The organism is Mesorhizobium sp. INR15, from assembly GCF_015500075.1.
GTDB lineage: Bacteria > Pseudomonadota > Alphaproteobacteria > Rhizobiales > Rhizobiaceae > Mesorhizobium.
The window spans coordinates 5,964,096-6,021,766 of record NZ_CP045496.1 but is presented as its reverse complement, the minus strand read 5'-3'; the positions used below and the strand labels follow the sequence as shown (position 1 = coordinate 6,021,766).

The 57,671-nt window shown below is 62.3% G+C and carries 53 protein-coding genes (2 of these 53 cut by a window edge); 31 read left to right on the top strand and 22 right to left on the bottom strand.

Features of this window, described 5'->3' with window-relative positions; genetic code table 11:
* Window positions 1–1,089, top strand: the 3' portion of a protein-coding gene (locus tag GA829_RS29385) for a porin (RefSeq protein WP_195176046.1). 60 nt of this gene lie to the left of the window's left edge; 1,089 of the gene's 1,149 nt are visible here — the last part of the coding sequence; its start codon lies off the left edge, out of view; the stop codon is at window positions 1,087–1,089.
* A 62-nt stretch (window positions 1,090–1,151) separates the two neighbouring features.
* Here the strand turns inward: GA829_RS29385 and GA829_RS29380 are convergent, their stop codons facing one another.
* Window positions 1,152–2,012: an AraC family transcriptional regulator gene (locus tag GA829_RS29380; protein WP_195176045.1), complete on the bottom strand. Its 861-nt coding sequence runs from the start codon at window positions 2,010–2,012 to the stop codon at window positions 1,152–1,154.
* A 137-nt stretch (window positions 2,013–2,149) separates the two neighbouring features.
* Between GA829_RS29380 and GA829_RS29375 the strand changes: the two genes are divergently transcribed.
* Window positions 2,150–3,334, top strand: coding sequence for a M20 aminoacylase family protein (locus tag GA829_RS29375; protein ID WP_195176044.1), 1,185 nt, complete (start codon window positions 2,150–2,152; stop codon window positions 3,332–3,334).
* Between the two features lie 45 nt (window positions 3,335–3,379).
* Here GA829_RS29375 and GA829_RS29370 read toward each other — a convergent pair whose 3' ends face one another.
* Window positions 3,380–4,678 (bottom strand): serine hydrolase domain-containing protein, encoded by a 1,299-nt coding sequence (locus tag GA829_RS29370; protein ID WP_258052010.1) that lies wholly within the window; start codon window positions 4,676–4,678, stop codon window positions 3,380–3,382.
* A 286-nt stretch (window positions 4,679–4,964) separates the two neighbouring features.
* On the opposite strand from GA829_RS29370, the gene GA829_RS29365 reads away from it, so the two are divergent.
* The 12 genes from GA829_RS29365 to GA829_RS29310 all read left to right on the top strand — a co-directional run bounded on the left by GA829_RS29365 (window position 4,965) and on the right by GA829_RS29310 (window position 18,440).
* Window positions 4,965–6,125: a transporter substrate-binding domain-containing protein gene (locus GA829_RS29365; protein WP_195176043.1), complete on the top strand. Its 1,161-nt coding sequence runs from the start codon at window positions 4,965–4,967 to the stop codon at window positions 6,123–6,125.
* Between the two features lie 88 nt (window positions 6,126–6,213).
* Window positions 6,214–6,816, top strand: coding sequence for an ANTAR domain-containing response regulator (locus tag GA829_RS29360; RefSeq protein ID WP_195176042.1), 603 nt, complete (start codon window positions 6,214–6,216; stop codon window positions 6,814–6,816).
* 217 nt (window positions 6,817–7,033) lie between these two features.
* Window positions 7,034–8,281 carry a transporter substrate-binding domain-containing protein gene (locus GA829_RS29355; RefSeq protein WP_195176041.1) on the top strand — a complete coding sequence of 416 codons (1,248 nt, stop codon included), beginning with the start codon at window positions 7,034–7,036 and terminating at the stop codon, window positions 8,279–8,281.
* A 63-nt stretch (window positions 8,282–8,344) separates the two neighbouring features.
* Window positions 8,345–9,214 carry an urea ABC transporter permease subunit UrtB gene (gene urtB, locus GA829_RS29350; protein WP_195176040.1) on the top strand — a complete coding sequence of 290 codons (870 nt, stop codon included), beginning with the start codon at window positions 8,345–8,347 and terminating at the stop codon, window positions 9,212–9,214.
* Between the two features lie 17 nt (window positions 9,215–9,231).
* Window positions 9,232–10,377: an urea ABC transporter permease subunit UrtC gene (gene urtC / locus GA829_RS29345; RefSeq protein ID WP_258052009.1), complete on the top strand. Its 1,146-nt coding sequence runs from the start codon at window positions 9,232–9,234 to the stop codon at window positions 10,375–10,377.
* Window positions 10,374–11,138, top strand: coding sequence for an urea ABC transporter ATP-binding protein UrtD (gene urtD, locus GA829_RS29340; protein WP_195176039.1), 765 nt, complete (start codon window positions 10,374–10,376; stop codon window positions 11,136–11,138). The genes urtC and urtD overlap by 4 nt, the downstream gene beginning before the upstream one ends.
* Window positions 11,131–11,826 carry an urea ABC transporter ATP-binding subunit UrtE gene (gene urtE, locus GA829_RS29335; RefSeq protein ID WP_195176038.1) on the top strand — a complete coding sequence of 232 codons (696 nt, stop codon included), beginning with the start codon at window positions 11,131–11,133 and terminating at the stop codon, window positions 11,824–11,826. Before urtD ends, urtE begins: the two co-directional genes overlap by 8 nt.
* A gap of 24 nt (window positions 11,827–11,850) precedes the next feature.
* Window positions 11,851–12,885, top strand: a complete 1,035-nt coding sequence (locus tag GA829_RS29330; RefSeq protein WP_195176037.1) for an aliphatic amidase — start codon at window positions 11,851–11,853, stop codon at window positions 12,883–12,885.
* Window positions 12,886–12,959: 74 nt separating this feature from the next.
* A complete protein-coding gene (locus GA829_RS29325) occupies window positions 12,960–14,288 on the top strand; it encodes a purine-cytosine permease family protein (RefSeq protein WP_258052008.1) in 1,329 nt (442 codons plus the stop codon).
* A 54-nt stretch (window positions 14,289–14,342) separates the two neighbouring features.
* Window positions 14,343–15,362 (top strand): alpha/beta fold hydrolase, encoded by a 1,020-nt coding sequence (locus GA829_RS29320; RefSeq protein ID WP_195176035.1) that lies wholly within the window; start codon window positions 14,343–14,345, stop codon window positions 15,360–15,362.
* 25 nt (window positions 15,363–15,387) lie between these two features.
* Complete coding sequence (locus GA829_RS29315; protein WP_308462298.1) at window positions 15,388–16,224, top strand: CbbQ/NirQ/NorQ/GpvN family protein; 837 nt, start codon at window positions 15,388–15,390, stop codon at window positions 16,222–16,224.
* Window positions 16,215–18,440, top strand: a complete 2,226-nt coding sequence (locus GA829_RS29310) for a nitric oxide reductase activation protein NorD (RefSeq protein ID WP_195176034.1) — start codon at window positions 16,215–16,217, stop codon at window positions 18,438–18,440. Before GA829_RS29315 ends, GA829_RS29310 begins: the two co-directional genes overlap by 10 nt.
* A 10-nt stretch (window positions 18,441–18,450) precedes the next feature.
* On the opposite strand, the gene GA829_RS29305 is transcribed toward GA829_RS29310, so the two are convergent.
* The 6 genes from GA829_RS29305 to GA829_RS29280 all read right to left on the bottom strand — a co-directional run bounded on the left by GA829_RS29305 (window position 18,451) and on the right by GA829_RS29280 (window position 21,091).
* Complete coding sequence (locus GA829_RS29305) at window positions 18,451–18,879, bottom strand: DUF1801 domain-containing protein (RefSeq protein WP_195176033.1); 429 nt, start codon at window positions 18,877–18,879, stop codon at window positions 18,451–18,453.
* Window positions 18,880–18,964: 85 nt separating this feature from the next.
* Window positions 18,965–19,186, bottom strand: a complete 222-nt coding sequence (locus GA829_RS29300; protein WP_195176032.1) for a hypothetical protein — start codon at window positions 19,184–19,186, stop codon at window positions 18,965–18,967.
* Window positions 19,187–19,222: 36 nt separating this feature from the next.
* A complete protein-coding gene (locus GA829_RS29295) occupies window positions 19,223–19,615 on the bottom strand; it encodes a VOC family protein (protein ID WP_195176031.1) in 393 nt (130 codons plus the stop codon).
* A 78-nt stretch (window positions 19,616–19,693) separates the two neighbouring features.
* Entirely contained in the window at window positions 19,694–20,125 is a 432-nt protein-coding gene (locus GA829_RS29290) for an SRPBCC family protein (RefSeq protein ID WP_195176030.1), read from the bottom strand.
* Window positions 20,122–20,445 (bottom strand): ArsR/SmtB family transcription factor, encoded by a 324-nt coding sequence (locus GA829_RS29285; RefSeq protein ID WP_195176029.1) that lies wholly within the window; start codon window positions 20,443–20,445, stop codon window positions 20,122–20,124. Before GA829_RS29285 ends, GA829_RS29290 begins: the two co-directional genes overlap by 4 nt.
* A gap of 124 nt (window positions 20,446–20,569) precedes the next feature.
* Entirely contained in the window at window positions 20,570–21,091 is a 522-nt protein-coding gene (locus GA829_RS29280; RefSeq protein WP_258052006.1) for a winged helix DNA-binding protein, read from the bottom strand.
* A 90-nt stretch (window positions 21,092–21,181) separates the two neighbouring features.
* On the opposite strand from GA829_RS29280, the gene GA829_RS29275 reads away from it, so the two are divergent.
* A complete protein-coding gene (locus tag GA829_RS29275) occupies window positions 21,182–24,835 on the top strand; it encodes a hydantoinase B/oxoprolinase family protein (RefSeq protein WP_195176028.1) in 3,654 nt (1,217 codons plus the stop codon).
* A gap of 30 nt (window positions 24,836–24,865) precedes the next feature.
* On the opposite strand, the gene GA829_RS29270 is transcribed toward GA829_RS29275, so the two are convergent.
* Window positions 24,866–25,855: a zinc-dependent alcohol dehydrogenase family protein gene (locus tag GA829_RS29270; RefSeq protein ID WP_195176027.1), complete on the bottom strand. Its 990-nt coding sequence runs from the start codon at window positions 25,853–25,855 to the stop codon at window positions 24,866–24,868.
* 106 nt (window positions 25,856–25,961) lie between these two features.
* Between GA829_RS29270 and GA829_RS29265 the strand changes: the two genes are divergently transcribed.
* The 4 genes from GA829_RS29265 (at window position 25,962) to GA829_RS29250 (ending at window position 31,518) form a co-directional block, all read left to right on the top strand.
* Window positions 25,962–26,864: a LysR family transcriptional regulator gene (locus GA829_RS29265; protein WP_195176026.1), complete on the top strand. Its 903-nt coding sequence runs from the start codon at window positions 25,962–25,964 to the stop codon at window positions 26,862–26,864.
* 100 nt (window positions 26,865–26,964) lie between these two features.
* A complete protein-coding gene (locus GA829_RS29260; protein ID WP_195176025.1) occupies window positions 26,965–28,098 on the top strand; it encodes a glycoside hydrolase family 3 protein in 1,134 nt (377 codons plus the stop codon).
* 69 nt (window positions 28,099–28,167) lie between these two features.
* Window positions 28,168–28,962: a DeoR/GlpR family DNA-binding transcription regulator gene (locus GA829_RS29255; protein ID WP_195176024.1), complete on the top strand. Its 795-nt coding sequence runs from the start codon at window positions 28,168–28,170 to the stop codon at window positions 28,960–28,962.
* Between the two features lie 78 nt (window positions 28,963–29,040).
* Window positions 29,041–31,518 (top strand): GcvT family protein, encoded by a 2,478-nt coding sequence (locus GA829_RS29250; protein WP_195176023.1) that lies wholly within the window; start codon window positions 29,041–29,043, stop codon window positions 31,516–31,518.
* Window positions 31,519–31,529: 11 nt separating this feature from the next.
* On the opposite strand, the gene GA829_RS29245 is transcribed toward GA829_RS29250, so the two are convergent.
* Entirely contained in the window at window positions 31,530–32,402 is an 873-nt protein-coding gene (locus GA829_RS29245) for a LysR substrate-binding domain-containing protein (protein ID WP_195176022.1), read from the bottom strand.
* 152 nt (window positions 32,403–32,554) lie between these two features.
* Between GA829_RS29245 and GA829_RS29240 the strand changes: the two genes are divergently transcribed.
* From GA829_RS29240 to GA829_RS29195, 10 genes are all read left to right on the top strand, one after another.
* A complete protein-coding gene (locus GA829_RS29240; RefSeq protein WP_195176021.1) occupies window positions 32,555–34,261 on the top strand; it encodes a Na/Pi cotransporter family protein in 1,707 nt (568 codons plus the stop codon).
* A 140-nt stretch (window positions 34,262–34,401) separates the two neighbouring features.
* Entirely contained in the window at window positions 34,402–35,601 is a 1,200-nt protein-coding gene (locus tag GA829_RS29235) for a 2-aminoethylphosphonate--pyruvate transaminase (RefSeq protein WP_195176020.1), read from the top strand.
* 26 nt (window positions 35,602–35,627) lie between these two features.
* Window positions 35,628–36,884, top strand: coding sequence for a phosphonoacetate hydrolase (phnA, locus tag GA829_RS29230; RefSeq protein ID WP_195176019.1), 1,257 nt, complete (start codon window positions 35,628–35,630; stop codon window positions 36,882–36,884).
* A 231-nt stretch (window positions 36,885–37,115) separates the two neighbouring features.
* Window positions 37,116–38,573, top strand: coding sequence for a phosphonoacetaldehyde dehydrogenase (gene phnY, locus GA829_RS29225; RefSeq protein ID WP_195176018.1), 1,458 nt, complete (start codon window positions 37,116–37,118; stop codon window positions 38,571–38,573).
* A 73-nt stretch (window positions 38,574–38,646) separates the two neighbouring features.
* The gene (pbfA, locus tag GA829_RS29220; RefSeq protein WP_195176017.1) at window positions 38,647–40,005 is read left to right on the top strand and encodes a (R)-1-hydroxy-2-aminoethylphosphonate ammonia-lyase; all 1,359 of its coding nucleotides are present in this window, start codon (window positions 38,647–38,649) and stop codon (window positions 40,003–40,005) included.
* Between the two features lie 2 nt (window positions 40,006–40,007).
* Window positions 40,008–41,018, top strand: coding sequence for a 2-hydroxyacid dehydrogenase (locus tag GA829_RS29215; RefSeq protein ID WP_195176016.1), 1,011 nt, complete (start codon window positions 40,008–40,010; stop codon window positions 41,016–41,018).
* 231 nt (window positions 41,019–41,249) lie between these two features.
* The gene (locus tag GA829_RS29210) at window positions 41,250–42,281 is read left to right on the top strand and encodes a 2-aminoethylphosphonate ABC transporter substrate-binding protein (RefSeq protein WP_210337703.1); all 1,032 of its coding nucleotides are present in this window, start codon (window positions 41,250–41,252) and stop codon (window positions 42,279–42,281) included.
* A gap of 65 nt (window positions 42,282–42,346) precedes the next feature.
* Window positions 42,347–43,459: an ABC transporter ATP-binding protein gene (locus tag GA829_RS29205; protein ID WP_258052005.1), complete on the top strand. Its 1,113-nt coding sequence runs from the start codon at window positions 42,347–42,349 to the stop codon at window positions 43,457–43,459.
* Window positions 43,452–44,309, top strand: a complete 858-nt coding sequence (locus tag GA829_RS29200; RefSeq protein ID WP_195176014.1) for a 2-aminoethylphosphonate ABC transporter permease subunit — start codon at window positions 43,452–43,454, stop codon at window positions 44,307–44,309. Before GA829_RS29205 ends, GA829_RS29200 begins: the two co-directional genes overlap by 8 nt.
* Before the next feature lie 2 nt (window positions 44,310–44,311).
* The gene (locus tag GA829_RS29195) at window positions 44,312–45,109 is read left to right on the top strand and encodes an ABC transporter permease subunit (protein ID WP_195176013.1); all 798 of its coding nucleotides are present in this window, start codon (window positions 44,312–44,314) and stop codon (window positions 45,107–45,109) included.
* A gap of 6 nt (window positions 45,110–45,115) precedes the next feature.
* Here the strand turns inward: GA829_RS29195 and GA829_RS29190 are convergent, their stop codons facing one another.
* The 8 genes from GA829_RS29190 to GA829_RS29155 form a co-directional block, all read right to left on the bottom strand.
* Window positions 45,116–45,571, bottom strand: coding sequence for a MaoC/PaaZ C-terminal domain-containing protein (locus tag GA829_RS29190; RefSeq protein ID WP_195179854.1), 456 nt, complete (start codon window positions 45,569–45,571; stop codon window positions 45,116–45,118).
* Window positions 45,568–46,641, bottom strand: a complete 1,074-nt coding sequence (locus GA829_RS29185; protein ID WP_195176012.1) for a Gfo/Idh/MocA family protein — start codon at window positions 46,639–46,641, stop codon at window positions 45,568–45,570. The genes GA829_RS29190 and GA829_RS29185 overlap by 4 nt, the downstream gene beginning before the upstream one ends.
* Complete coding sequence (locus GA829_RS29180) at window positions 46,634–46,963, bottom strand: L-rhamnose mutarotase (protein WP_195176011.1); 330 nt, start codon at window positions 46,961–46,963, stop codon at window positions 46,634–46,636. The genes GA829_RS29185 and GA829_RS29180 overlap by 8 nt, the downstream gene beginning before the upstream one ends.
* A gap of 9 nt (window positions 46,964–46,972) precedes the next feature.
* A complete protein-coding gene (locus GA829_RS29175; RefSeq protein WP_195176010.1) occupies window positions 46,973–48,085 on the bottom strand; it encodes a mandelate racemase/muconate lactonizing enzyme family protein in 1,113 nt (370 codons plus the stop codon).
* 5 nt (window positions 48,086–48,090) lie between these two features.
* The gene (locus GA829_RS29170; protein ID WP_195176009.1) at window positions 48,091–49,188 is read right to left on the bottom strand and encodes an ABC transporter ATP-binding protein; all 1,098 of its coding nucleotides are present in this window, start codon (window positions 49,186–49,188) and stop codon (window positions 48,091–48,093) included.
* A 4-nt stretch (window positions 49,189–49,192) separates the two neighbouring features.
* A complete protein-coding gene (locus GA829_RS29165) occupies window positions 49,193–50,059 on the bottom strand; it encodes a carbohydrate ABC transporter permease (protein WP_195176008.1) in 867 nt (288 codons plus the stop codon).
* Between the two features lie 17 nt (window positions 50,060–50,076).
* On the bottom strand, window positions 50,077–50,973 hold the full coding sequence (locus tag GA829_RS29160; RefSeq protein ID WP_195179853.1) for a carbohydrate ABC transporter permease: 897 nt from the start codon (window positions 50,971–50,973) through the stop codon (window positions 50,077–50,079).
* Between the two features lie 128 nt (window positions 50,974–51,101).
* A complete protein-coding gene (locus tag GA829_RS29155; RefSeq protein ID WP_195176007.1) occupies window positions 51,102–52,421 on the bottom strand; it encodes an ABC transporter substrate-binding protein in 1,320 nt (439 codons plus the stop codon).
* 167 nt (window positions 52,422–52,588) lie between these two features.
* Here GA829_RS29155 and GA829_RS29150 point away from each other — a divergent pair, with 167 nt between their 5' ends.
* Window positions 52,589–53,374, top strand: a complete 786-nt coding sequence (locus GA829_RS29150; RefSeq protein WP_195176006.1) for an IclR family transcriptional regulator — start codon at window positions 52,589–52,591, stop codon at window positions 53,372–53,374.
* Between the two features lie 63 nt (window positions 53,375–53,437).
* The gene (locus GA829_RS29145) at window positions 53,438–54,277 is read left to right on the top strand and encodes an amidohydrolase family protein (protein WP_195176005.1); all 840 of its coding nucleotides are present in this window, start codon (window positions 53,438–53,440) and stop codon (window positions 54,275–54,277) included.
* A 6-nt stretch (window positions 54,278–54,283) separates the two neighbouring features.
* Here GA829_RS29145 and GA829_RS29140 read toward each other — a convergent pair whose 3' ends face one another.
* The 4 genes in view from GA829_RS29140 to GA829_RS29125 are tightly spaced (at most 1 nt apart) and all read right to left on the bottom strand, a layout consistent with a single transcriptional unit that may run on beyond the window.
* Window positions 54,284–55,255 carry an ABC transporter permease gene (locus tag GA829_RS29140; protein WP_195176004.1) on the bottom strand — a complete coding sequence of 324 codons (972 nt, stop codon included), beginning with the start codon at window positions 55,253–55,255 and terminating at the stop codon, window positions 54,284–54,286.
* 1 nt (window position 55,256) lies between these two features.
* Window positions 55,257–56,207 carry an ABC transporter permease gene (locus GA829_RS29135; RefSeq protein ID WP_195176003.1) on the bottom strand — a complete coding sequence of 317 codons (951 nt, stop codon included), beginning with the start codon at window positions 56,205–56,207 and terminating at the stop codon, window positions 55,257–55,259.
* The gene (locus GA829_RS29130) at window positions 56,204–56,947 is read right to left on the bottom strand and encodes an ATP-binding cassette domain-containing protein (RefSeq protein ID WP_195176002.1); all 744 of its coding nucleotides are present in this window, start codon (window positions 56,945–56,947) and stop codon (window positions 56,204–56,206) included. Before GA829_RS29130 ends, GA829_RS29135 begins: the two co-directional genes overlap by 4 nt.
* Window positions 56,940–57,671 carry the 3' portion of an ATP-binding cassette domain-containing protein gene (locus GA829_RS29125; RefSeq protein ID WP_195176001.1) on the bottom strand. The gene runs 6 nt beyond the window's last position, so the window shows 732 of its 738 coding nt (coding positions 7–738); its start codon lies off the right edge, out of view; it ends in the stop codon at window positions 56,940–56,942. The genes GA829_RS29130 and GA829_RS29125 overlap by 8 nt, the downstream gene beginning before the upstream one ends.

Here is a 57,671-nt window from a genome sequence, read left to right as displayed (position 1 = left end):
CGCGCCGCCGACGCTGTCGTCGCCGCCGAACCGGAGCCGGCTGAATATGTCAGAATCTGCGACGTTTATGGCACGGGCTATTTCTACATTCCCGGCACCGAAACCTGCCTGCGTATTGGCGGCAGCGTCCGCTACACGATCGCCGCGGGCAACGTCGGGACATTCGATGCGGTGAACCATGTCCCCGACCAGATGGGCGACGGCACGCATGGCACGTGGAAAAAGGAAGCGCGCTTCGAGATCGACACGGATACCGCTCAGGAGACCGAACTCGGCGCCTTGAAAACTTTCACCATGACCCGCTTCTATTTCGGCAACAGCGGCGGCGACTATTCGGACCAGAAGCCGGCAAATTCAGGCCGGAACAACTGGCAGGCCCGCGACAAGGACATCACCTTGAACGCGGCCTGGATCCAACTCGGCGGTTTGCGCGTCGGCAAGGACGATTCCGCTTTCGATTCGTTCGTCGGCTATGCCGGCGATGTTATCCAGGACACGTTGATCCCTTGGGGCGGCTACGACACCAACCTCGTCCAGTACAATTTCGACGCCGGCAACGGCCTGGCGGCGGTGATCTCGCTGGAAGAGGGCTCCGACGACGGTTCCGGTGACAATACGATCGACAGCTACGTGCCCAATGTCGTTGGCGGCGTGAAGTACACGCAGGCCTGGGGCGGGATTGCAGCTGTCGGCGCCTATGACAGCAACTTCGAGGAGTGGACCGGCAAGGTTCGGCTGGACGTCAATGCCACGCAAAGCCTGTCGCTGTTCATCATGGCCGGCTACGGCACGGATGAGCACACTGCGACCGGCCGCAATTTCTTCAAGGAATGGGGTGGCAACTGGGCGGTCTGGGGCGGCGGCACCTACAAGATCAATGAGAAAGCCTCGTTCAACACGCAGCTTTCCTATGACGCCGAACAGAATTTCGGCGCAGCCGCCAACATCAGGTACATGCTGGTGCCGGGTCTGAAGGTCACGGCCGAGATCGACTATTTCAACCGCGGCGCGAAGGACACCTACAACTGGACCGGCGCGGCCAAGAAGAGCGCTGTGGGCGGCGTGCTTCGCTTCCAGCGGTCGTTCTGACCGTCCTGCCTGACAGAACCGAGGGTCGGCGGCAACGATGCCGCCGGCCCGATTTCTCTGATCTATCGATTTCCTGGCACGAACGGGTCATCAAGCGAGCCTCCCGCTCTTTTCAGCATGCCGGGCGTGAATCCGTGCGCTGCACGAAACACCCGTGAAAGATGGCTCTGGTCCGCGAAGCCGGCCTCGATGGCGGCGTCGGCCAGGCTTGATCCAGTCTCGATGAGCCTGTTCGCGCGCCTCAATCTCCTGTCCCGTATGAACGCGGCCGGCGTGATCCCCAGAACCTTGTTGAAGTCGCGAATGACCTGGAAACGGGTGACGCCTGCCGTCCTGCCGAGATGCTGGAGATCGAGTTCCGAGCACAGATTGTCCTCGATATAATCTTCGTAGGCAGTTAATCGGCGGCGAGAACCCGAACGCTCGATTGTCTCCGGCCTCTGCCTGTGGCCAGCATGCCGCAACATCATATGACGCAACGCGACAAGCATGGCTTCCTCGGCGGCCGGAACATCATCCGTCTCGGACGATTGGTGGGCGAGGGCCATTGCTTGCGCCAGCTTTGGATCATTTATCGGGCCGCGCCGGAACACCGGGGCATCAGTGATCCCGAACTCCGCCGCCACGCCAGCCATGAATTCGACCCGAGGGTAAAAGGTGCGATAGGACCAGCCGTCATCGCCGCCAGCCTCGCCATCGTGCCACTCCTCGGGGTTGACGACGATCAGCGAGCCGGCCGGCGCCACGACCGATTCTCGTCCGATCCTCACACGCTCGGCCCCGGCTGTAATCAGTGCGATAACATAGGTTGGGTGCGTATGTCGGTCGTAGCGATGGCTGGTGAACCTGGCCTTGAGAAGACCAAGGTCAGGGAAGCGCGGGTGACGCCAGAATTCCTTCTTTTCCTGCAGGTTCTTGATCATCGGGCCGGTCAATCCTGTTCAAGACCCTTGCCGCGCCATCGCGCTAAAAGTTCCTCGGAAGACAAGATGATCGCACATGTGACGACAAAATGATCGCACATGTGACGACAAGATGATCGCACGGACGAGGAATAGCCATGCTGTACAATGACCCGATCACGGCCGTAACACCACAGGTGATTGGCTGGCGCCACAAGATCCACGCCAATCCGGAACTTGGCTTCCAGGAGAAGGAGACGGCACGTTTCGTGGCCGCGCAATTGCGCGGCTTCGGGCTCGAGGTCCATGAGGACATCGGCGGCACGGGCGTTGTCGGCGTTCTGAAAAGCGGCACCGGCGGTCGCGCCATCGGCCTGCGCGCGGAACTGGATGCGTTGCCTGTCCTCGAGCGCACCGGTCTTTCCTACGCTTCAAAACGGGAGGGCGTGATGCATGCGTGCGGCCATGACGGCCACACCGCGATGCTGCTCGGCGCGGCCAAGCTGCTGAGCCAGGCGCCGGCCTTCGACGGGACAGTCTACTTCGTCTTCCAGCCGGCCGAGGAGAACGAGGGCGGCAGCATGCGCATGATCGAGGACGGCGTGTTCGACCGGTTCCCGGTCGAGGCGATGTATGCCGTCCACAACTGGCCGGGGCTTAAATTCGGCACGATCGCGACGCGCGTCGGCCCTCAGATGGCGGCGGTCGACAATTTCGAATTGCGGTTCTCCGGCCTGGGAGCCCATGTCGCGATGCCGCATCTTGGCGATGATCCCATCCTGGCCGCCGGCGCCTTTATCACCGCCGTCCAGCGTATCGTCAGTCGCTCGGTTGATCCGCAGACGCCACTCGTGGTCAGCTTGACCCAGGTGCATGGCGGCAATGTTGGCAACATCGTGCCCAAGGAAATCTGGATACAGGGCACCTGCCGCTTCTTCGATGCGGAACTCTCGGATCATTGCGAGAAGCTTCTGGGCGAGATCGCTCAAGGGGTCGCCGCGTCGCACGGCGTCACAGCCCGTCTCGACTACAAGCGCGGCTATCCGCCCGTCATCAACACCGCCGAGGCCGTTGCGACCGCGATAGCCGCCGCCGCCGGCGTCGTTGGCGCCGAGAACGCGCTCGCCGACTTCAGTCCGAGTCTCGGCTGTGAGGACTTTGCCTACATGGTCAGGGCCACCAGCGGCTCATATGCATGGATTGGAGCCGGCGAAGTTGGGCCGGGCGAGGGCCTTCATGGCGACAGATACGTCTTCAACGACGAGATCGTCCCGATCGTCCTGCGCTACTGGACCGACCTTGTGGCGCGTGCCTTGCCCAAGATCGAGCAGGCCGCGCCATGACACTGGCGCCACCCTTTCTTTCCGGCTTGCCATCCCCGGTACTTGTCATCCCGCGAGCTTCGCCCCGGCGAGCAGGTCTTCAATCATTGAGCTCCTGAACTTGTCGGTCTTTTTCGTTCCGTCGATATTCATCAGCACGGCGACGGCATGGCTCTGATCTTTCGTCAGGATCACCATGTTGGAAGCGCCGATATCGCTGCCGGAATGGCCCACGAATGGTGTTGCGCCGATGTCCTCCGAAATCCAGCCCAACCCCTGATAGGGCACGATTGCCGGATCGACCTGGTCGCGCAGCATCGCGGCGACGGCGGCCGGTGACAAAATCGCGCGCGGGCCGGTCTCTCCGCCGAGCATCGCACGCAGCATCTTGCCCAGGTCGTTGACCGAACAGCGCAGCATGCCTGCAGGGACATCAGGATATCCTTCCTGCGGCAGTTCGACGAACGCACCCTTCTCAAACTTGTAAGGCTTGGAAATCAAGTTGGGTGCGAATTGCCGCAAATACCAATGCGCGTTTTGAATGCCGAGCGGCTTGAAGATGTTGGCCTCCACGTAGGATGAAAAATCCTGCTTGCTGACGCTCTCGACGACATAGCCGGCCAGGGCGACGGCGACATTCGAATAGGACCATTTCTTGCCGGGCTTTGCCTTGAAGAATGACGTCTTTGGCGAATAGGTCTTACCGCCTTTCACAAGATAGTCCCGAAGGAAACTGGACAGGCTTTGCGTCGGATCGCCCTCGACGGAGTAATCCCCATAGCCATCATCCGAGATGCTGGATGTGTGCGTGATCAGGTGATGCGGCGTGATTGACAGCTTCGGATGGTGAGGGTTTGTGACGGCAAAATCGATGAACTTGTTGACGTCCTGATGCAGGTCGAGGCCCTTGCGCTCAAACAGCTGGACCAGGGCTGAAGCGGTGAACAGCTTGCTGACCGATGCCAGATGCGTGGGGGTATCAGCGGTGAATTTTCGCTGCTGTTGGATATCAGCAAAACCAAACGCGGCCGAATAGCGTGTCGACCCGTCCTTGGCGGTTATCCCGATGGCGGTTCCCGAAACCTTGGCGGCCGCCATGCGCGCCGGGACACCCGCTTCGAATTGGCGGCGCCAGGCTTCGAACGCCGGGCTTTGCCTGTCTTCAGCCATGGCAAAGGTTCCCTGGGGGATGAGCAGCCCGGCCACTCCCATCTTGAGCAATGAACGTCGGGTCGAGACCATGATCGATTCCCTCATCTGGCGGTCGTTTCGCTGATTGAGTCGGGAGTTTGGCTGAGGAATTCGTCGGCTGCGCGGCCAAAAGGCGCCTGCTTGACGGCCTCTCTGGAGAATGACCGCGTCCACCGCACGGCATGTCGTGCATCCTGTTTAACAAGCTAACTAATTGACAAGTTGAACTCAGGGGTTCTACGGTGTGCTTGTCCATGCATATGGGCGGTGGCAAGGGTGCCATTTGAAATTTCGCGGCGATGAAGCCTCCAGTATCCGGTAACAAGCCGGCTGCGGGGGCTTTTTTGTTTTGGGGCAATCATAAGAGGTTTCATTCCGGACTCGGCAAAAAGAAAAAATTATGAGTTCCGTTGCTTGGGACCCAGCGCGCTGAGGGGCGTGCATAAGGAAAAAAGGGACAATGGGAGCAGATACAGGACGAAAACAGACCTCCGAGCCGTGGCGTGTCGGCGTGTTGTTCTCGCGCACGGGCTTCATGTCCGTCATCGAGGAAACACAGTTGCGCGGAACCCTGATCGCTATCGATCAGATTAACGAACGCGGTGGTGTCCACGGACGCCCCATCGAGCCGGTGATCTACAATCCCGGTTCCGACGTGCGCTCTTACGGCCAGTATGCCAAGCGCTTGATGGTCGAAGATGGCGTCAGCACCATCTTTGGCTGCTACACGTCTTCGAGCCGCAGGGCGGTTCTGCCGGTCGTTGAGCGGCTGGACGGGTTGCTGTGGTATCCGACCCTCTACGAGGGCTTCGAGTTTTCCCCCAATGTGATCTACACCGGGGCAACGCCCAACCAGAACTCGGTTCAGCTCTGCCGCGTCCTCATGGAGCAGTTCGGAAAGCGCTTTTTCTTTATCGGGTCGGATTACATCTACCCGCGCGAGTCAAACCGCGTCATGCGTGAAATGGTGCGCAACAATGGCGGTTCGATTGTCGGCGAGCGCTATCTGAGACTGGAAGCCGACCGCAGTGAATTCATACCATTGCTGCGCGATATCAAGCGGGCGCAACCGGACGTGATTTTCTCCACTGTCGTCGGTGAATCGACCACCTTCCTCTATCAGGCCTATCACGACATGGGCCTCAATCCGAAGGTCGTGCCGATCGCCAGCCTGACCACCACGGAAGCCGAGATCAGGGCCATGGGGCATGATGTCGGTGAGGGGCATTTCACCGCCGCCTCGTATTTCCAGGGCATCGAGACCGAGACAAACAATGATTTCGTCACGCATTATCACAAGCTCTATGGCGACGACGAGCCGACCAACATGTGCCTGGAAGCGTCCTACTTTCAGGTCAATCTTTTCGCCCGCACGCTCGAGCAGACAAATTCGCTGGAGACGCGCCAACTGCGCAATTCGGTGATGGGCACGGAATTCGAGGCACCGCAGGGCTGTGTTTCCATCAACCCCGTCTGGGGACATGCCGACGTGTGGACCCGTATTGGCCGCGCCAATCGGCAAGGGCAGTTTGATATCGTGTTCCAGTCCCCGACCAGCGTGCGGTCCGACCCCTATTTGATAGGCTATGGCCGTCGGTTCGAGCTTGCGGAATGCGCGTAAAGTGGCGGAGCCGCAGCAAAGGGAGGCGCCGGTGAGAGCCGACTATGGACACGACCGCTGGGCGGGCTCGCCCCCGCAACGACAGGATATGCGCGCGCCTTCGGCGGAGCGGCCGCCCCGGCAGTCGGACCGCCCGCAGGAGCTGAATGTCGCTGTTATCGTCGAGCGTGACGACAATGGTGAGTTCCTGATCCGCGAGCTCCAGCGCATGCGCGCCAATGTCCGCCATATCTGGCCGGCGCCGTCGCAGATTCCGTTGCAGTATGACGCGATTTTCGTCGCGCTTTCGAACGACCTGCCGCAGCGCATTCCCTGGGTGCCGGGAGAGCCGTCTTCCGCGCTGATCCTCGTGGACGATGGCAAGGATCCGCTGAACCTGAAGCTGATCCACAATTGCGCCGGCCATGGGCTGCTGCATTATCCCGCGACGTCGCGCATGATCCAGGCGGTGCTGATGCTGGCGCGGGAGCATTTCCAGTATGAGCGGCGTCTGCGTGGGCGCATCGAGAAACTTGATGAGAACCTGCGCACGACGCGCCTTGTCGAGCGCGCGAAAGTGCTGCTTATCCAGCTCAAGAATCTGAGCGAGGAAGAGGCCTATAACTTCCTTCGCAAGCAGGCGATGGAAAAGCGCGTGACGATCGGACAAGTGGCTTCGGCCATCATTGACTCGCACGAACTTCTTAGTTAACGTTTTGACTGTCGCGGCAAAGACGCCGTGTAGATAGTGGGTAACAACACCCTGCGGATCCGTCTGAAGACGGAGCGCGGGGTTTTTTGTTTGCGCACTTCAGAACGCATTTGCGGCTAGGCTGCCGCGTATAAATCCAGAGGCGAAGAGGCCCCGAAACGAACTGCCCATCCCGGGCAGAGCGGTTCGGGGCCTTTGTTTTTTGTGGAGATAGAGGGTGAACAATAACAGACGTACTTTCCTTAAGGCAGGTGCCGCGGCCGGTGCTCTTACACTGGCGGGCTTTCCGCATATCTGGTCGAAAAACGGCTCGCTGGCCTACGCGCAGGACGGCGAGATCAAGGTTGGCGTGCTCTTCTCCCTGACGGGCACGACGGCGATCATCGAGGAGTCGCTGAACAAGGCGACGATCATGGCGATCGAGGAGATCAACGCGGCCGGCGGCATCAATGGCATGAAGATCACGCCGGTGATCGAGGACCCGGCTTCCGATCCCGCGACCTTTGCCGAGAAGGCGCGCAAACTGGTGCTGAGCGACAAATGCGTATCGGTGTTCGGCTCCTACACGTCCGCCAGCCGCAAGGCCGTGCTGCCGGTGTTCGAGAAGCAAAAGAACCTCTTCTGGTACCCGACACTCTATGAAGGCCGCGAATGCTCCAAGAACGTCATTTATACCGGCGCCGTGCCCAACCAGCAGCAGGACGACTTCGTGCCCTGGCTGGTCGAGAAATTCGGCAAGCGCTGGTACCTGATCGGCTCCAACTACATCTACCCGAAGGAAGAGAACAACTACTGCAAGAAGCTGCTTGCGGGACTGGGCGCCGAGGTGATCGCCGAGGAGTATGTGCCGCTCGGCCATTCCGAGTTCTCATCGGTCATCAACAAGTTCCGCTCTGAAAAGCCGAACGTGATCTTTTCCACCGTGGTCGGGGACTCGGTCGTCGCGCTGCATCGGCAATATCGCGCAGCGGGTCTCGATCCGGCGACCATGCCGATGGCGAGCTTGACCACCTCGGAAAACGAAGTGGCGGCGATGGGCGGCGATGCCGCGGCCGGGCATTTCACCTCCGCGCCTTACTTCATGGTCTTCGACTCGCCGGAAAACAAGAAGTTCGTCGAGGCCTACAGGAAGCGTTGGGGCGCCGACAAGGTCACCCACTTCGTCTCGGAGTCGGCTTACTTCCAGGTCCATCTGTTCTCCCAGGCTGTCGCCAAGCTCGCTGCCAGCGACATCGGTCCGCTGACCATCCGCGAAGCGGTCAAGGGCGAACAGTACAAGGCCCCGCAAGGCCTGATCAAAGTCGAGCCGGAGAACCTCCACTGCTGGCTGCGGCCGAAGATCGGCCAGTGCAAGGCCGACGGGCAGTTCGAGATCCTCAAGCAGTCCAAGGACTGGCTCGAGCCCAATCCCTACAGCGCCTATCCGGACCAGAAGTGCACGGCCGACGGTCTGAAACAGATCTGATCTCCTCCCAGGACAGCCGGCGGCCGAATGTGCGGCCGCCGGCTCAGCTCACGGTATTGTTCGATGGACTTTGTCGTCTCCCAGATCCTGACCGGTCTCAGCCTGTCGTCGATCCTCCTGCTCGTGGCCCTTGGCCTCGCGGTGATCTACGGCGTGACGGGCGTCATCAATCTCGCGCATGGCGAATTCGTCATGCTCGGCGCCTATGGCGCCTGGCTGCTACAGACCCAGTTCGGCTGGGGCCTGCTCGCCAGCCTTGTCCCGATCTTCATTCTCGTGGGGATTCTGGGCTGGCTGATCGAGGTCGCGGTGATCCGGCACCTCTACGACAGGCCACTGGATACGATCCTGGCAACGTGGGGCCTCGGCGTGATGATCCAGCAGATCGTCCGCCTGACCGCCGGCGGCGAGTTGCGCTATGTCCAGATGCCCCCTTCACTGTCCAGCAGCGTCAACATTCTCGGCGCGACAGACTCCGCCTACCGGCTGTTCGTGCTCGGCTTTTCGCTGGTTCTGTTTGCGCTGACCTGGTTCGTCTATCGCTATACGTCGTTCGGCCTGAGGCTGCGTGCTATCACGCAGAACCGCAGTGTCGCATCCTGCTTCGGCATCAATTCCGACCGCGCCTACCGGATGACCTTCGCCTATGGCGCGGGCCTCGCCGGTCTTGCAGGTGCACTGATTTCTCCATTGAAAAGCGTGTCGCCCGAGATGGGCACCACCTATGTCGTCGACGCCTTCATGGTGGTCGTGCTTGGCGGCGTCCAGAGCCTGCTTGGCACGCTGGCGAGCTCCGGCCTGCTCGGCGAGGTCACGGGTCTGCTTGCCTATTATGGCAACGACACGATCGCCAAGGCGCTCGTGCTGCTGGGCATCGTCATCATCATCCGTTTCCGACCGCAGGGCCTGTTCGCCCCGCGCGTTCGCGCTTGAACGAGAGGCCGCAGCTGGTGTCCGAAAAAGTCTCCCTTCAAATTCTTCTCTATGGCGTCGTTTGCCTCGCGATCCTGCTGTTCCCGCTGGTCGTCAACGACGCCTTCCTGCTCAACAAATTCTCCCGCTACCTCGTCTTCGGCATGCTGGCGATCGCGCTCAGCCTGTCATGGGGCTACGCCGGGATCCTCAACCTTGGCCAGGCGATGACCTTCGGTCTCGGCTCCTACTGCATGGCGATGTACCTCAAGCTGAAGACGGTGCCGATCCACACCGGCAGCGACGGCTTGCCGGACTTCATGGTCTGGAACAACCTGACCGAACTGCCCTGGGTCTGGGCGCCGTTCCATTCCACGGCATTCGCATTGTTGGCAGGCATTCTCGTGCCGGCGCTGTTTGCCGGGCTGCTTGGATGGTTCATGTTCGGCGGCCGCGTGACCGGTGTCTATTCCGCCATCATCACGCTGGCGGCGATGGTGGTGGTCAACCTGATCATCGTCGATCAGCAGGGCTATACCGGCGGCTTCAATGGCATCACCGACCTCGCGCAGTTCGACATGTTTGGCTTCGAGTTCGACGCCTACTCGGCTTCGACCTACTATCTCGTCGCGATCTGCCTGACCGTCGCACTGTTCGTGGCGCTGGCGGTAACGCGCAGCAAGACAGGGCTTATCCTGCAGGCCGTGCGCGACCAGGAAGAGCGCGTGCGCTTCTTTGGCTATGACGTGGCGCTCTACAAGACCTTTGTCTTCTCGGTATCGGCGGGCATCGCCGGCCTGGCCGGCATGCTCTACACCATCGTCATGGAGTTCGCCTCGCCGACCTTTCTCGGCGTGCCGCTTAGCCTTTCAATCGTCATATGGGTCGCCGTAGGCGGCCGCCGGAGCCTTCTCGGCGCGATGCTCGGCGCCCTGCTGGTGACCGGCGTGCAGGGTGCTCTGTCGGAGTCCGAAGCGTTCCTCGAAACCTGGACACTGGTGATGGGCGGTCTGTTCGTCCTCATTGTCCTGTTGCTGCCGCAGGGTTTGGCCGGTGCCTTCCAAAGTCTCGCGGCCAGGCTCCAGCCCGCCGGCAAGATCAGCACCGACAAAAAGACCAGTCCCGACAAAAAGACCGAGAGCCGTGACAGCGGGAAAACCGCGCATGCGGGGGAAACAGCATGAGCGCGACGCATGAAAGGCTGCTCGCCCTCAGGGGCGCGACCGTATCCTTCCACGGCTTCGTTGCCGTCGACCATCTCGACCTGGAGGTTGGCGCGGGCGAGTTGCGTTGCCTGATCGGTCCAAACGGCGCCGGCAAGACGACAACGCTCGATCTGATCTGCGGCAAGTCGCGGATCAATTCCGGTGAGATCGACTTCAAGGGCAAGCCTATCCACGCGCTGAACGAATTCCAGATTGCCCGCGCCGGCATCGGCCGCAAATTCCAGGTTCCAAGCGTCTTTCGCGAACTGACGGTGCGCGAAAACCTGGCCATCGGCCGTTCACGCGATCCGGGTGTGCTGAGCAATCTCTTCAAGTTCGGCACCAGCGCCGACCGGCAGCGCCTGGAAGAGATCGCGGTGCTGGTCGGGCTGCGCGAGGAGATGGGGACGCAGGCTGCGTTCCTGTCGCATGGCCAGACGCAGTGGCTGGAGATCGCACTGATCCTGGCGCAGGACCCGGCGCTGATCCTGATGGACGAGCCGACGGCCGGCATGACGGCGCATGAGACCAGCAAGACCGCGGCGCTCTTCAATCACCTCAAGGGGAGACATACGCTTATCGTGGTCGAGCACGACATGGGTTTCGTGCGCGATATCGCCGAGACCATCTCGGTCATGCACCAGGGCAAGCTGCTCGCGCAGGGAACAGCGGACGAGGTGTCGAGCGATGCCCGCGTCCGTGAGGCTTATCTCGGGTCCGGAGGCATCGGCCATGCTTGATCTTGCTGACGTCGACGGCTTCTACGGCAGCAGCCGCGCGCTCCAATCTGTTTCGCTGTCGGTCAAGAAGGGCGAGTTCCTGTCGGTGCTTGGGCGCAACGGCGTCGGCAAGACCACGCTGCTCAGGACCATCCTCGGATTGATGTCGCACAGCAGCGGATCGATCCGGCTGGACGACGCCGAAATCAACGCCTTGCCAACACACAAGCGCGCCAAGGCTGGCCTCGGCTACGTGCCTCAGGGGCGCGGCATCCTGCCGAACTTCACGGTCAGGGAAAACCTCATGCTGGGAACCTTCGCCGCCGACAGGCCGGCCAAGAGCATCCCCGACCACATCTTCGAGCTCTTCCCGATCCTGAAAGACTTCCTGGGGCGGCGCGGCGGCAATCTTTCGGGAGGCCAGCAGCAACAGCTCGCCATCGCGAGGGCGCTGCTGTCTGAACCCAAGATCATGCTTCTCGACGAGCCGACCGAAGGCATCCAGCCCAACATTGTCGAGCAGATCGAGGATGTGCTGATCGACCTCAACCGCAAGCGTGGCCTGTCCATCATCCTGGTCGAGCAGAACATCAAATTCGCGCGGCGTGCATCCCACCGCTTCGCCATTCTCAATCGCGGCAGCGTGGCAGTGTCCGACGACATTTCCGGCCTCAGCGATGACCTGATCCACCACCACCTGGTCGTCTGACCTTACGCTCTGAAGGAGAACCAAATGTACCACGGCGATATCACGAGCAGCAAAGACACGGTCGGCGTTGCCGTCGTCAACTACAAGATGCCGCGTCTGCACACCAAGGCGGAGGTGCTGGAAAACGCCAGGAAAATCGCCGCGATGCTCGAAGGCATGAAGATCGGCCTGCCGGGCATGGATCTGGTCATCTTCCCCGAATATTCGACCCACGGCATCATGTACGATTCCAAGGAAATGTACGAAACCGCCTCGCAGATCCCGGGCGAGGAGACGGCGATCTTCGCCGAGGCCTGCAAGCGGGCCAATGTCTGGGGCGTCTTCTCGCTGACCGGCGAGCGCCACGAGGAGCATCCCAACAAGGCCCCCTACAACACGCTCATCTTGATGAACAACAAGGGTGAGATCGTGCAGAAGTACCGCAAGATCATGCCATGGGTGCCGATCGAAGGCTGGTATCCGGGCGACTGCACCTATGTCTCCGAAGGTCCCAAGGGGATGAAGATCAGCCTCATCATCTGCGATGACGGCAACTATCCCGAAATCTGGCGCGACTGCGCCATGCGCGGCGCCGAGCTGATCATCCGCTGCCAGGGCTACATGTACCCGGCCAAGGAACAGCAGGTGCAGATTTCCAAGTCCATGGCCTGGGCCAACAACGTCTATGTCGCCGTGGCCAACGCAGCCGGCTTCGATGGCGTTTATTCCTATTTCGGCCACTCGGCGATCATCGGCTTCGACGGACGCACGCTTGGAGAGTGCGGCACCGAGGAGAACGGCATCCAGTATGGCCAGCTGTCGGTCTCGGCCATCCGCGATGCGCGCAAGAACGGCCAGTCGCAGAACCACCTCTTCAAGCTGCTGCACCGCGGCTACACCGGCATGATCAACTCCGGCGACGGCGACAAGGGCGTGGCGTCCTGTCCGTACAATTTCTACGCCAAATGGGTCAACGATCCGGAAGGCACGCGCGAGATGGTCGAAGCGCTGACGCGCGGCACCGTCGGCACGGACGAATGCCCGATCGACGGCATTCCCAACAAGTCGGCCCATCGCTGACGATACGCCACGGCCGCCCGGCGCCTCGGTGCCGGGCGGCGTCATCAAGAACAATCATCAAAAGGGGAACGACAGTGTCCACACAATCCGCAAGACCCGGCGACACGCCGGTCGATACCGATCACGTGCTCGGCGAGGAATACGAACATGTGCCCGTGCCGCTCGCGGCGCGGCGCAGCCTCTTCTCCATGGTCATGGTCTGGGCCGGGTTTCCGATGATCATCACCGGCGCCATGACGGGATCGATCCTCGTCCTCGGCATGGGATTCTCCAACGCACTCACCGCCATGATCATCGGCAACCTGATCATGCTCTGCTATGTCGGGGCACTTGGTCTCTCGGCCTCGCGAACCGGCATGAATTTCGCCCTGATTGCATCGCAGATATTCGGCACCAAGGGCTACGCGCTGGCATCAGGCCTGCTGTCCACGCTTCTTCTCGGCTGGTTCGCCGTGCAGACCGGCATCACGGGCGCCCTCATCTCCAGCACCTATGGGCTGAACTACGTCGCGATGACCGTTGTCGCGGGCCTGCTCTATATCTGCATTACCTTCGTCGGTGTCAGGGGCCTGCATATGATCGGCCTCGTCTCGGTGCCCCTGTTTCTGGCGCTCGGGCTTTTCGTCGTCGTGCATTCGGCATCCACGACATCGTTCGACGCGATCTGGAACTACGCCGGTAACAATGGCGCGGCGACGATGTCCATGGGCGTTGGTCTGACCGTCGTGATCGCGCTCTTCATTGATGCGGGAACGGTCACCGGTGATTTCAATCGCTGGGCAAAGACCGGCAGCCATTCGCTGCTTGCCACATTCTCCGCTTTCCCCGTCGCCAACTTGGTCGCCATGCTGGTGGGCGGCATCATGACGGCGGCTCTTGCCGTACCGAATGCCAACCCGTTCGGCTCCGACAACATGTTCGGCTACATGAATTCAATGCACATCGGCTGGCTCAGCCTGCTGGCGTTCCTGTTCCTCTACATCAATCTTGGCTCCGTCTGCTCGCATTGCCTCTACAACGCGGCAACGGGCTGGTCGCGTATCTTCGGTTCCAAGATGCGGCTGCTGGCGGTGGTGCTTGGCATCATCGGCATCGTGATCGCCGCCGGCAATGTCTGGGCCTTCTTCATCCAGTGGCTGTCGCTCCTGGGCGTCATCGTTCCGCCGATCGGCATGATCCTGCTGGTCGAGATTTACATCCTGAAGACTGGCGGCACGATTCAAAGGGAATGGCGGTCGACACCGTTCATTTCCTGGGCGATCGGCGCGGCCGTCGGCTTCGTCGTGGAGTTCTACGCGCCACAGTTTTCCACCGCGATCAGCGCCGGCTTGGTCGCCGCCATTGCCCATTTCGTCCTGTCGTCTCTAATGGCGCGCCGGACGGCGGCAGGCATCGCTGCCTGAAACCAGTGGCGCACCGGGCGGGTGCGCCAACACTTCATGTTGAGGGACAACAGAATGACCATCGATTACGAGATTTTTGAAGCTGGCAATCTCACGCTGCAGAGCGGTGCGATGTTGCGCAACGCGAAGCTGGCCTTCAAGACCTTTGGCACGCTGAACGCGGCCAAGGACAACGCCATCCTCTATCCAACCTGGTATTCCGGCCAGCACTATGAGAACGAGTGGCTCGTCGGCAAGGGCATGGCGCTTGATCCCGACAAGTACTTCATCATCATTCCGAACATGTTCGGCAACGGCCTTTCCTCCTCGCCGAGCAACACGCCGGAGCCCTATAACGCCGCCCGTTTTCCGAAAGTGACGGCCTATGACAATGTCAGGGCGCAACACAAGCTGGTCACCGAGCATTTCGGAATATCGCATCTGCGGCTGATCACCGGATGGTCTATGGGCGCGTTGCAGACCTTCCATTGGGGCGCGCTTTACCCTGATATGATGGATTTGCTTGCGCCGTTCTGCGGCGCGGCGAAATGCTCGCGCCATAACTTCGTTTTCCTTGAGGGCGTCAAGGCAGCGTTGACTGCGGACGATGCCTTCCAGAACGGATGGTACAAGGACAAGCCGCAGAAGGGTCTGCGCGCGGCCGCCCGGGTCTATGCCGGCTGGGGCTTCTCGCAATCCTTCTATCGCGAGGAGCTCGACTTGAAGGCCTTGGGCTTCGCGTCGCTCGAGGATTTCCTGGTCGAGTTCTGGGAAGGGTTTTTCCTGACCAAGGATCCGAACAACCTGCTCGCCATGCTGTGGACCTGGCAGAACGGCGACATCTCGGCCAACGAGCTTTACAACGGTGACTACAAGGCCGCGCTCGGTGCGATCAAGGCGAACGCCTACGTCATGCCGGGCCAGACCGATCTCTATTTCCCGCCGGAAGACAGCCGCAACGAAGTTGCCAGGATGCCGAACGCGACGTTGATCCCGATCCCGTCGATCTGGGGCCATTTCGCCGGCGGGCCAGGCACCAGTCCGGTCGACATCAAGTTCCTGGACGACAAGCTGAAAGAGCTGCTCGCGTCCTGACTTCCCAGTGCGCCGCGACAGCTGGATGCGTCGCGGCGCCAACACCCAGAGGCTGATTATCGTGATGAACCTGGATGCCTATCGCATTTCCAGCGAACCTTTCTATCGGGCGGTCGAAAGGGAAGTCGAACTTTTCGAGGCCGCCTATCGCAGCCGGATGCCGGTCATGCTCAAGGGGCCGACCGGCTGCGGCAAGACGCGCTTCGTCGAGCATATGGCGTGGCGGCTGGGCCGGCCGCTCATAACCGTCTCCTGCCACGAGGACATGACCGCCTCCGATCTCGTTGGCCGCTACCTGCTCGATGCCGATGGCACGGTCTGGCATGACGGCCCCCTGACGCTTGCCGTCCGGCAAGGCGCGATCTGCTATCTCGACGAGATCGTCGAGGCGCGCCAGGACACGACCGTCGTCATCCATTCGCTGACCGATGACCGGCGCATTCTCCCGCTGGAGAAGAAGAACGAGGTGGTAAAGGCGCATCCCGATTTTCAGGTCGTAATCTCCTACAATCCCGGCTACCAGAGCGTGTTGAAAGACCTGAAGGAATCCACCAAGCAGCGCTTCGGCGCGATTGCCTTCTCCTATCCCTCGCCGGACATCGAGGCCGAGATCGTGATGGCCGAAGCCGGCGTCGACCGCCGCACCGCCGACACGCTGGTGTGCGCCGGCCAACGCTCGCGCAACCTGAAAGGGCAGGGCCTGGAGGAAGGCGCATCGACACGCATGCTGATCAATGCGGGCTTCCTCGTCGCTGGCGGGATCGACATAGCCGAGGCCTGCCAGGTCGCGATGGTGACGCCGATCACGGATGATTCCGACCTGCGCGATGCGCTGACCGGCGCGATCGCGGCATGCATCTGAAGCTGCCGGCAATGGCGACCGGCGTGGCCGATACGACGGCGGGCTTTCCTCCCGATTGGCAGGAACGTTGGCGCGTCGCGCACCAGCGGATCGATCATGCCGGCTATGGCGACACCATCGCCCGAAACTATCGCCGTGCCGGACCACACATTGCCGAACGCGTCGGCCCGGCTGCGGCGATCAGGCTTGGCGGTTCGGTGTCGGCAGCCTCGATCCGTGCCGGTCGCCGGGCAGCGGGCCTGCTGATCGACGCCGCGCTGCACTTGACCGAGGCCGTCAGCGATCCTTCGCAGTTCATGTCCTGGCTGGATATGGTCGACGAAATAGCAAAGCGAGGACCTGAATCCCTTGCGCCCTTCCTTGAGAATCTCGCGCGTCTCCTGGATGCGCTCGGCTTCCCGGGACTTCTCGCTTTCGTGCGGATGGGCCTCGGTGTGAGCCGCCAGGACAAGGCGCGCCGGCTGGCCTTCTTTTCTCTCGAAAGCGGCGAAGCCCGGCGGCTGCTCGATCATCATGCGCGAGCGGATGTGCTTGGCGCTCTGACGCCGCGGCTCAAACCCTATTTTGGCGCGCTGTGGGGCTTTTGCCCGCCGATCACCGAGCCTCCGGCAGACGCGCCCGAGATCATGCGCCGCCGCTCCGGCTTTGGTGGCGGTGGCATCCGGCTGCCTCCGTCCTATGCGGGCTTTCCGCGTGACGACCAGGAACAGCTCTACCGCGCCACGCTGGCGCATATCGGGGCGCATCACCGTGCCACCCGTGCCAGATTTCCAGCCGTCGGTCTGAGACCGCTGCAGATCGCCATCGTTTCGCTGATCGAGGATGCGCGCGCCGAGCTGTTGGCGATGCGGGAAATGCCGGGTCTTTCCGATCTCTGGTCTCGCTTCCACGTTGCCCGCCCGGAAGGTGCACCGGTCGCCATCTCGCTGATGGCGCGGCTTTCGCGCGCGCTGCTCGACCCGGCCTATGAGGACCCGCACGGCTGGGTCGCCAAGGGCCGGACACTGTTCGATGAGGCGGTCTCAAGTGATGCCCACGACCAGCAGCTCAGCCGGCGCATTGGCGGCCTGCTTGGCAACGACATCGGCCAGATGCGGCTGCAGTTCGACGCCAAGACTTATGTGGTGCAGCCGGCCTACCGGGACGACAACCTGGCGATCTGGGATTTTGGCGACCAGTCCGAGCCGCCGACGGAAATCGAGGCGATGGCCGAGGGCGCGCGCATCGAGCAGCGGAGCGCGCCCGATGGCCGCAAGGAAGAAGGCGAAGGCGAGGAAAAGCAATCGGGACGGCTGCGCGACGCCGGGGCCGATGAGGGAACATTTGCGGCCCGCTATCCCGAATATGACCATGTGACCGGTCAGTTCAGGCCGGATTGGTGCACGGTGCGCGAATGGCCGCCAAAGGTCGCTCCGCCAGCGGCGGTCAACACGCTTCGTGAAAGCCGTTCCGACTTGGTGGAGCGGATATCGAAACTGATCCGCGCCTCGCGCGTCAGCCGCCAGGAGCGCGTTCGCCGCCAGCCGGAAGGTGAATTCCTGGATATGGATGCCGCCATTTCGGCGATGGTCGCGTGGCGGGCCGGCGAAGTTCCCGACGCCCGCATCCATGGGCGCTATGAGCGGCGCAGCCGTGATATTTCGGTTCTGGCCCTCATAGACGCTTCGCATTCGACCAGCGATCCGGTGCGCGAAACCGGCACCTCCGTGCTGGCGACGGAAAAGCTTGCCACCGCGTTCCTGGCGCGTGCCATGTCGGAGCTTGGCGATCCTTTCGCCATCGCGGCCTTCTGTTCCGACACGCGCGAGGATGTGCGCTATGTCAGGATCAAGGATTTCGAGAGGCCGTTCGACGACCTTGCGCTCGGCCGCCTTGCCGGGTTGGAAAGCGCGCTCTCGACCCGGCTCGGCGCGATCATCCGTCATGCCGGACAGGACCTGAAGGCACGCCGCTCTTACCGGCGCCTGTTGCTTGTCGTGACCGACGGCGAGCCATCGGACATGGATGTTGATGACCTGCACTATCTTGTCGAGGACGCCCGTGCCGCCGTGCAGGAATTGAACCGGGAGGGCATCGACATATTCTGCGTGGCGCTGGACTCAGGCGCGGAGTCTTACGCGAACCGGATCTTCGGCCAGCGGAGTTCGATCCAGATCAGCTCGATTGAAAAACTGCCCGAAGTTTTGCTGGCCATTTATCTGCGGTTGGCAAGCTAGGACATGTCCATCATCGGCTCTTGCTTGCCGGGCGAGCGGCACGCTTCGACATGTTCAGCGCGACGGGGCCACGAATGAGCGCCTTCAGCGCTGTTTCATCGATCGTGTCGCCCTCGTGGAAATCGATGGCGCGCCGGGTGTTGCCTTCGAGGCTGGAGTTGAACAGACCTTTGGGGTCTTCTAGCGAAGCGCCCTTGGCGAAAGTCAGCTTCACCACGGCCTTGTAAGTCTCGCCGGTGCAGATCATCCCGCCGTGTTCCCAGACCGGAACGCCCCTCCATTTCCATTCCTCGACGACCTCGGGTTCCGCTTCCTGGATCAAGGCGCGGAGCCGGCCGAGCATCTCGCCGCGCCAGTCACCCAATTCCCTGATCCTCGCATCGATCAGCTGGGAGGGGGAGTTTCCGCTGGTTTCTTCCATTGAGACGCTCTTTTTCATGGGGTTGTCGCTTTCTTGACGATTGTACCTGGCCCTGTCGCGCCGTTCGGCCCGTCTGAAACAATGGTCGTCTTGGGTATCCTGCCTATCGGCTCGCGCTTTGTCCGCCGCGTGCTTTGGCTGTGTAGGGCAACACGAACATATACAGCCCGCTGAACAAAAGCAGGAAGAGCGGTGGCAATGGCGAATAAACCACCCAGGCGGGTGGCTGCCCCATGGCCATTGTGACGAAGTTGGCGATGACTGTCACCGTGAAGAGGATCGAGAGCCAGCGGTGCAGCTGACGTATCCATTTGCTGGTGCCCATTGAGATCTCCTGTGATGACGAGCCAAAGCGATAGGACTACCAGCGTGCCAGCTGGGTGATCTGGATGAGGTTGCCGCAGGTGTCGTTGAGCTGCGCGATGGTCGACCCCGTCACTTCGGTCGGCGCCATGGCGAAGGCAGCGCCCCGCGCCTTGATCCGCTCGTGATCGCCCTTGATGTCATCGGTGAAAAGCATGAGCGCCGGCTGGCCCTGCTTGAATATGGCCTGCTGGTAGGTTTTGACGGCTGGGTTGTCGTTCAGTGCCAGCTGCAACTCGATCCCGTCCGGCTCGCCGGCAGAAGTCACTGTCAGCCAGCGAAACGGCCCGTTGCTGAAATCGGCTTTCTTGGTGAAGCCCAGCACCTCGGTATAGAAGCCGAGGGCCTTTTCCTGATCGTCCACGTAGATGCTCGTCACTTTGATCTTCATTGGTCTTTCTCCATAGGTCTTGTTGGCGGCCAGGCCGCCTTTTGAAATCGGGTATGGAACTCAATCAGCCGGCAGGTTTCAGTCTGTCCGCGCCAGAAGCTGCTCAAGCTTCTCGAAGAACTGCGGCCAGCCCATCTTGGCGCCGCCATAGGCCCGCCTCTGTTCGGGCCGGAAACCGGACTGCTCCATGCGCAGATGCGTTCCTGTTGGCGTTGGTGTGAGCGTGAAGGTCACCACGCTCTGCAGGTTAAAGGCCGGGTCGTCATGCGCCAGGTTCCAGGTGTAGGACAATTCCCTGTTCTGCTCGACGGCAAGCACCTCGCAGTCCAGCACGCCGCCCCAGTCGGCGCTGATGTTGAAACGATGGCCCACGACCGGATTGAAATCGTTCTTCATGAGCCACTCCTCCATCAGGTGTGGTTGGGTGAGCGCACGCCACAGCTTTTCCGGCGCGTGCGAAATCTCGCGTTCGACAATGACGGAGCGCGTCTCGGTGGGGCGAACGTTCACTGGTCCATCCTATTGAGCAGATCCTCGAGGTCGTCGAACCGGCTCTCCCAGAAGCTGGTCATCTGCTTTGTCCAATCGTTCAGCGGGGCGAGGGCGCCAAGCTGCGCGCTGTAGTGCGTCTGGCGGCCTTCATGGCGGTCGAGCACCAATCCGGCCTGCTTCAGCACACCAAGATGTTTTGAAACGGCCGGTTGCGAAACCCCGGCCTGCGCCGTTAGGGCCCCCACGGTCTGCTCTCCTTCGCGGCACAGCCGCTCGAAGAGTGCCCGCCGGGTCGGATCGGCGAGCGTCCTGAAAAGCATATCCGAGGCGTTCTGCATCTAATCGATAACTCGTTGGCTATTGATTGACGTATAACCGAAGAGATATGTGTCGGTCAAGTAGGGATGTGGAGTTGCCGGACGATGCTCGCCAGAACCATTTTCGAGTTGCTGTCCGAAGGCTCTAAATGCTGACGGCCCCGCGCGCGGCCTGATCATATTGGCCGGAGAGAGCCCGCATCAGCGCGGCGAGGCTGCGCACGGCTTCCTCGTCAAGGCCGATCGTCTTGATGCTTGAGACAAGCAGGGCTTCCCTCAGTTCGTGGTAACGTTCGCAAGCCGCAGCGCCGGATTGAGTGACGCGGACGGTCTTTTCCTTGCCGCGCCGGCCGGTTTCCACAAGGCCCATGCTTTCGAGCTTCTTGATCGAATAGGTCGCAAGATGCGTGTCTTCGATGTTGAACATGGTGCAGAGATCAGCCTGCGTCTTCTCGCGGCCCCGGTGGTTGGTCGCGTGCAGCAGCAGCACATCGAGATGCGTCAGGCCGGGATAGCCGGCAGCTGTCATGCAGCGCACGGTCCAGCGCTGGAACGCATTGTGCGTTACCGTCAGCGCGAATTCCATTTCGGACATCGAAGGCATTGCGCCCTTCGACAGATGCGCGGCCGAAACGATAGGCCCAACGCCAGGCGGATCAGATTTCAAAGCACTTCCTCAATAGCAATTTATCGATAATATATTGACGTATTGCGATCTTTGGGGCAATTGAAATCTTCATTGTGAGGAGAGACGGCGTTGGTCGCGACATGGGATTTCTGGATCGATCGTGGCGGCACGTTCACCGATGTCATCGGCCGCGACCCGCAAGGCGGACTGCATCCGCGCAAACTCCTGTCGGAGAATCCCGAAGCCTATGCCGATGCCGCCATACAAGGCATTCGCGATCTGCTCGGCCTGCCCTCCGGTGCTCCCATCCCGCCTGGCCTGATCGGCGACATCAGGATGGGCACCACCGTCGCCACCAACGCGCTTCTGGAGCGCAAGGGCGACCGTGTGTTGCTGCTCATCACCAAGGGCTTTCGGGATGCGCTGAAGATCGCCTATCAGGCGCGGCCCGATATCTTCGCCAAGGAAATCCTTCTTCCCGAGCAACTCTATGAGCGCGTCATCGAGGTTGACGAGCGCGTGCTGGCCGATGGCTGCGTGGAGCGCCTGCTCGACATAGCCGCCTGCCATCCGGCGATCGAGCAGGCAAGGGCCGATGGCATCGATGCAGTGGCAATCGTCTTCATGCATGCGTGGAAATATCCAGATCACGAGAAGGCCGTCGCCAAGGTCTGCCGGAAACTCGGCTTCGGCCAGGTCTCGGTCAGCCATGAGGTCTCGCCGCTGATCAAGCTTGTCGGCCGTGGCGACACGACAGTGGTCGACGCCTACCTTTCGCCGATCCTGGCCCGCTACGTGCAGCGCGTGGCTGGAGAACTGGGCGCGGCGCCAGGCGCTGCCTCGGGGCAGGAGATCAACCAATCCCCCCGCCTGATGTTCATGATGTCGTCGGGTGGTCTTACCGCCGCCGATCTGTTCCAGGGCAAGGACGCGCTGTTGTCCGGTCCGGCCGGTGGCGTCGTCGGCATGGTCGAGACGGCGAAGCTGGCCGGCTTCGAAAAGGTCATAGGCTTCGACATGGGTGGCACCTCGACCGATGTCGCCCATTATGACGGCGACTATGAGCGCGCCTTCGACACCGAGGTCGCCGGCGTACGCATTCGCGCGCCGATGATGCGCATCCACACCGTCGCGGCCGGCGGAGGCTCGATCCTGCATTACGAGGCCGGCCGCTTTCGCACCGGTCCGGATTCCGCAGGCGCCAATCCCGGGCCGGCCGCCTACCGGCGTGGCGGGCCGCTCGCTGTCACGGATGCCAATGTCATGCTGGGCAAGCTGCAGGCGGATTTCTTTCCGGCCATTTTCGGGGCCGGCCAGAACAAGCCGCTCGATGTCGACGTCGTCGCGAGCAAATTCACCGCGCTCGCTACCGAGATCGGCGACGGTCGCACGCCTGAAGCCGTTGCCGAGGGCTTCGTCACCATCGCCGTCGAGAACATGGCCAACGCCATCAAGAAGATTTCCGTCCAGCGCGGCTACGACGTCACCGAATATCTGTTGAACTGCTTTGGCGGCGCCGGCGGCCAGCACGCATGCCTCGTCGCCGACGCCCTCGGCATGGAGGCGGTGCTCATCCATCCCTTTTCGGGCCTGCTTTCAGCCTATGGCATTGGCCTCGCTTCGGTCTTTGCCTCACGCCAGCAGGCGCTGCTGAAGCCGCTGTCAGAAGCTTCGCTCGGCGCGGTCAACGAGATGATCGCAGCGCTTCGCCAAGAGACCCTTGCTGAACTTACCAGCCAGGGCATCGCCGGCGAAGACATCGCCTGGCGGCCGGTTCTGCATATCCGCTATGACGGCACCGACACCGCGCTCCCGGTTAATTTCGAAACCGGCCAGGTGCTGCAGGCGGTGGGCGATTTTGAGGTCGCGCACAAAGCCCAGTTCGGCTTCGTCTACGACAACAAGCCGATGGTCATCGAGACCGTAGCCGTCGAGGGCAGGGATGCGAGCGGGCAGGACAGGGCGGAGCCCTACGCGCCGGCTGGGCCGGCAAGGACAGCGGCCGACACTTCCGAAAGCCGCCGCATCTACACCGAAGGGCAGTGGCATGAGGCTGGAGTTTATCGCCGCGAAAACCTGCGCCCATCCAACCTGGTCCCAGGCCCCGCCCTGATTATCGAAAGCCATCAGACCATTGTTGTCGAGCCCGGCTGGCAAGCGGAAATCACCAATCTCGATCATGTCGTGATCCGCCGCATCGAGAAAAAAGCGCGTGCCGCCGCCCTTGGCACCGAAGCCGATCCGGTGATGCTGGAAGTGTTCAACAACCTGTTCATGTCGATCGCCGAACAGATGGGCGTGACGCTGCAGAACACCGCCTATTCCGTCAACATCAAGGAACGGCTGGATTTCTCCTGCGCCGTCTTCGACCGCACCGGCGCGCTGGTCGCCAACGCACCGCATATGCCCGTGCATCTCGGCTCGATGGATCGCTCGGTCGAGACCATCATCCGGCTGAACTCCGGCGACATCCATCCCGGCGACGTCTTTGCCCTCAACGCCCCTTATAATGGCGGCACGCACCTGCCTGATATCACCGTGGTGACACCGGTGTTTGACGACGAGCAGAATGAAATTCTCTTCTATTCGGCCTCACGTGGACACCACGCCGACATCGGCGGAACCGCGCCCGGCTCTATGACGCCGCTGGCCACCACGGTCGACGAAGAAGGCGTGCTGTTCGACAATTTCCGCATTGTCGATCGCGGCAGGTTCCGTGAGAAAGAGCTGGAAACGCTGCTCACCGACCACCGCCACCCCGCCCGCAATCCGCACCAGAACATCGCCGACCTCAAGGCGCAGATCGCCGCCAACGAGAAGGGCGTGGCCGAACTGCGCAAGATGGTGGCGCATTTCGGCCTCGATGTCGTCGAGGCCTATATGGGCCATGTCCAGGACAATGCCGCCGAAAGCGTGCGCCGCGTGCTTGAGCGCCTGCCGGACACATCAAGCTATGAATATCCGACCGATACCGGCCAGGTGATCAAGGTCAAGATCACGGTCGACCGACAAAAGCGCGAGGCGACCGTCGATTTCACCGGCACGTCGCCGGTGATGAAGAACAATTTCAACGCGCCGGAGCCGGTCGCGCGCGCGGCCGTGCTCTATGCCTTCCGCGTCATGGTCGAGGACATGATCCCGATGAATGCCGGATGCCTGCGGCCCATCAACATCATCATTCCCGATGGCTGCATGCTGAAGCCGTCCTATCCGGCAGCCGTCGTCGCCGGCAACGTCGAGACCTCGCAGCACGTCACCAATGCCTTGTTCGGCGCCATGGGAGCGATGGCCAACGCGCAAGGCACGATGAACAACCTGACGTTCGGCAACAAGCAGTACCAGTACTACGAGACCATCTGTTCCGGTTCGCCGGCCGGGCGGATGAATTCCGGCCGTGGCTTTGCCGGCACCTCCGGCGTCCACACCCACATGACCAATTCGCGCCTCACTGACCCGGAGGTTCTGGAGTTGCGCTTTCCTGTGCTGCTCGAGGATTTCCACATCCGCGAGGGCTCCGGCGGCAAGGGCAAGTGGAGCGCCGGCGACGGCACCAGGCGCACCATCCGCTTCCTGGAAAAGATGGAATGCGCGATCCTGTCCTCGCATCGCAACCGGCCGCCGCAAGGGCTGGATGGTGGCGGTGACGGCGAGGCTGGCTCGACAGAGGTTCGCCGCAAGAACGGCATCGTCGAAACCTTGAAAGCCTGCGACCAGACGGTGCTGCAGGCAGGCGACGCCGTCATCGTGACGACGCCGACTCCAGGCGGATTTGGCAGGCCGTAAGTCCGGGCTTTCCGGCCCCACCTGCATTGGTCAGACGGTCACGACAATCTTGCCGAATTGCTCGTTTGATTCGAGAAAACGATGCGCCTCGACGATGTCGTCGAAGGCAAAGGTCCTGGCGATGACCGGCTTGAAAGCACCAGACTCCAGGCCCTCAAGAATGAACGCCTTGGCTGCCTCCAGCTTGGCCGGGTTGCTGATGATTTCGTGAACGAGATAGCCGCGCAGTGTCAGCACCTTGCTTAGAACCGTGAACAACGGAAACGGTGTTGGTTCAGGGCTCAGGCCGCCATATTCGATCAGGATGCCGCCGCGCGACATGGCTGCGGTCAACGGCTCGAAGATCGGCCCGCCGATCGCATCGAGCACCACTCGCACGCCTTGCGCGCCGGCGATGGCTTTCAGCCCGGCTTCCAGATTCTCTTCCGCCGCGGCGATCGCATGGGCGGCGCCGGCATCGAGCAGGGCCTGTTTCTTGGATGAGTTGCGTGTCACGGCGATCGGAATCGCGCCGACACTGTTGGCAAGCTGGATCGCGGCAAGGCCGACACTGCTTGATGCCGCGGTGATGACAACGAAATCCCCGCTGCCGAGCCTGGCGATATCGATCAGCGCGCCATAGGCCGTGAGATAAGGCATCCACAAAGCCGCCGCTGTTTCCCAGCTGAGCGAGGGCGGATGCTTGACCACGGCCTCGGCAGGATAGGTGACAAGCTCGCCATATGCCGGCCAGCGGACCATGGAAATCGGCGGCACGACGCTGACCGCGTCGCCCGGCGCCAAGCCCTCAACACCATCGCCAATCGTCTCGATAATGCCGGCGGCCTCAAGGCCGAGGCCGGATGGCAGGGGCGGTGTCTCGATGTAGGTGCCTGAACGCAACAGCGCCTCGGCCCGGTTGATGCCCAGCGCCTTGACCCGGATTTGAACTTCACCCCGGCCAGGCCTGGCAATATCGATGGTCTCGATGCGCAGAACCTCGGGACCGCCATGTCTATGAAAGCGGACAACGCGTGCCATTTCAGTCAGTCACTCCAAATAAATTGAACCGAATGAGGTATGACGGCTCATTGGAAACTGATAAATGGCTGCCGAGAAAGCACAATAGAAACCAAGAGTTTTGAATATGGATCGCCTTGAAAGCATGGCCGTATTCGTCAAGGCCGTCGATCTCGGTTCCTTCGCGGCGGCCGCTGTCACGCTTGATCTCTCAGGGCCGATGGTCGGCAAACATGTCCGTTTCCTTGAAGAGCGTCTTGGCGTGCGCCTGCTCAACCGCACCACGCGCCGGCAGAGCCTGACGGACTTCGGCCGCGCCTATTACGACCGCTGCCGGGTGGTTCTCGCCGAGGCGGAAGCGGCGGACGCACTGGCCGCCGACCAGCTTTCCGAACCGCGCGGCAAGCTGCGTGTCACCATGCCGGCGCATTTCGGCCGGCGCTGCGTCGCTCCCGTCTTGCTGGATCTCGCACGGCGGCACCCGGCGCTGGAACTCGACCTGTCACTGAGTGACCGTTTTACCGATCTTGCCGAGGGAGAATACGACCTTGCCATCCGCACCGGCGCGCTGGAGGACAAGGCAGGGGTGATCGCGCGCCGTGTCGCGCGCCAGCGCATGGTCGTCTGCGCCTCGCCCTCCTATCTCGCGCAGCATGGCGAGCCACGGCGGATAGAGGACTTGAGCGGGCATCAAACGATCATCTATCGCCGCGCCGGGCGTTTCGTTGGCCCATGGCTGTTCCCGCGCGACGGTCAGCCGCCGCTGGAAGTCATGCCGGTCAGCCGGCTGCGCCTCGACGACCTCGATGCCATAGCGGACGCAGCGACATCAGGCATGGGGTTGGCCTGGTTGCCCAGTTGGCTGGTTCGCGAGCGCATCGAGGCTGGCGCGCTGGTGCCGCTTTTGCCGGATCAGCCGGGATTTCTCTATGATTGCCATGCGCTGTGGCTGCAGACGCCGCATTTGCCGCTGAAGGTCCGGCTTGCCGTCGATGCTCTGGCCGCGGCTTTGCCCAGGCTGATGGTGTGAGCGGGAGCTCACTTTCCCGGCACAATCGGCCATGGGCAAACGCCGGTCGAATCTGTCACAACGCCGGCTCGGCGTCAGCCACAAGTGAACGGGGCCACGAATGGATTTGTCTTTTGATCTCGGCCGGGGCGCCGCCTCCCTCGGACATCGTTTTCTGATCGGCCTGCAGCCGGGCCATGTGCTTGGCGATCATGACAAGCGGCTTTTGTCGTTGTTGGAGCCCGCCGGCGTGGTCTTCTTCCGCGCCAACTTCCTTGCTGATGCGCCCTATGAAGAATGGCTGGCGGTGCATCGCACGCTGATGGCCGATATCCGCGAGCATATCGGCCGCGAGGAAATCCTGTTCTGCATCGATCACGAGGGCGGCGGCGTGCTGCGGCCACCGCTGCCGATCACGCCATTCGCCTATGCAAGGCGCTGGAAGGAACAGGCCGCCGATGTCGGGCGGGCGATGGGAACTGAACTGGCGTCGCTCGGCTTCAACGTCAACTTCGCTCCCGTGCTCGACGTCAATTCCAACGCCGACAACCCGGTCATAGGCCAGCGCGCTTTTGGCGCCACGCCGTCTGAGGTGAGTGCGGCGGCGCGGCCGTTCCTGGAAGCCATGCAGGCCGCAGGCGTTCTTGGTTGCCCTAAGCATTTTCCCGGCCACGGCGACACCAGCGTCGATTCTCACTACGGCCTTCCGGTCGTCGACATCGATGCCGCGACGTTCCGCAGCCGCGAACTGGCGCCGTTCCGCGACCTTGCCGACGCGGACGCGCGCATGATCATGACCGCGCACATCGTCTTTCCCCAAATCGACCCGGGCACGCCAGCGACGATGTCGAAAGTGATGCTGCAGGACATTCTGCGGCGCGAACTCGGCTTCAAGGGCGTCGTCGTATCTGACGACCTTGGCATGGCAGCGATCTCCTCCATGCTCGACCGGCCGGAAACATCGATCAAGCTCGCCAATGCCGGATGCGACCTGCTGTGCATGTGCGCCTATTGGGCCGACACCTCGCTGATCCTGCGCATGACTGATCATATCATCGCCGGCCTGCACGACGGCGCGGTGACCGAGGCGACGTTGGCGCAATCGCATCAGCGTATTGCTGCCCTGCTGTCCTCGGCGCCACAGCACCCGGTACGGCGGATCGCCGATGAAGAATTCTCCCTGCACGCGACGCTGGCGCCCCTGAAGGACAACAGCCCGCGCAAGCTTTCCGAAGGCGGTGCGGCGACGGTATGAACCAGATCGGTTGCTTCGGCGTCTTCGCTGCCACATATTGCAACATCACTGCCCGACACGAGGATCGCCATGTCTCCCGACAGCAGGCTTCCAGCGCGCGCCCTTGCTCCCCGCCGCCATGGTGAAATCCTGAAGCGCCTTGGCCTCCAGGGTTCGGTCAGTGTCGCCGAGCTTGCCCAGTTCTTTGACGTGTCACGCGAAACCATCCGCCGCGACTTGAAGCTGCTTTCGGACCAGGGCCAACTCGGCATCGTGCATGGCGGCGCCGCTCGTTTCGAGCCGAGCGAACCGGCGATGAGCCTGCGCAGCCAGGAGAATGCCGAGGGCAAGGCGGCGATCGGCAAGGCGGCAGCCGGCCTGGTCAAGGACGGAATGGTGGTCTTCCTCGATTCCGGTACCACCACCCTGGCGGTGGCCCAGGCCATGGCAGGGTTGCGTGACCTGACCATCTGCACCGCCAGCCTGAAGATCGCGCTTCACATGTGCCACATGCCCGGCATGCGCGTGCACATGCTGGGCGGCGAAATCGACCCGGGGGAGGAGGCTGCTTCCGGCATCGACACGCTCGAAGCCATGGCGCGCTTTCGCGTCGACATTGCCTTCCTTGGCGGTGGCGCGCTTTCGCCGGATGGCGAGGTCACCGACTTCACCCGTGCCGGCGCCGAATTGCGCGGCCGCATGATCACAATCGCCACCTCGGCCTATTTCGTGCTCGACGGCGGCAAGTTCGGCAAGCTGACGCCGCTCAGGATTCCAAATTTCGAAGGTGCGGCCGGCGTGATCGTCGACGCTCAGCCCGAGGCGGCAATCGCCGACGCGCTTTCGCGCAAGGGGCCGGAACTCATCGTGGCGTCACTGATGTGATTATTTGTGGCATTATGTGTTGATATTTGAGATTGCTGTGTTAGAATTATCGCCATCCTCGAAATGGCGGGACATCCCATGGCAAACGAATTCCCCACGCAGGCGCGCGTCGTCATCATCGGCGGCGGCATTATCGGTTGTTCGGTCGCATATCATCTGACCAAGCAGGGCTGGACCGACGTCGTCCTGCTGGAGCAGGGCCAACTGAGCGGCGGCACGACCTGGCACGCTGCCGGTCTCGTCGGCCAGTTGCGCAGCCACGCCAACATGACCAGCCTGATCAAATACTCGACCCAGCTCTATGGTGAGCTGGAGGCCGAGACCGGTCTGGCGACCGGCTGGAAGAATTGCGGGTCACTGTCTGTGGCGCGCACCGCCGACCGCATGACGGTGCTGAAACGCACCGCCGCATCCGCCCGTGCGCAAGGCGTCGAGATCGATGTCATCTCGGCGAAGGAAGCCGGCGATCTATGGCCGGTCATGGCAACCGACGATCTGGTCGGCGCCGTCTGGCTGCCGGGCGACGGCAAGGCCAATCCGACCGACCTGACGCAATCACTGGCCAAGGGCGCGCGCAATCGCGGCGCCAGGATCGTCGAGCGCGTCAAGGTCACCGGCATCAGCGTGAAGAACGGTGTCGCCTGTGGCGTCGAGACTGACCGCGGCAATATCGCCGCCGAGATCGTCGTCAATTGCGCCGGCCAGTGGGCGCGCAAGGTCGGCTTGATGTGCGGCGTCTCGGTGCCGCTGCATTCGGCCGAACACATGTACATCGTCACCGGCAGGATCGAGGGCGTGCATCCGGATCTGCCGGTCATGCGCGACCCCGATGGCTTCATCTATTTCAAGGAAGAGGTCGGCGGTCTGGTGATGGGCGGCTTCGAGCCGCATGCCAAGCCTTGGGGCATGAATGGCATCCCAGAAAACTTCGAATTCGCGCTTCTGCCAGATGACTGGGACCAGTTCGAAATCCTGATGGAGAACGCTCTGGTCCGGGTGCCGCAGCTGGCGCAGGCCGAGGTCAAGAAATTCTACAATGGACCGGAGAGCTTCACGCCCGACAACAACTTCATCCTCGGCGAAGCGCCGGAGCTGAAGAATTTTTATGTTGGCGCCGGCTTCAATTCGATGGGCATCGCCAGCGCCGGCGGCGCGGGCAGGGCGCTGGCAGAATGGATCGTCAACAGCGCGCCGACGATGGACCTGTGGCCGGTCGATATCAGGCGCTTCGCCTCGTTCAACAACAATCCGCGCTGGCTGCACGACCGGGTCAAGGAGACGCTCGGCCTGCACTACGCCATGCCATGGCCGAACCGCGAGCTTGATACCGCGCGGCCCTTCCGCCGCTCGCCGCTCTATGACCGGCTCGCCGCCAACGGCGCCTGCTTCGGTTCCAAGATGGGTTGGGAACGCGCCAACTGGTTCGCGGCACCGGGAGAGAAACCCGAGAACGACTATGCCTTCGGCCGCCAGAACTGGCACGAGGCGGTGCGGCGCGAGATGAAGGCGACGCGCGAAGCCGTTGCCGTCTTCGACCAGACCTCCTTCGCCAAGCTCCTCGTCCAGGGCCGCGATGCCTGCGCCGTGCTCAACCGGATCTGCGCCGGCGATGTCGATGTGGCGGTGGGCTCGTCGGTCTACACCGGCGTGCTCAATGCGCGCGGCGGTTATGAAAGCGACCTGACGGTGATGCGGCTCGCTACCGAGAAATTTCTCATCGTCACGGGCTCGGCGCAGGCGGTTCACGACGCCGACTGGATTGCCAGGAACATACCGTCCGACGCGCATGCGATGCTGACCGATGTCACCTCGTCCTACGCCGTTCTGGCGTTGATGGGGCCACGGTCCCGCGATCTCCTCAGCAAACTGTCCTCGGCGGATTTTTCCAACGCCGGCTTCCCCTTCGCCACGATCCGCGAGATCGATATCGGCTATGCCACCGCCTATGCCAACCGCATGACCTATGTCGGCGAGCTTGGCTGGGAATTGATCGTGCCGACCGAATTCGCCGTCGGTGTCTACGAGGCGCTGCATGAGGCGGGTCATGAATTCGGGCTGACCGATGCGGGCTACTACGCACTCGACGCGCTGCGCATCGAAAAAGGATTTCGTGCCTGGGGCCGCGAACTGACGCCGGACATAACCCCGTGGCAGGCCGGGCTCGGCTTTGCCGTTGCTCTCGACAAGCCAGGTGGCTTCATCGGCCACGATGCGCTCGTCAAGGCACGGTCGGCAACCGCGCCGGCCAAACGTGTCATCCTGTTCACGCTCGACGATGCGGAGCCGATGCTGTGGGGTGGCGAGCTTATACTGCGTGACGGCAAGCCGGTGGGCGAGGTTCGCTCGGCCGCCTATGGCCATACGCTTGGACGATCGGTAGCGCTCGGCTTGATCGAGAACGAGGCCGGCGTCGATTCTATGTTTTTGACCAGTGGCCGTTTCGAGATCGACCTGGCGGGCGTGCGCCATGCCGCGACGGCGCATCTGCGCAGCCCGTATGATCCAAAGTCGGAGCGGGTGAAGGCTGACAGCGTCGAGGTCCGCGCGGCGGCTTAAGGCCGCTCGCCTTAATCGATCATCGACATCGACCTCGCCATGTCGAGGAACACCCGCACCAGCTTGCCGCCGCTGCGCTCGCGCAGGCAGATCAGCGCTTCGTCCATCAGCATCTCGGGCGCGTCGATCGCGATCGAGACCAGACGCGAATCCTGGCCGAATTCGGCTGCCGAGACGAAGCCGATGCCGGCGCCCGAGGCGACGATCTCGCGCACCGCCTCGCGGCCCTCGGCCTCGATCGCCGGCTTGAGCTCGATCTTCGACGCCGCGGCCAGGTCCTCGAGTTTCTGGCGCGTCTTTGATCCGCGTTCGCGCATCACCAGCGACTGTTGCGCCAGCGCTTTCAGGGTCAGGGACTTGGTGGAGGCAAGCGGATGGTCGACAGACACGAAGGCAATGATCGGCGTCGAATTGAGCCGCAAGATCTCGAAATCGCGTCCGGTCGGCACCTCGCCGAGAACACCGATATCGGCGTCATAGCTGTAAAGGCTGCTGATCACCGTCTCGGTGTTGCCGGCGCGTACCGACACCTGCACCCCGGGATAGCGGGCACGAAAGCTGCCCAGAATATGCAGCAGATGATGCGCTGCATCGGCGACAATGCGCAGCGTGCCGGAGCGAAGCGCACGTGATTCCGTCAGAAGCTCCAGCGCCTGCTGCTCCGTCTCGAACATGCGGTGGGTTATTTCCAGCAGCTTCTGGCCCGGATGCGTCAGTGTCACCTGTTTCTTGTTCCGATTGAACAGCAGGACATCATACTCTTCCTCCAGCTTGCGGACCTGGTCCGAGATCGCCGGCTGCGTGAGAAACAGCGCTTCGGCAGCGCGCGAGAAACCTCCGGAAATCGCTACCTGATGAAAGGCCCTCAGTTGCACGTAGCGCATCGTTTCACCTTCGAGATTGAGACTTTCGCGTCCAATCTATCATAAGTCAGAATAACTGAAAGATAGGAATCAACGATTTGACTTATGCTTAGGCTGCCCTCAGCCTAAGATAAGGTCGACGCGATTGCCGGCCAAAAGGCCGGAGGCTTAACATGCAATTCTCCATGATCCTGCTGCATCTGGCGGGCGCCGTCATGTTGTTGCTTTGGGCGGTGCGCATGGTGCGCACTGGCGTTGAACGTGCCTGCGGCCCTGCGCTGCGCAACGCCGTAAGACAAGCCAAAGGCGGACGGTTTGCCTCGGCCAGCGCGGGCATGGCGCTGGCCGTGCTGCTGCAAAGCTCCACCGCTGTCGCCATCTTGGCGGCGGGATTTGCCGCCACCGGCATTGTTTCGGTGTCCACCGGATTGGCCATCCTGCTCGGCGCCGATGTCGGTTCTGCTTTGGTGGTGCAGGTGCTGTCGTTCGATCTTGGCTGGCTGGTGCCGGCGCTGATCCTGGTTGGCGGTACGATGTTCCTGAAATTCGAGGGGCGTGGCGTAAAGCAAGGCGGGCGCATCCTCATGGGAATGGCCTTCGTGCTCTTGTCACTTCACATGATCGGCGAGGCAACAGCGCCGATGCGGCAAAGTGCGTTGCTTCCAGTGGTGATTTCGTACCTGCGCGCGGACTTTTTTACCGCCTTTGCCGCCGCCGCGCTGTTCACCTGGTTGATACATTCCAGCGTCGCGGCCATCCTTCTGTTCGTCACGCTTGCCGCGCAAGGCCTTCTGCCTGTCGAGGTCGGCCTGTCCTTCATCCTTGGCGCGAATTTCGGTGGGGCGCTGATCGCGGTATGGCTGACGCGCGGCCAGCCAATCGACGCGCGCCGCATTCCGCTCGGCAATCTGGTCTTCCGCGGCACGGCGGCGCTCGTCACTTTGTTTGCGCTTCAAGCCGTTGTGTTTCCCGCGTATCTGTTTGGCGCGACCGAAGGGCGGCAACTTGTCAATCTGCATTTCGCCTTCAATCTGGCGCTGATTGCCTGCTGCCTGCCCTTCACGGGCGTGGTCGAACGACTGGTCACCCTGTTGATCGCCGACAGGCCGGCGTCGAAATCGGCCGAAACCACTGATCTGATGTCGCGTCGCGCCAGCGCTTTGGACCGTACCGTCATGCGCACGCCGGGCCTGGCTTTGGCAAGCGCCACGCGCGAACTGCTGCGCATGGGCGAGGTCGTCGAAATCATGCTGCGTCCGGTGATGGATTTCTTCGACGGTGGCACGGCGGACCAGATACGCCAAGCGCAGAAACTCGATGAAGAGGTCAACCGCGCCCATACCGATATCAAGCTCTACATCGCCGAAGTGAATCGCGGCACCATGACGGCCGCCGAGGCGCAGCGCGGCATCGAACTGACCGACTTCGCCATCAGTCTGGAACGCGCCGGCGATATCGTCGCCAAGAACCTGCTCGTGCTCACACAGGAACTGCAGGACCAGAAACTGCGCTTCTCACGCGAGGGATGGGGCGAGCTTACCGGGCTTCATAACCGTGTCATGGCCAACATGCAGCTTGCACTCAACGTGCTGGTGTCGAGCGATCTCGATTCGGCGCGGCAACTCGTCGTCGAGAAGGAGCGGATGCGCAAGCTGGAACGCGCAAGCCACGATCGCCATCTCAAGCGCCTGCAATCTGGAGCGTCACAAAGCATCGATACCAGCGACATCCATCTGGAAGCGGTGCGGGCATTGAAGGAGATCAACTCGCTGATGGCGTCGGTCGCCTACCCTTTGCTGACGCAGAGCGGTGATCTGCTTGAAAGCCGGCTGGCGACGGGCGGTGACCGCGCCGATGCGATGGCAACGGCGCTGGCTTGACGGGTCAGCACTGCTCGATGGTGTCGGTAATCTCATGTATCGTCAGAATCGATACATCAATACAAAATAACGATTTTACAAATATGTCGTTCAAGCCAAGAATACAGCCACACAAAAGCAGTGATCTGTCGGAGGACAACATGCTCGCCGAGACGAAATTTGCCGCGGAGCCGCTGGCCACGCCGGCGCTGGGCGAGCCCTACCTGCTCACCCCTGGACCGCTGACCACTGCCTATTCGGTCAAGCAGGCGATGCTGCGCGACTGGGGATCTTGGGACGGCGACTTCCGCGCCATGACATCAGACATGCGGCGCCGGCTCCTCGCCTTGACCGGCGACACCAACGGTGACTTCGACTGCGTGCCGATGCAAGGCAGCGGCTCCTTCTGCGTCGAGGCAATGCTCGGTTCGTTCGTGCCCAGGGATGGCAAGGTGCTGGTGCTGGCCAACGGCGCCTACGGCCTGCGCGCCGCGCAAACCATGCAGTATCTCGGCCGTGCCTACACGCTGATCGACAAGGGTGACTACCTGCCGCCGCGCGGCGACGAGGTGGCGGCGGCACTCGAGGCCGACCATGCCATCACCCATGTCATCGCCATCCATTGCGAGACAAGCTCCGGCATTCTCAACCCGGTCGCCGAGATCGCGGAAGCTGTCCATGCCAAGGGCCGCAAGCTGCTGGTCGATTCCATGAGTGCATTCGGGGCCGTCGCGCTCGACGTCAACGAGATCCGCTATGAAGCGATGGTCTCGTCCGCCAACAAATGCATCGAGGGCGTGCCTGGCTTCGGTTTCATCATCGCCCGCAAGAGCGAACTCGAGGCCGCCAAGGGCAGGAGCCATTCGCTGTCGCTCGATGTCCACGCGCAGTGGGCGCATATGAACAAGACCGGCCAGTGGCGCTATACGCCGCCGACGCATGTCGTCGCCGCTTTCCTCGAAGCGCTGCGTCAGCATGAGGCTGAAGGCGGCGTCGCTGGCCGTGGCGGCCGCTACACCAGAAACCGCGACGTCATGGTGGCCGGGATGCGCGAACTCGGCTTCGAGACGCTGCTCAAGGACCGCTGGCTGTCGCCGATCATCGTGACCTTCTTCAACCCGGCCCATGCCAATTTCGCCTTCGACCGTTTCTACGATCTGATGAAGGACAAGGGCTTCATCATCTATCCGGGCAAGCTGACCGCCGTCGACTCCTTCCGCGTCGGCTGCATCGGCCAGATGGACGAGCATGTCATGCGCCGCGTCGTCGACGCGGCGGCGCAATCCCTTCAAGAAATGGGCGTCGACACCGCCGCTCCACCCGCCGCGGCAATAGCTGAGCGCGCCAAACTCGCCGCTTGAGGCGGCAGGATTTTGAGGATTCTTCGATGAACCAGATGTCTCCCATCAATGTCGCCGTCAACGGCCGCACCTATGCCTGGCCGCGTGTGCCGGCCATCGCGATCTGCCTTGACGGCTGCGAGCCGGCCTATCTCGATGAGGCTATCAAGGCAGGGTTGATGCCCGCCTTGGTCAAGATCAAGGCGAAGGGGACGGTGCGTTTCGCGCATTCGGTCATCCCGAGCTTCACCAATCCCAACAACCTGTCGATCGCCACCGGCCGGCCGCCGTCAGTGCATGGTATCTGCGGCAATTACCTCTACGAGCGTGAGACCGGCAAGGAAGTGATGATGAACGACCCGCGCTTCCTGCGCGCGCCGACCATCTTCCAGGCTTTCTACGATGCCGGCGCCAAGGTGGCGGTGGTGACCGCGAAGGACAAGCTGCGCGCGCTGCTCGGCAAGGGGCTCGCTTTCGATGAGGGCCGCGCGCTGTGCTTCTCGGCGGAAAAGTCGGACACCACGACCAAGGCCGAGCACGGCATCGACAATGCATCGAGGCATTTCGGACTGCCGGTGCCGGAAGTCTATTCGGCCGAACTGTCGGAATTCGTCTTCGCCGCCGGCGTTCAGCTGCTGAAGGAATTCCGCCCCGATATCATGTACCTGACCACCACCGACTATGTGCAGCACAAATACGCGCCGGGCGTGCCGCAGGCCAATGCCTTCTACGAAATGTTCGACAAGTACCTGACCGAGCTCGATGCGCTGGGTGCTGCGATCGTCGTCACCGCCGACCACGGCATGAAGCCAAAGCACAAGCAGGATGGTTCGCCTGACGTGGTCTATGTGCAGGACCTGCTCGACGAGTGGCTGGGCAAGGACGCCGCCCGCGTCATCCTGCCGATCACCGATCCCTATGTCGTACACCACGGCGCGCTCGGCTCCTTCGCCACCGCCTATCTGCCTGATGGTGCGGATCAGGCCGGCATCATGGCGCGCCTGGCCAAGATCGACGGCATCATGCTCGTCGTCGACAGCCCGACGGCCTGCGAACGCTTCGAACTTCCGGCCGACCGCATCGGCGACATCGTGCTCATCTCGACCGAGAACAAGACGATCGGCACCAGCGAGCACCGGCATGATCTTGCTGCGCTCAACGAACCGCTGCGCTCGCATGGAGGTCTGACCGAGCAGACCGTGCCGTTCATCGTCAACCGCGTGCTGCCGGACCTGCCGAACGAACCGACGCTGCGCAATTTCGACGCCTTCTACTACGCGACCATGGCGGCGGCATTGGCGTAGGCTGAGCCAAATGTCGACCCCCACTCCGCCTCGCTTCGCTCCGCACCTCTCCCCCGATCGACGGGGGAGAGGAAAGGCGCCAAGCGGATTCGTCCGCGCTTGGGCTAGGAAACAATCGGGCGCTGACGTTGCCGAACTTCCTCTCCCCCGTCGATCGGGGGAGAGGTGGCCCGAAGGGCCGGAGTGGGGGTCGATCCTCCGCCGCAACAAGAATCTGCCGGAGCAGAGCCCATGACCCAACTCGATCCCTCCATCAAAGTTCGCCACGAGCCGATGCGCATTGCCGGCAAGAAGGTCGATGCCGACGGCGTCGTAGAGGTGCGCTATCCCTGGAACGACACTGTCGTCGGCACTGTCCCGGCCGGCCGCGCCGAGCATGCCCGTCAGGCGTTCGAGATCGCTGCAGGCTACAAGTCGAAGCTGACGCGTTACGAGCGCCAGCAGATCCTGTTTCGCACCGCCGAAGCGCTGTCGGCGCGCAAGGAGGAAATCTCCGATCTCATCACGCTCGAGCTCGGTATCTCCAAATCAGATTCGCTCTATGAAGTCGGCCGCGCCTATGACGTGTTCACCCTGTCGGCGCAGATGTGCATCCAGGATGACGGCCAGATATTCTCCTGTGATCTCACCCCGCACGGCAAGGCGCGCAAGATCTTCACCACGCGCGAGCCGCTGAAGGCGATCTCGGCGATCACGCCGTTCAACCATCCGCTCAACATGGTGTCGCACAAGGTGGCACCGGCAATCGCCACCAACAATTGCGTGGTGGTGAAGCCCACCGAACTGACGCCGATGACGGCACTGCTGCTGGCCGACATTCTCTACGAAGCCGGCCTGCCGCCGGAGATGCTGTCGGTGGTGACCGGCTGGCCGACGGACATCGGCAACGAGATGATCACCAATGAGCACATCGACCTGATCACTTTCACCGGGGGCGTGCCGGTCGGCAAGATGATTGCCCGCACCGCTGGTTACAAACGCCAGGTGCTGGAACTCGGCGGCAACGATCCGCTGATCATCCTCAACGATCTCTCCGACGATGATCTGGCCAGGGCGGCTGATCTCGCGGTCGCAGGGGCCACGAAGAACTCCGGCCAGCGCTGCACAGCGGTCAAGCGCATCCTGTGCCAGGAAAGCGTTGCCGACCGCTTCGTGCCGCTGGTGCTGGAGCGGGCGAAGAAAATCCGCTTCGGCGATCCTATGGACCGCACGACAGACCTCGGCACTGTCGTGCATGAGAAGGCGGCGGCACTGTTCGAGGCCCGTGTTCACATGGCCGCCGAACAGGGCGCTGAAATCCTCTACAACCCCGGTCGTCAGGGCGCGCTGCTGCCGCCGATCGTTATCGACCGCGTGCCGCATTCATCCGAGCTGGTGATGGAAGAGACGTTCGGGCCGATCATTCCGATCGTGCGTGCGCCGGATGATGACGAGGCGCTGATCGCGCTGTCCAACTCGACCGCCTTCGGCCTGTCGTCGGGCGTCTGCACCAATGATTTCCGCCGCATGCAGAAATACATCGCCGGCCTGCAGGTTGGCACGGTCAACATCTGGGAAGTGCCGGGCTACCGCATCGAGATGTCGCCCTTCGGTGGCATCAAGGATTCGGGCAATGGCTACAAGGAAGGCGTCATCGAAGCGATGAAGAGCTACACCAATGTGAAGACGTTTTCGCTGCCTTGGGCCTGACCCTGCCGCAACGACTCGCACGGCAAACCGAGGGAGCGGTCGACGCTCCCTCATTCGCGTTTCGGAGACCATGATGGCGACGATATCCGAGCTTGTGCATACCGAGGGCGATTCCAACACGACAGCGGCGCGTGGCCGCTGGGATGCTGGGCAGGACGATCACCGCATTCGCGGCTTGCTCGATCGCGATGCGGCCGCGTTCATGCACCAGAGCCTGTCCAGTCCTTGCCTTTCGACCATCGCCAAGGCTGAAGGCATCTGGATCGAGGACACCGCCGGCCGCCGCTTCATGGATTTTCACGGCAACAGTGTGCATCACCTTGGTTATGGCCATCCGAGACTGGTCGCTGCAATCAAGAAGCAGCTTGATGATCTCTGCTTCGCTCCGCGTCGTTTCACCTGCGAACCCGCCGTCGAGCTGGCGGAAAAATTGGCTGCATTGGCGCCTGGCGATCTCGGCAAGGTGCTGTTCACCACTGGTGGCTCGGACGCCATCGAGGTCGCGCTGAAAATCGCGCGTGCCGCGACGGGCCGGTTCAAGACGGTGTCGTTCTGGGATGCCTTCCATGGCGCCGGCTTCGGCGCCGCCAGCGTCGGCGGCGAGGCGACCTTCCGCTCGCATATTGCCGGTCCGATGATGACCGGCACCGAGCATGTCGCGCCCTGGGATGGCTACCGCTGTCCCTATGGCCACGATAGCCTGGAGGCCTCCGGGCTCGCCTGCGCCAACATGATCGCCTATGTGCTCGGCCGTGAGCAGGACGTGGCGGCGGTTGTCGCCGAGCCGATGCGGGCGACCCCCAACCCGCCGCCGCCCGGTTTCTGGAAGCCGGTGCGCGAAGCCTGCGACCGGCATGGCACGCTGCTGATCTTCGACGAAATTCCGACCGGCCTTGGCAAGACCGGGAAATTCTTCGCGCACGAGCATGACGGCGTGACGCCTGATATCGTCGTTCTCGGTAAATCGCTCGGCGGTGGTATCCTGCCGATCGCCGCCGTCATCGCGCGCCGCGATCTTGATGTCACCGGCGGCTTCGCTATCGGTCATTACACCCATGAAAAGAACCCGGTGACGACGCGCGCCGCGCTGACAACCATCGACATCATTCTGGAAGAAGGGCTGGTTGAACGCGCCGCCGAACTCGGCCAGCATATGCTGGGCCGTATGCGCGACCTGATGGCGCGCTCACCCTATGTCGGCGATGTCAGGGGCAGGGGGCTGATGGTCGGCGTCGAGCTCGTCGAGGATCGCGCCACGCGCCAGCCGGCGCGCGAGCGTGCCGAACGCGTCTTCTATGCCTGCCTCGAGCAGGGCCTGAGTTTCAAGATCAGCCAGGGCAACGTGCTGACGCTGTCGCCGCCCTTGGTCATTTCGAAAACCGATCTCGACCGCGCGCTCGACATTGTCGAGGGCGCGGTGCTGGCGTCCTGACCATGAAGGCGGTGCGCACCGATCAGGAACTCCAATGCCCTGGCATCGATGCCGGCCTGCGGGCGCAAGGCGTCGAACTGGTGACGCTGCCGGACGGCATTCCGGAAGCAGATCTCATCAAGGCGGTTGCCGACGCCGACCTTCTTTTGATGTGCTACACGCCGGTCACCGCGGCGGTGATCGATGCTGCTCCGAAGCTGAAAGGCATCGTGAAATATGGCGTCGGCATCGATGCCATCGACATGCAGGCGGCGATGCGGCGCGGCATTCCTGTCGTCAATGTGCCGGAATATGCCGAGAAGACCGTTGCCGAAGGAGCCTTCGCCCTGATGATCGCGCTGGCGAGGCGGCTGCCGGCGATCACGGCGGCGGTGTCGCGCGACGGCTGGGTCTGGCCGGAGCAACGCTGGATCGGCCGTGACATCTCCGGCGCCACCGTTGGGCTGGTCGGCTGCGGCAAGATCGGGCGCAGCATGGCGCGCATGGCCGGGCAGGGGTTTCGTGCGCGGGTTCTTGGTTTTGATCCTGGCATGGATGCCGCAACCATGGGTGCCGCCGGCATCGAGAAGGCCGACGACCTGCAGGCCATGCTGCGCGCCTGCGATTTCGTTTCCATCCATTGCGTGCTGAACGACAGGACGCGCGGCCTGATCGGCAAGGCGGAACTCGCTTGCCTGAAACCCTCGGCCATCATCATCAATGTCTCGCGCGGCGCGCTGATCGATGAGGCGGCACTCGTCGAGGCGATCGTCGCCGGGCGTATCGGCGGCGCCGGGCTTGACGTCTATTCGGTCGAACCTTTGGCGAAATCGGGCCATCCGATGAGCGCGCTTTTCGGCCGCGACAACGTCATCCTGTTCCCGCATCTCACCTTCTTCACGCATGAGGCGATGCAGCGGCTCGAGGATGACGCACTCGCACGCTGTTTCGAAATCCTCGATAGCCGGCCGGTGACGGTCCGCTCGTTCGACCCGCGATTGCGCGCACAAACCAGCGGTGTGACCTTCGGCTGACAACGAGCTTCGAAGGCCAAAATTGCCTTCACGACGCGCATGCGACAGTTCCGTGACAACTATCAGTAAAATCTTGTCTCTCATAAAATAAATAGATTTTACTTATCGATCCCCAATCCGCAGAGTTACCCCAACGACGAGATCAAACAGCGCCGCATGAGCCCCAGGCCCATAGGTGAGATCGTCACAGTGCATCGCAGAATGTGCCATCAATCAAAGGGGAACTGGATCATGAAATCACGAAATACAACCATGGCTGCGGCCTTCGTTGCCTCGCTTCTCGCGTCGGCGGCTCTTGTCGGACCAGCACTCGCTGATGGTGTCGTCACCATTTACTCAGCCGATGGCCTGCATGACGGCAACGGCAGCTGGTTCGAGACCGAGTTCGCCGCCTTCACCAAGGCTACCGGCATCAAGGTTCAGTATATCGAGGCAGGCTCGGGCGGTGTCGTGGAGCGCGTCTCCAAGGAGAAGTCGAACCCGCAGGCCGATGTGCTGGTGACCTTGCCGCCCTTCGTCCAGCGCGCCGCCGCTGACGGGCTGCTGCAGGACTACAAGCCTGAAGGCTCGGACCAGATCGACGGCGGCACCGACAAGTACCGGCCGCTGGTCAACAATTACATGAACTTCATCTACAACGGCGCCGTGCTTCCGGAAGCGCCGAAGAATTACACCGATCTGCTCGACCCGAAATTCAAGGGCAAGATCCAGTACTCGACCCCAGGCCAGGCCGGCGACGGCACCGCTGTCATGCTGCAGGTCATTCATGCCTTCGGCGGCGAGGATGCCGGCTTCGATTTCATGAAGAAGCTGCAGGACAACAACGTCGGTCCTTCCGCCTCGACCGGCAAGCTGACCGCGCTGGTCAACAAAGGCGAACTTCATGTCGCCAATGGCGACCTGCAGATGAACATGTCGCAGATGGCCGACAACCCGAACATCAAGGTGTTCTGGCCGGCAGGGCCGGACGGCGTGCGCTCGACCTTCGCTCTGCCCTACGAAATCGGTCTGGTGACCGGCGCTCCCAATGGCGACAATGGTAAAAAGCTGATCGACTTCCTGCTCTCGAAGGAGGCCCAGTCTTCGATAAGCTCGGTCGCCCTCGGCATGCCCGCCCGCAAGGACGTGACACCGACCGACGCAAATTTCACCAAGCTGCAGGACGCGATGAAGGGCGTGACGATTTGGGCGCCGGACTGGAACGACGCCCTGAGCAAGCTCCCCGACTATGTCAAGAAGTGGAACGAAGCGACCGGAAGTTGATCCCGAACGGAAGCAATCCGGAGGACCATGCCATGTCGGCCGCCGCCTTTACTGGGACCAGTGTCATGGACATCGACGCCGCGAAAATTCGCGGCGCCGGCTCCAATGTGCACTTCGACAAGGTCAGCGTCGCCTATGGCGCGCATGTCGTTCTGCATCCACTGACCCTGGATATCGCGCCGGGCGAAATCCTGGCGATGATCGGCCCTTCCGGGTCCGGCAAGACAACAGCCTTGCGGGCGGTGGCCGGTTTCGTGCGGCCGGCGAGCGGACGCATCCGCATCGGCGCCACCGACGTCACCGATCTGCCGCCCTATGAGCGTGGCCTCGGCATGGTGGTGCAGAACTACGCATTGTTTCCGCATATGCGGGTCGAGGACAACGTTGCCTTCGGCCTCAGGGCACAGGGCGCCGACAAGGCGCTGATCGCGGAGCGGATCAAGGATGCACTCGGCACGGTCGGCATGTCGGCCTATGCAAGGCGCTATCCGCGCGAGCTCTCGGGCGGGCAGCAGCAGCGTGTAGCAATTGCCCGGGCTCTCGCGGTGCGGCCGCGCGTGCTCCTGCTCGACGAACCGCTTTCCGCACTCGATGCGCAGATCCGCCGCAACATGGTCGAGGAAATCGCTAGTCTGCACCGCAACCTGCCGGGCCTGACCATCCTCTATGTCACGCATGATCAGACCGAGGCGCTTACGCTTGCCGACAAGATCGCCATCATGCGTGACGGCAGGGTCTGTTCGCACGGACCGACGACCGAACTCTACCGCCGCCCACCGAACCGCTTCACCGCCGAGTTCCTCGGCCGCGCCAATCTCCTTCCGGTGACCGTTGCCGAAGCCGCGGGGCCGAAGGGATTTGCCACGGCAAGGCATGGCGATACGGTGCTCACGGGCGCCGGGCGAGATGAGAAGGCTGGCGACAAAAGCCTGCTCTGCATTCGCCCGCAGCACCTCAGCCTCACGGCTGACAGCGAGCACATCAACCGCATCGTCGGCACGCTCAAGGAAGTGCACTGGCAAGGTGAATTGACCCATCTCGTGCTCGATGTCGACGGCACGCCGGTGCGTGTCTCGGCAACGAAGCTGCCGATGGCGTTGCCGGAACCTGGCGCCAAGGTGCCACTGTTCTTCGCACCCGCCGACACCTCGCTGCTCCCGGAGGACGCCGGTGTCTGACGTGGCTCTTGCCAGCGTGCCGGCGGCGAAGATCGAACCGGGCAAGCTGTGGATCGTGCCGCCGGCGGCACTCCTGGCGCTGTTGTTTTTCTATCCGCTGGCGCTTATCGCGCACCAGGCCTTTGTCGACGACAGCGGCATGGCGAATTTCACTGAGGTCACGCGCGTGCTGCAGTCGCGCTTCTTCCTCAATGCGCTGGTCAACACGATCTCGATCTCGGTTGCCGCGACAGCAGGATGCCTCGCCCTTGGCCTCGTACTGGCGCTCATCCTTGCCTTCGTGCCGTTTCCGGGCAGCGGTTTTGTCGCAAGGCTGATCGACACGTTCATCGCCCTTCCGACATTCCTGGTGACGCTCGCCTTCACCTTCCTCTACGGTTCCGCCGGCATGCTTAATGCCGGGCTGATGGAGACCTTCTCGCTGCCGTTGCCGCCGGTCGATTTCCTCTATTCGGCCTGGGGTGTCGTACTGGCCGAGGTGACGGTCTATACGCCCTTCATCCTGCGGCCGCTGCTCGCCGCCTTCTCGCTGGTCGATCGCGGCCAGATCGAAGCGGCCAGCGTGCTTGGCGCCCGCCCGTTCCGTATTGTCCGGCAGGTCATCTTGCCAGCGGCAATCCCGGCGCTCATTGCCGGCGGCAGCCTCTGCCTGCTGTTGACTGTCAATGAATTCGGCATCGTGCTGTTCATCGGCGCCAAGGGCGTCATCACGCTGCCGCTACTGATCTACAACAAGGCGATTCAGGAATCCGCCTATCAGGTCGCTTGCATCATCGCGGTGGTCAACATCCTGTTGTCGCTCGGCCTGTTCGGTCTCTACCGGCTCGCCGCCGGCCGGTTGGGAGCCTAGCCATGCTGGTCTGGTCGCGCTCAGGTCGCATGGTGCTGTGGGCGCTCTTCGCGCTGCTGTTTGGCGTGCTGTTCCTGGCGCCGCTGGCGGTCATCCTTCTGTCCAGCCTCGCTGACCAATGGAACGGCGTGCTGCCCAACGGCCTGACCACCGAGCACTACAGAGACGTTATCCATGGGGCGGCGGGCGATGCGGTCAAGGCCAGCATGATCACCGGTTTCATGGCGAGCGCGCTGGCGCTGATTAGCGGCACGTGGGCGGCGCTGTCGCTCCGGCTTCAGGGCCATGCCTTGAAGCCGCTGCTCGGCCTGCTGTTCTTCATTCCCAGCGCCGTGCCCTCGGTCTCGGTCGGCCTTGGCCTGCTGGTCGCCTTCAGCCATCCGCCGCTGCTGCTAAACGGCACGGTGGCGATCGTCATGATCGCGCATTTCGTGCTGATCTCGGCCTTCACCTTCGGCAATGTCTCGGCTGGGCTGGCGCGGCTTTCGCCCGACTTCGAGCAGGTGGCGTCGAGCCTCGGGGCGCGGCCGGCCTACCGGCTTTGGCATGTGACGCTGCCGTTGATCACGCCCTATCTGGTCGCCGCTTTCGGTCTGAGCTTCGCGCTCTCCATGGGCGAGCTTGGCGCCACCGTCATGGTCTATCCGCCGGGCTGGGTCACGCTGCCGGTCTCGATCTTCAGCCTTACCGATCGTGGCGACATCTTTGCTGGTGCGGCACTGACGATGATCCTGGTCGCGGCAACGCTCGTCCTGCTGCTTGGGCTAGAGCGCATCACCGCGCGCGCCACCGGCGCGTAGGTAGGCTCAGCCCAGCGCCGGCTTGCGCTCGACGATGTAGATGTGATCAGCCGCCAGCACCACTTCACCGCGCTGGTTGATGACTTCGCAGCGCTCGATCACCCGTCCTGACCCTGGCCGCTTGGGATCGTCCTCCTTGGCCGCGATGGTGGTGCGTGTGCGGATCGTGTCGCCGATGAACACCGGCTTGATGAAGCGCAGCCGGTCGTAGCCATAGGAAAAGGCGACCGGGTTGACGATGCTTGCCGTCAACCCGACACCGACCGAAAACACCAGCGTGCCATGCGCGATCCGCTGGCCGAACGGCGTCGTCTTCATGTACTCGGCATCCATGTGATGCGGGAAGAAATCGCCGGTGTGTCCGGCATGGACGATGAAGTCGGTCTCGGTGATGGTGCGGCCGCTGGTGAGGCGTGACGAGCCGATCTCGTAGTCCTCGAAATACTGGATCTGTTCCATCAGGGTCTTTCCGCGATCGGCGTCGCTGGCGCTGCACTCGACTGATAGGCGGCTTCGACCAGCGCCATGGTGCTCCAGGCATCCTCGACCGAGCTGACAAGCGATGCGTCCTCGCCGGATGCAAAACGTTGCACATTGGCCATGCGGCCGACGAAGGCATCGGGGAACCACTCGCCAGCCAGGGGCACCGCCACCCAGTCCGTTTCGCCTTTCGGATAGATCTCCAGCACATCCGGTTCGCCGCGCGGGTAGTCGAGGTTGAGCCCGAGCTTGAGATAGGCCGCGCCCTCGGTGCCGCCGATGCGGAACTCGCAAGCCTGGTGCCGGCGTCCGAACTTGTGGTCGTGGTTGATCGACAGCGCACAGCGTACCGTGTCGCCATAGTCGAGAATGGCGCTGGTGCGCGTCTGCGCCACTGCATGGTTGGGATGGCCGAGCGTCTTGGCGTATACGCCTCTGGGGTCCCCGAGCAATTGCCTGACAAGGTCGAGATAGTGGATCGAATGCATGGCGATCTCGACCCGCGGCGCCTTGAGCAGGAATTCCCAGAGCTCCCACGGCGTCGCCAGCGCCAGCCAGGCGTCGAAATCGACGATCTCGCCGAGCCAGCCTTTGGCGATCGCGTCCTTCAGCGCCAGCATCATTGGTGCGAAGCGGAGCTGGAAATTCACCGCCGCGCGGAGCTTTTTGGCGCGGCATGTCTCAAGGATTGTCGTGGCTTCAGCGAGGTTGCTGCCCATCGGCTTCTGGATCAGCGCCACCGCGCCGTCAGGCAAAGCCTTCAGAACATCGGCATGGCGAGAGGGCGGCGTTGCGAGGTCGAAAATCGCGCCCTTGACGGAAGCGGCTTCCTCAACCGAACGGAAGGCCGTGACACCCCATTGCTCCGCGAGCTTTTCAGCTCTGGCATGATCGGGATCGTAGAGGCCTGCAACCGCAAAACCGGCCTTCCGGTAGGCAGGAAAATGCGCATCACCGACGATCGACCCGGCGCCGAAGGTGACGATGGGCCTGGGGTTGGAGGGTTTGGGCCAGGACTGAACAAGCGAACCAGGGTCGAAACCCCTAGTCATGATGGAAGACCTCGTCCATCGCTGCCCACCATTCGCCTTCCCGACGTGTCGCCAGTGGTTCCTGGCATGGCATGCAGACGGCCCACCATTCCTGTGTCTTTGGATCAGCCGCCATCTTGGCCATATCGGCGGCATAGTCGGTGCCGTGGTACTCGAAGGTGCTGAACAGCAGGTTCTCCGGCCGTTTCAGGTAGATGGAATAGTTCTTGATGTTGCAGGCCGAGATCATGGTCAGCACATCAGGCCAGACGGCGGCATGGAGGCGGACATATTCGTCGACCTTCTCGGGCTTGAGCCCCAGCACCATTCCCATCCGCTGCATTTCAGTCTCCTATTTCGTGATCGCCGTGGTGAATTCGGCGATGCTCATGGCCTTGACCGCGTCCCAGTCCCAGTCGATGCCGATACCCGGTTCGTCCGGCGCCAGCGCTTGCCCATCCTCGATGCGCATACGCTTGCCGGTCAACTGGTCGAGCTGCGGAATATACTCGACATAGCGCCCATTCTGAACAGCGCAGGTCAGGCTGACATGCAGTTCCATCAGGAAATGCGGGCAGACCGGAATGTCGAAGGCTTCCGCCGCATGGGCGATCTTGAGCCAGGGCGTGATACCGCCGATACGGCCGACATCGACCTGCACGATCGAGCAGGCGCCTTTCTGCATGTACTCGCGGAAATGGCGCATGGAATAGAGCGACTCGCCGATGGCGATCGGCGTCGGCGTCGAGTTCGACAGCCGCACATGGCCGTCGATGTCGTCCGCCGGCAAGGGCTCCTCGATCCAGGCGAGGTCAAGCTCGCGCAGCCTGGCGGCCCGGCGGATCGCTTCATCGATCGAAAAGCCCTGGTTGGCGTCGGTCATGATCTCGTAGCCGTCGCCAACCGCCTTGCGCACCGCCGAGAGCCGCGCGAGATCTTCTGACCCGTGCGGCCTGCCGATCTTCACCTTCGAGCCACGAAACCCCTTGGCCTTGGCGGCCAGCGCATCGTCGACCAGGGCTTGCGTCTCGATATGCAGCCAGCCGCCTTCGGTCGTGTAGAGCGGGCAGCGGTCCTTGGCGCCGCCGGCAAGCTTCCACAGTGGCAGACCCTGCTTCTTCGCCCGCAGGTCCCACAGTGCCGTGTCGATCGCCGCGATCGCGATGGCGGTGATCGCGCCGATCGTGGTGGCATGGGTGGCGAATTCGAGATCGTGCCAGATCGCCTCGATCATGTCGGGGTCGCGGCCGATCAGGCGTGGCGCCAGATGGTCGGACAAGAGCCGCATCACCGATGAGCCGCCGGTGCCGATCGTATAGCTGTAGCCGGTGCCGACCGCGCCGTCGGAATCGGTGATCGTCACCAGTGGCGTTTCCTGGCTAACGAAGCTCTGGATCGCGTCGGTGCGCTTGACCTTGGGCACAAGGTCGACCATCCGCAGTTCGACTTTTTCGATCTTGGCCATGTCCGTCAGCTCCGCAATGTCTTGCCGGTGTCGGTGGCAAACAGATGCGCCTGCGACATATCGAAACTCATGGTGATCCGCTCGCCTGATTTCAGCGGCCGCGGGTTCAGCATGCGCGACACCCAGTCCGTGCCATTGAACTCGACGAAGACAAGCGTCTCGTTGCCGAGCGGCTCGGTGACCGTTATTGGGAGTTCGATCTGATGGACGTCGGCAACGCCGCCTGAACTGATGCCATGACCGGTCGGATAAATATCGTCAGGCCTCAGTCCGAAAACGACCTTGGCGCCGGTGACGACATTGGCCTTGAACTGGCCGGGCAGCGGCAGTTTTTCGCCGCTGGCGAAAACCAGGTGTCCGTCATTGACCGTGGCTTCATGCAGGTTCATCGGTGGCGAACCGATGAAGCCGGCAACGAAGCGTGTCGCTGGCCGCCGGAAAACCTCGTCCGGCGTGCCTACCTGTTCGATATAGCCGTCGCGCATGATGACGATGCGGTCGGCAAGCGTCATCGCCTCGACCTGGTCATGGGTGACGTAGATGACCGTCGACTGCACCTTGGCGTGCAGCTTTTTGATTTCCGTGCGCATCTGCGTGCGCAGCTTGGCGTCGAGGTTGGAAAGCGGCTCGTCGAACAGGAAGACATCGGGGTCGCGCACGATCGCGCGGCCCATGGCAACGCGCTGGCGTTGGCCGCCCGACAGTTGCGAGGGGCGGCGGTCCAGCAGCGTGTCCAAGCCGAGGATGGCCGATGCCTCAGCGACGCGGCGGTCCATGTCGTCCTTGGCGGCCCCCGCGATCTTCAAGGAGAAGCCGAGGTTTTCACGCACCGTCATGTGCGGATAGAGCGCGTAGGACTGGAACACCATCGAGATGTTACGCGAGCGCGGCGGCAGGTCGTTGACGACGCGCCCGCCGATCTCGATCGAGCCGGCGCTGATTTCTTCCAGCCCGGCGATCATGCGCAGCGTTGTCGACTTGCCGCAGCCGGAGGGGCCGACCAGCGCGATGAATTCGCGATCAGCAATGTCGAGATCGATGCCATGCACGATCCCGATATTGCCGTAGCGCTTGGTCAGCTTGGTGAGGGAGACGGTTGCCATGAGGTCAGCCTTTCACCGCGCCGGAGGTCAAGCCGCCGACAAGGTGTTTCTGGACGATGTAGGTGAGGGTGAGCGCCGGGACGATCATCACCACGGCCAGCGCGCACATGCCTCGCCAGTCGATGGTGAACTCGGCGGTGTAGTCGAGCAGGCCGACCGGCAGCGTCTTGGCGCTTACCGAACGAGTCAGTTGCGAGGCCAGCGCGAACTCATTCCAGCAGGTCAGGAAGGCGAAGATCGCGGCCGACGCAATGCCGGGTCCGGCGAGGGGAAACTCGACCTGCCAGAACGCCTGCCAGCGTGTGCAGCCGTCGATCTGCGCGGCCTCCGCCAGATCCTTGGGTACCTGGCGAAAGAAGCCGTCGATCAGCCAGATGGTGAAGGGCACATTGAGCGCGACATAGGCGAGGATCAACCCGAAATGCGTGTCGATGATGCCGAGCCGTACATAGAGGAAGAACAGCGGCAACGACAGCGCGATGCCGGGCACCGTGCGCGTGAGCATCAGGCCGAGGAAGACGCCTGACTTGCCCCGAAAACGGTAGCGGGCGAAGGCGTAGCCGCCGGCCATGCCGATGGCCACTGCGATGGCGGTCGAGGTCACCGAGATGATCAGCGAGTTGCGGAAATACTCGATGACAGGAATGCCGCCCTTGCCGATGCCGCTGAACATCGCGACATAGGCGTCGAAGGAAATCTCCTGCGGGATCCATACCGGCGGCTTGGCCATGATCTCGACCGTTGGCCGCAGAGACGACAGCACGATCCAGAGGCCCGGCAGGCAGATCGTCAGCATCGCCAGGAACAGGCCGATGCGATAGGCGATGCCAAGCAGCCGGCGCTTCAGCCGGGCGGAAGAATTCTCGTCCATCTTCATCACCGCGCCCTTCACCACTCTGCACCGATCTGGGTGCGCGCCGCGGCGAGCTTGTTGAAGAAATAGACGGTGAAGGCGATGGACAGCAGGATCGAAAAATAAGCCATGGCGTTGGCCATGCCCATGCGCCCGTCGCTGTAGGCGGTGCGCGCCACCAGCGTCCACAGAAGCTCGGTGCGGCCTGCGGGCCCGCCGTCGGTCATGATCTTGACGATGTCATAGGCTCGCGCGACGTCAAGCGAACGGATGGTCATCGCGATATAGGCGAAGGGCATGACGAACGGCCACGTCACATAGCGGAAGGTCTGCCAGGGCGTGCAGCCATCGACACGCGCCGCCTCGATCGGCTCCTTGGGCATGGCGAGTAGTCCAGCGAGGATCAGGATGGCGAAGATCGCGGTCGACGACCAGATCTCGGCGATCGAGATGGCGATGAAGGCGAGATGGCTTTCGATCAGCCACGGTATGGCGTTCCGCGTGATGCCGAGCGACTGCAAGGCATTGTTCACCAGGCCGATATTGTCGTTGAACATGAACTTGAACTGGAAGCCGACCAGGATCGGTGAGAACATCATCGGAAACATCATCAGCGTGCGCAGGATACGCTGGCCGCGTGTCGCCTTTTCAACCAGCATCGCCAGGCCGAGGCCGAGCAGCATTTCGAGATTGAGCGCGATGGTCAGCAACAGGACTGTGCGGCCGAACGCCCACCAGAAATCGGTGTTGGCCAGGATCGAAAGATAGTTCCGGAAGCCGACGAAGACGTAAAACGTCTCGGGCTTGGTCAGGCGGAAAGGCGTGAAGCTGGAATAAAGCGACAGAAGCAACGGCACCACGACAACCGCCGCCAATACGATCATCGCCGGAAGCAGCAGCAGGAATGGCGCGGATGGCTTGAAGCCCTTCATCAGTATCCCTGAAATGTTGGTTTCGATTTTCAGGCAGAGGCCCATCGTGGATCTGCCTGTGCGCTCGCGCCGGTACACGATTGCCTCCCCCATCCTGTGATGGGGGAGGCAGCCTTGACCGCGAATGCTCAGAGCTTGCCGGCGTCCTGAAGGATCTGCGTCGCCTTGGCGGCGGCTTCGTCCAGTGCCTGCTTCGACGTCTTGTCGCCGAGGATGGCTGCCTGCAACTCGGGATAGACAGCGTTCGAAATCTCGATCCACTCAGGCGTCTGCGGCACGGCAAAGGCGTGCTTGGCTTCTTCCTGGAAGGCGGTCAGGACCTCCTTCTTGTAAGGATCGCTTGCCGCCTGCTGGAGATCCCAGTCCCAGACAGCGGTGCGGGTTGGCAGCGGGCCTGCGGCGGCTTCGAGCTTCTGGCTATCCTCGTTGGTCAACCACCACACAAGCGATGCGGCAGCCTCCTTGTTCGGGCAGTTTTCGGTCACCGAGAAGCCATGGAAACCAGACCAGCCGGTGCGCTTGCCGGAGGAGCCCTTGGGCGCAACCTTGACGCCGACATTGCCGGCGACCTTCGACGACTTCGGATCGTTGAAGAACCCGGCCCAGCCCGGCCAGTCGAGATTGATGGCGACAGTGCCCGAGGCAAAGCCCTGGCCGAGATCGTCCCAGAGGTAGTTGGTCGTGCCGGCCGGTACGGCCTTGGCCTTGTAGAGGTTGACGAACCAGTCGAGCGCCCGGATGCCGGCTTCGGAGTTGAACACCGGCTTGCCGTCCTTGTCGAGATATTCGCCGCCCTCGGCGACCACCATTTCGTAGAAGCGGCCGTTGATCGCCTCTTCCTTGCCGGCGAACTGCGTGCCGTAGAAGTTGGGCGGGTTGGCGAAGAACTCCGCCTGGTCGGTGACTTCCTTCCAGGTGTCCGGCGGCATCAGGTCATAGCCGTATTTCGCCTTGAACTTGGTCTTGTTGTCGGCGTTCTCGTACAGGCTCTTCTGGTAGTAGAGCGCCGAAACGTCGAACTGGGCGCGAGGCAGCATCTCCAGTTTGCCGTCGATGGTCGCCGACTTGATCGTCGAAGGCACGAACGCATCGATTTCCGATTTGGGCAAGAGCTTGCTGAGATCGGTGTAGAGCCCCGTATATTGCGGCGCGAACGACGAATGGTTCCAGCCGACGCACCAGTTGGTGCTGCCTGAGGCGATGTCGGACTTGAGTTCCTTGTCGATGTCGAAGCCGTTCTTCTTGGTCAGGATGTTGACCTTGGCGCCTGTCAGCTTCTCCCATTCCGGGATACGTTCATAGAGCTTTTCATATTGCTGGCCACCGATCAGCTTCACATCGATGGTAACGCCTTCGAACTTGCCGGGCAGGTCGCCGGCAAGGGCCGCGCCTGCACCGAATGCAAGCGCCAATGCGCCGGCGGACACGCCGGAAAGCAGTCTGTTCATTGGTATCCTCCCTTGGTGCGCCTTGCGGCGGCCGCAACTCGTCTGATGACAAGAAGCGATACATTCATATACAAACAAAACATTCATAGATACGTCAAGACGAAATTTGTTTCCGCCAACTGCGTTCCTGCGTATATGAAGAGGTCAATTCACTGGGGAAACGGCGCATGGATGACAGCGAAGACGAGCGGTACCGTGCGCCGGCCCTTGACAAGGGGCTCGACATTCTCGAACTGCTGGCCGGCGTCGATGGCGGTCTCACCCAGGCGGAAATCGCCAAGAAGCTCGACCGCAGCCCCAACGAGTTCTACCGCATGCTGGACCGGCTGGTGCGGCGTGGCTACGTCACGCGGCTCGACGGCGACCGGTATTCACTGACGCTCAAGCTGTTCGGTCTTGCGCAATTGCACGCGCCGGTGCGCAGGCTGGTTTCCTACGCCACGCCGCTCATGCGCGAACTGGCTGAGACCTCGCAGCAGGCCAACCAACTTGTTGTTTTTGATCGTGGTTCCGCCGTGGTGATTGGCCAGCAGGAGGCTCCGAACTACTGGGGGATCTCGATCCGGGTCGGCTCGCATATCAGCCTGTTCGACACCGGTTCTGGTCATGTCCTGCTGGCTTTCCGTTCACCGGAAGAGCGGCAGATGATGATTTCCGAACATGTCCGCAGCACCGACAAGACCGCGCAGCCTCCGGAATTCTATGCCCGGCTCGACCAGATTCGCGACCGCGGCTACGAGATGATGGCTTCGATGCAGACAGCCGGCGTCTACAATCTCTCGGCCCCGGTATGCAGTTCCGACGGCAAGGCGATCGCGGCGCTGTCGATTCCCTACATAACGGTGATCAACGCACCGTCCGCGCCTGACATCACCAGAACCATCGAACTTTTACAGGCAACGGCCGAAAAGCTGTCGCATCTGGCGGGGTCGGCGGTGGGCGCATCCGCCTAAATTCTTATTTGAATGAAGAATTTCTCCGTGAGATAGTTTGAAATCAGGAGGAGGAGAGCCGCCATGATCATCGATACCCATCTGCATCTCATCGATCGCTCGGCGCTGCACTACCCCTGGCTTGCGGGCGTCCCGGCCCTCGATCGCGATTTTTCCTACGACGAGTACGCCACGGAGGCGCAGCGGGTCGGCGTCGGGCGCGTGATGCATATGGAGGTCGATGTTGATCCGGCTGACATCGAGGCCGAAACCGATCGTGTCGAAGGCCTGGCTCGTGAGAGCGGCAGCATGCTGGTTGGGGCGATCGCGGCCTGTCGCCCGGAAGAGGCGGACTTTCCAGCCTACCTCGAGCGCCAGCAAGCAAAGCCCTTCGTCAAGGGCTTCCGCCGCGTTCTCCACGTCATGCCAGACGATCTCTCTGAAAGCGCTTTGTTCCGGGACAACATCCGGCGGCTTGGCGGCACCGGCCTGACCTTCGATTTCGTCGTGCTGCCGCATCAGATTCCAAAGGCAATCGCGCTTGCCGACCTGGCGCCCGACGTTCAGTTCGTGCTCGACCATTGCGGCGTGCCAGACATCAAGGGCAATGGCGAGCATCCATGGCGCGAGCACATGAGCGAGATCGCGCGGCGCCCCAATGTGATGGCAAAGATCTCGGGTGTGGTTGCCTATGCCGATGCCGGCAGCTGGACGGTTGAGACGCTGCGGCCCTATGTCGAACACACGATCGGTGCCTTCGGCTGGGATCGTGTTGTCTGGGGCAGCGACTGGCCCGTCTGCACGCTTGGCGGCGGCCTGTCGACCTGGGTGGCGGCGACACACGCGCTGCTTGCCGGTTGCAGCGTCGCAGAGCGTGACAAACTGCTGTCGGGAAATGCCCGCAAGCTTTGGCGGTTGAAATAGCCGCGCTCAGATCGTCGTCGAGACGTGCCGTTCGCGGCCATAGAGCGAGACCAGCAGCACGATGACCAGGCCTAGTGCCGCCTGCACCGCTGACGGCTGGAAGCCGAGACCGATCAGCAACGTGTTGATTTCGGTCAGCACCAGAACGCCGGCGATCGTGCCGAGATAGCTGCCCCGCCCGCCGACAAGCGCCGCACCGCCGACGACCACGGCCGCGATGGTCTGGAACAGATAGGGCTGCCCGACATCGCCATAGGCGGAGCCGGTGAAACCAAGCAGCAGCACGCCCGCGACAGCCGCGAAGAAGGCACTTGCGGCATAGGTGATGACCCACATCCGAACCGGATCGATCAGCGCCAGCGGCGCCGCGTCCGGATTGCTGCCCAGCGCGTAGAGCCGCCGCCCATAGGGAGTACGTTCCAACACCAGCACGACGAGCGCGGCAAGTACAACCAGGCTTGGCACCAGCCACGGAACCGGCAACGGCCCAGCCGACCCGCCGATCGACACGAAGCTCGAAACGGCTTCCGGTGCGGAGCCCGAGGGGAAACCCGCCGTCCACAAAAGCACCAGGCCTTGCACGATCATGCCGATACCCAGCGTGACGATGAGCGGCTGGATATCCAGGCTGCGCGAGATCAGGCCGTTCAGCCCGCCGATCATGATGGCGAGCACGCCGACGAGGCCGCAGACGAGAACAAAATTCCAGCCATCGCCATAAAGCTGCGCCGCCACGACATTGGCGAAGCCTATGACGAAGGGGATGGAGAGGTCGATACCACCCATGATCACGACCAGCGTCTGGCCAATCGAGGCAACGGCAAGCAGCGAGGCGAGCACCAGCATGGCGCGCACGGCGAAAGGCGCCGAATAGCCTGGAATGAGAACCATGCCGGCAAGGTGCAGCACGGCCGCGACGCAGAAGGCGCCGACGACGCGGGCATTGGTTGTCGCGAACAGGTTTTGGCCGATGGCCATGTCAGCGCCCCCTCATGGCAAGACGTTCCTGCAGCGCGGTCAGCATCACCGCCAGCACCAGGATGGCGCCGTAGGCGATCTGCAGGACGAAGGTCGAGACGTTGAATGTCGTCAGCACGCTTTGCAGAAGGAAGATGTCGATCGCGCCTATGGCCGCGCCCGCGACACCGCCACGGCCGCCAGCAAGGCTGACGCCGCCAAGCGCGACAGCGGCGATGGCGATCAGCGTGTAGGTCGGACCGATATTGGGGTCGGCGGAGCCGATCAGCGCCGTCAGCATCAGCCCGGCGCAGCCGCCGAGCATTCCGGTCATGACATAGGCGATGAAGCGCACGCGGGTGACATCGACACCTGCGGTGTAGGCGGCTCGATCGTCGCTGCCGACGGCCATCAACTGGTCATAATAAGGCGTGCGCCGCACCAGCCACCAGGCAATGAACATCACCGCCAGCGGCAGCATCGACCATGGGCCGGCCAGGGCCTTCAGCCATGCTGGTGCCGGACCGATCGGTGCGGGCAGAACCGTCAAGGTGACGCCGGTGAGGATGAGGTAGGTGCCGAGCGTAGCGACGATCGGCTGGATGCGCACGATGGTGGCCAGAAAGCCGTTCGCCGCGCCCACCAGCGAGCCGATGAGCAGCGCCGCTGGCACCAGCACCAGGGGCGAGTTGATGCCAGAACGCAGGAAAAGAACCTGGATCACCATGGCGTTGACGAAGCCCATCAGCGGCCCGACCGAGATGTCGATGCCGCCGCGTCCAGCGAGGATCACCGGGGTCGAAGCAATCGCTGCGCCGATCAACGGCGCGGCCAGTCCGATCAGCGCGCCCCACGACCCCGGCTGGAACCGCGCCGGGCTGAGAATGAGATTGACCGCAAGCAGGACGGCTAGCAGCACGACAGCGAAACCCACGCTTCGCGAAAGAGACAGGAGGCGCGCGACCGGGCTCATGCGGCACGCCCGAACATCGCGGATATCACATTCTCGGTGTTCATCGCTTCGCCGGCGATTTCCGCCGCGACTTCGTTCTCGCGGAACACCAGAACGCGGTGACAGAGAAGCAGGATCTCTTCGATCTCGCTGGAAAGGATCACGAGGCCCATGCCGTCGGCGGCCAGCCCGCGAAAGACATCATAGAGAACATGCCGCGTCGCCACGTCGACGCCGCGCGTCGGGTCGTTGAGCAGCAGGATCGCCGGTTCAAGCGCCAGCGCGCGGGCGAGCAGCACCTTCTGCTGGTTGCCGCCGGACAGGGTGGTGATTGGTGCATCGGGCCGAGGCGCTGAAATCGCCAGTTTTTCGCGGTAGATGTCGTAGCGGGCCTTGCGCGCCGCCGGACTGATCAGCCCAAGCCGAGTATCCCTAGACAGCGTCGAAACGGCGAAATTGTCGAGCACCGACTGCGTCGGAAAAATCCCGTTCGCACGCCTGTCGCGCGGCAGGTAGGCAATGCCGCTGGCGACGGCCTTGCGAAAGCTGGTGATCTTGCTAGACGTGCCGTGCAGATCGATCATGATCGTGCCGCCAAGCGGCGATGCCAGGCCGGCGAGCATTTTGAGAAACAGCTCCTGGCCATGGCCATCGAGGCCGGCAAGCCCGACGATTTCGCCGGCGGCGATCGTTTGAATGATGGGGCTGGCGCCGGGCGCGATGACGAGATCATGCGTGGAAAGAGTGCCGCGATCAGCCATGCGCCAGCTCCGCCGCCGTTCGTGGCGCCATGGCCTTCAACAGTTCTGCTGGTGTCGAAGCGCCGCGCTCTTCCGTGCTCACCACGCTGCCGCCGCGCAGGATGGATATACGATCCGAAAGCGACATCACCTCGTCCATGCGGTGGGTGATGAACAGGATAAGGCAGCCCTCGGCGGCAAGGGCCCGCATCAGCGAGAAGACGGACTCGCGATCGGCGAAATCGAGCGCGGCTGTGACTTCGTCGAGGATGAGGATCTTTGGATTGCGCACGACGGCGCGGGCGAGAACCACCAGTTGCTGCGCGGCGAGCGGCAACAGCCCAGCGCGGGTATCGGGAGGAACGTCGGTGACAGCAAAACGCTTCAACGCGGCGGCGGCCCTGTCGCGGCGCTCGCTGCGGGGGACGGCACGGCGGATCAGGCCATCAAGACCAAGCAATATGTTGTCGGTCACGCTGCGATCGGGCGCGATCAGCACTTCCTGAAACACAGTGGCAAAACCTTGCGCCTGGAAGACAGAGGGGCTGGTCCCCGAGAAGGGCTTGCCTTGCAGGACGATCGCGCCGCTGTCCGGCTGGACGATGCCGGACAAGAGCTTGACCATGGTGCTCTTGCCGGAACCGTTCTCGCCCAGGATGGTGTGGATCGTCCCGGCCCGGAACGCGATCGAGGCGTCCGAAAGGGCGACCGTCTCGCCATAGCGTTTGGATATGTTTCTGATTTC

Bases quoted from the DNA above. Each gene is read 5' to 3' on its own strand.
- urtE (WP_195176038.1), top strand. From the start codon at position 11,131: ATGCTTGATCTTGCTGACGTCGACGGCTTCTACGGCAGCAGCCGCGCG.
- GA829_RS29165 (WP_195176008.1), bottom strand. From the start codon at position 50,059: ATGGACGAGAATTCTTCCGCCCGGCTGAAGCGCCGGCTGCTTGGCATC.
- GA829_RS29295 (WP_195176031.1), bottom strand. From the start codon at position 19,615: ATGAAGATCAAAGTGACGAGCATCTACGTGGACGATCAGGAAAAGGCC.
- GA829_RS29180 (WP_195176011.1), bottom strand. From the start codon at position 46,963: ATGCAGCGGATGGGAATGGTGCTGGGGCTCAAGCCCGAGAAGGTCGAC.
- GA829_RS29140 (WP_195176004.1), bottom strand. From the start codon at position 55,255: ATGGCCATCGGCCAAAACCTGTTCGCGACAACCAATGCCCGCGTCGTC.
- GA829_RS29130 (WP_195176002.1), bottom strand. From the start codon at position 56,947: ATGGCTGATCGCGGCACTCTTTCCACGCATGATCTCGTCATCGCGCCC.
- phnY (WP_195176018.1), top strand. From the start codon at position 37,116: ATGACCCAACTCGATCCCTCCATCAAAGTTCGCCACGAGCCGATGCGC.
- GA829_RS29285 (WP_195176029.1), bottom strand. From the start codon at position 20,445: ATGCAGAACGCCTCGGATATGCTTTTCAGGACGCTCGCCGATCCGACC.
- GA829_RS29320 (WP_195176035.1), top strand. From the start codon at position 14,343: ATGACCATCGATTACGAGATTTTTGAAGCTGGCAATCTCACGCTGCAG.
- GA829_RS29330 (WP_195176037.1), top strand. From the start codon at position 11,851: ATGTACCACGGCGATATCACGAGCAGCAAAGACACGGTCGGCGTTGCC.
- GA829_RS29170 (WP_195176009.1), bottom strand. From the start codon at position 49,188: ATGGCAACCGTCTCCCTCACCAAGCTGACCAAGCGCTACGGCAATATC.
- GA829_RS29215 (WP_195176016.1), top strand. From the start codon at position 40,008: ATGAAGGCGGTGCGCACCGATCAGGAACTCCAATGCCCTGGCATCGAT.
- GA829_RS29150 (WP_195176006.1), top strand. From the start codon at position 52,589: ATGGATGACAGCGAAGACGAGCGGTACCGTGCGCCGGCCCTTGACAAG.
- GA829_RS29305 (WP_195176033.1), bottom strand. From the start codon at position 18,879: ATGAAAAAGAGCGTCTCAATGGAAGAAACCAGCGGAAACTCCCCCTCC.
- urtB (WP_195176040.1), top strand. From the start codon at position 8,345: ATGGACTTTGTCGTCTCCCAGATCCTGACCGGTCTCAGCCTGTCGTCG.
- GA829_RS29145 (WP_195176005.1), top strand. From the start codon at position 53,438: ATGATCATCGATACCCATCTGCATCTCATCGATCGCTCGGCGCTGCAC.
- GA829_RS29255 (WP_195176024.1), top strand. From the start codon at position 28,168: ATGTCTCCCGACAGCAGGCTTCCAGCGCGCGCCCTTGCTCCCCGCCGC.
- GA829_RS29160 (WP_195179853.1), bottom strand. From the start codon at position 50,973: ATGAAGGGCTTCAAGCCATCCGCGCCATTCCTGCTGCTGCTTCCGGCG.
- GA829_RS29175 (WP_195176010.1), bottom strand. From the start codon at position 48,085: ATGGCCAAGATCGAAAAAGTCGAACTGCGGATGGTCGACCTTGTGCCC.
- GA829_RS29195 (WP_195176013.1), top strand. From the start codon at position 44,312: ATGCTGGTCTGGTCGCGCTCAGGTCGCATGGTGCTGTGGGCGCTCTTC.
- phnA (WP_195176019.1), top strand. From the start codon at position 35,628: ATGAACCAGATGTCTCCCATCAATGTCGCCGTCAACGGCCGCACCTAT.
- GA829_RS29300 (WP_195176032.1), bottom strand. From the start codon at position 19,186: ATGGGCACCAGCAAATGGATACGTCAGCTGCACCGCTGGCTCTCGATC.
- GA829_RS29155 (WP_195176007.1), bottom strand. From the start codon at position 52,421: ATGAACAGACTGCTTTCCGGCGTGTCCGCCGGCGCATTGGCGCTTGCA.
- urtD (WP_195176039.1), top strand. From the start codon at position 10,374: ATGAGCGCGACGCATGAAAGGCTGCTCGCCCTCAGGGGCGCGACCGTA.
- GA829_RS29185 (WP_195176012.1), bottom strand. From the start codon at position 46,641: ATGACTAGGGGTTTCGACCCTGGTTCGCTTGTTCAGTCCTGGCCCAAA.
- GA829_RS29210 (WP_210337703.1), top strand. From the start codon at position 41,250: ATGAAATCACGAAATACAACCATGGCTGCGGCCTTCGTTGCCTCGCTT.
- GA829_RS29380 (WP_195176045.1), bottom strand. From the start codon at position 2,012: ATGATCAAGAACCTGCAGGAAAAGAAGGAATTCTGGCGTCACCCGCGC.
- GA829_RS29135 (WP_195176003.1), bottom strand. From the start codon at position 56,207: ATGAGCCCGGTCGCGCGCCTCCTGTCTCTTTCGCGAAGCGTGGGTTTC.
- GA829_RS29260 (WP_195176025.1), top strand. From the start codon at position 26,965: ATGGATTTGTCTTTTGATCTCGGCCGGGGCGCCGCCTCCCTCGGACAT.
- GA829_RS29240 (WP_195176021.1), top strand. From the start codon at position 32,555: ATGCAATTCTCCATGATCCTGCTGCATCTGGCGGGCGCCGTCATGTTG.
- GA829_RS29245 (WP_195176022.1), bottom strand. From the start codon at position 32,402: ATGCGCTACGTGCAACTGAGGGCCTTTCATCAGGTAGCGATTTCCGGA.
- pbfA (WP_195176017.1), top strand. From the start codon at position 38,647: ATGGCGACGATATCCGAGCTTGTGCATACCGAGGGCGATTCCAACACG.
- GA829_RS29265 (WP_195176026.1), top strand. From the start codon at position 25,962: ATGGATCGCCTTGAAAGCATGGCCGTATTCGTCAAGGCCGTCGATCTC.
- GA829_RS29375 (WP_195176044.1), top strand. From the start codon at position 2,150: ATGCTGTACAATGACCCGATCACGGCCGTAACACCACAGGTGATTGGC.
- GA829_RS29315 (WP_308462298.1), top strand. From the start codon at position 15,388: ATGCGTCGCGGCGCCAACACCCAGAGGCTGATTATCGTGATGAACCTG.
- GA829_RS29360 (WP_195176042.1), top strand. From the start codon at position 6,214: ATGCGCGCGCCTTCGGCGGAGCGGCCGCCCCGGCAGTCGGACCGCCCG.
- GA829_RS29365 (WP_195176043.1), top strand. From the start codon at position 4,965: ATGGGAGCAGATACAGGACGAAAACAGACCTCCGAGCCGTGGCGTGTC.
- GA829_RS29235 (WP_195176020.1), top strand. From the start codon at position 34,402: ATGCTCGCCGAGACGAAATTTGCCGCGGAGCCGCTGGCCACGCCGGCG.
- GA829_RS29310 (WP_195176034.1), top strand. From the start codon at position 16,215: ATGCATCTGAAGCTGCCGGCAATGGCGACCGGCGTGGCCGATACGACG.
- GA829_RS29270 (WP_195176027.1), bottom strand. From the start codon at position 25,855: ATGGCACGCGTTGTCCGCTTTCATAGACATGGCGGTCCCGAGGTTCTG.
- GA829_RS29205 (WP_258052005.1), top strand. From the start codon at position 42,347: ATGGACATCGACGCCGCGAAAATTCGCGGCGCCGGCTCCAATGTGCAC.
- GA829_RS29250 (WP_195176023.1), top strand. From the start codon at position 29,041: ATGGCAAACGAATTCCCCACGCAGGCGCGCGTCGTCATCATCGGCGGC.